This is a genomic window from Paenibacillus sp. S150 (genome assembly GCF_019352175.1).
Taxonomy (GTDB): Bacteria; Bacillota; Bacilli; order Paenibacillales; family Paenibacillaceae; genus Paenibacillus_AQ.
Genome location: NZ_JACBYI010000026.1, coordinates 1 through 57,671, shown reverse-complemented (window position 1 = coordinate 57,671; position 57,671 = coordinate 1). Strand labels below are relative to the sequence as shown.

Here is a 57,671-nt window from a genome sequence, read left to right as displayed (position 1 = left end):
TTTATTTTTTACCATCATGCCGATTATTTTTATGATCATGCTGGCCTTTACGAATTACGCCGCACCGGATCACATCCCGCCGGCTAAACTGGTGGATTGGGTCGGGTTTGAAACCTTCCGCAATCTGCTGGTCCTGAAATCCTGGAGCCATACCTTTTACGGAGTACTTACCTGGACTATCATATGGGCGGTTCTATCGACCATAACTACTTATTTTGGCGGGCTGCTTGTCGCTCTGCTCATCAACCAAAAAGACATCCGCTTCAAGGGCTTATGGAGAATGATTCTGATTGTGCCTTACGCCATCCCGCAGATGATTTCACTGCTGCTGATGCGCAACCTGTTCAACGGACAGTTCGGCCCGATCAACCAGTATCTAGGCTACTTCGGGCTGGGCGGGCTGCCTTGGCTGACCGATCCGTTCTGGGCGAAGGCCACCGTCATTATCGTCAACATGTGGGTGGGGATTCCGGTTTCCATGCTGCTGATTATGGGCGTCCTGACTACGATCCCGCGTGATATGTACGAAGCCGCCGAAGTGGACGGGGCTACCAATTATCAGAAATTCCGGATTATTACGCTGCCGATGGTGCTGTTCTCCACCGCGCCTACGCTGATTATGCAATTTGCCGGGAATATCAACAACTTTAATGCGATCTACCTGCTGACTGCGGGAAATCCGGTCAACGGAAATTACCAGTATGCCGGGTCAACGGACCTGCTGGTAACGTGGCTCTACAAGCTGACGCTGGATCAAAATAAAAATAATATGGCTTCCGCGATAGGGATTATACTCTTCATCATTGTCGCCGGGTTCTCCCTGTACAATTACCGCCGGACCAAGTCATTCCAAGAGGAGGACATGATTCAATGACCATCGGACGCAAGCTTGCGGGCTTTGTTCGCTTAAGCCTTAGTTACATCGTTCTGGTTGCCCTGGCGATTGCTGCAATCTATCCGGCGCTCTGGATTCTTCTGGCATCCTTCCGGCCGGGCAAATCCCTGTACAGCAAGACGCTGATTCCTGAACATTTCACCCTGGACCACTACAAGGAGCTGTTTACTTCACCGGTTTATATGTTCGGAACCTGGTATGCAAATACGCTCAAGATAGCCGTGTTCTCCATGCTGATTGGTGTGGTGCTGACTCTGCTGACCAGCTACGCTTTATCCAGATTCCGTTTCAAAAGCCGCAAGACTACCATGTCGACACTGCTTATTCTCGGGATGTTCCCGGGGTTCATGAGCATGATTGCGATTTATTTGCTGCTCAAGGAGTTCCATTTGCTGGATACGCATCTGGCGCTGATTATCGTCTACGCGGCAGGAGCGCCGCTTGGCGGCACGCTGATCGCCAAAGGCTTTCTGGATACCATCCCGCGTTCACTGGATGAAGCGGCGCGGATTGACGGAGCCAGCAATTTCGGGATTTTTGCCCGGATTATCCTTCCGCTCTCCCGTCCGATGATTACCTATATGGCGCTGACCCAATTTGTCGGCCCATGGGTGGATTTCATTTTTGCCAAGCTGATTCTGCGGACCAAAGAGAACTGGACGGTTGCTGTCGGGATGTGGGATATGGTGAACACGATGCAGAACTCCAATTTCACATTGTTCGCAGCGGGGGCAGTGCTCATTTCCGTGCCGATTATGATTTTGTTCGGCTTCCTGCAGCGGCTGCTCGTTGACGGTTTGACCGCAGGTGCCAGCAAAGGCTAGCAGTCTCATTTGCTTCATGGACCACCGAAACACAGGTACAGCCTTTACGTGTCTATTAAGGGTTGTACCTTTATTTTTTCATGAGGAGCGAGTGTGTAATGAAACGGCCGCGCAACATACGATTTAGATCGGTAGGCATCAAGTTGTTCGTTATTTTGTTCTGTACGATCGTGCTGCTGTCCTCTGTTCTGGGCCTGACCTCCTATTATGCCGCCAAAGGCATCATCACGGATGAGGTTGCCGCGGCATCCTCCCAGTCCATCGTTCAGGCGGCAGACAAGCTGGATTTTCTGTTTGCCGAATATGAAGCGCTTTCCAGACAGTTCGCCGTGGATTCCGCGTTAAAAGCAGACATGGAGACGGTGAGTAATCCGGAAGCGGGAACCGTAGCCAAGGCGGCGGCTGAGGACCGGATCCGCCGCAAGCTGGACTCTGTGAAAGGCTCCGATGAGCGGCTCATGGGCATCCGGCTGGTCTCCAGAAGTCTGGTGGATGCCGAATCCTACAAGTCTACAGGAATCAGTGCTGTCCGCAGCGATGAAGGCATTCTTGCAAGAATGGGGCAGATTGATGGCGCCAAAGGCAATCCGGTCTGGTTCCCGGTAAGGACCAAAGGCTTCTTTGATGTGTACGAGCAGTCCTCTTTGACAATGGGGCGGCTTTTGCGGAATATACAACATCCCGAAGCGGAGTATTACATGCTGATTGAAATCAAAGGCCAGGCGCTCACGGATGTCCTGTCCAACCTGCATATCGGCCTTGCCGGAGAAATCCGTATTCTGGACTCTGAGGGAAGCATTGTGTACGGTGCGGACAATGAGCAATTGGGCGAGTCCTCCTACATACAGCCTGCAGCCGAACCGGGGACGGAACAGGGGAACTCCTTCACAACGGGCAATGAGCAGGGCACACCGCAGCTTGTGGTGCACCAGCCGCTGGATACGGCGAAGTGGACCCTGATGGGGTATGCTCCGGTCAGTGATTTCACCAAATCCGCCGGCCGCCTGCTCTACATTACACTGTCGGTTGTCCTTGCGGCGGCTGTGATTGCACTGCTTATCGGCTACATTCTGGTGCGTCTGATCGGCCGTCCGCTGGGCAAGCTCGCCCGGCTGATGGAGGAAGGCGAGCAGGGCAATCTGCAGGTGCGCACCCATTTCAAGGGCGGGGATGAGATTGGACGGTTGGGCCACAGCTTCAACAAGATGATGGAGCAGATCTCGTTACTGGCGGGCCAGAGCAGCAATTCGGCGGCCCGGGTGCTGGCCACCTCGGAGCAATTGGTTATCGCATCCAGTACAACCTCCACCCATGCGAGAGAGGTGGCTGCCGCAACGGGTGAGATTGCCGCAGGAGCAGCGAGCCTGGCGCTCGAAGCAGAGAGCGGCAACCGGAACGTGGAGATGATGAGTCTCCGGATCAAGGAAGTGACGGAGATCAACAGCGCCATGGATGCCTCGGCGGAGAAGGTGATCAAGGTCAGCGACCAGGGAGCGGAACTGATGAAAACGCTGGTGGCCCAGAGCGAAGCCACGGTGCGGATGATGGATTTAATCCAGGAGAATTCGGTGAGGCTGCGAGAAAGCAACCATTTCATCCGCAGCATTCTTACGCCGATGATTGCCGTCAACAAGCAGACGAACATACTGGCGCTTAATGCTTCCATCGAAGCGGTCAGGGCCGGAGCGGCCGGAAGGGGATTTATTGTAATCGCCGACGAAATCAGAGGCCTGGCCAATCAGTCCAACGAGTCGATTGCTTCGGTGTCCAGGATTACGGAAGAGATCAGCGGCCATATTGAAAATACGGTCCAGGTTGTCGGCGAGACGGCTCCGCTCTTTCGTGAACAGATTTCCTCCGTACGGGAATCTTCTATTATATTTGAAAACGTCCGGGCGGAGATGGAGCAGTTCATCGGCTATTTGAACCAATCGTCGGCTTCCATTGCGGAACTGACGGAGTGCCAGCTGCTGCTGGGAGAATCCATGGCGGGTGTCCGGGCTGTAGTGCAGCAGACCAGCGCTTCTACTGAGGAAGTGGCATCGATGTCCTCACAGCAATTCGTCGTGAGCGAGGAGCTGGTGGCTCTGTCCGGCAAGCTGGAGGCGCTGGCTGAGGAACTGAAGCAGTCGCTGGTTTCTTTTCAAGGCTAAACGGAAATCATGTGCTAAATCTGTGAATTCGGCTTCTGTGCTTCCGGATAAACCGGCAGCGCGGGGGCTTTTTGGAAATATAAGACCCCCATGCCGCTGCGCGGCATCACTTAGGAATGAAATATCGCTGCGGCCGCGTGATTACAGGGCAGAATTTATATGCTTTGCGCACTACATTATCCTCCTATTTCCCGCTGAAACGGTGCCGTCCTTAAAAAGGACGGCGCAGCTGTTTCTGCTTGAAAGATAAGAATTTATCCTGAATTTCGAAAGTAAGTATCCACAAATCACCTAAAAGCTCTACACGAAGGGATTTCTTGCTAAAAACAGCCTGCACCAAATGGGTGAAGGCAAAAAGAGGGTTTATCCCTTGTCCGATCTGGATGGGTTCAATTCGCTTTCGAAATTCAGGTTTATATGCTTCACGTTATAAATCAGCCTTATCTTTCTCGCTGAAGGGGCTGACCCAAAAGCCATGAAATGGCTGCTTGGGTCAGCCCTTTTTTAGTCGCAGGATATACGTAGGTTTTTTGGAGTGGAAGCTCCGCGAACGGACCGTTGTCTGGGTCGCTGTGCTCTCCAGATTAATTTCATTCCCCTTAGCGGTGAAAATCCGGAGACCCAGGCGGCCGCTGCCGCTGTTCCGCGAGTCCGTCCATCCGCTCCGCTGTTTAAGCGGGAAGCGGTTCTGTCATCTTTAAAAAACACAATAAAGAAACTTGATTTATCCTGAATTGAACCGGCGAACCAGAACAAGCGGATGGAACGCAAGGAAGAGATTCATAGGGGACTGAAGCGAAGCGGAAAAAGTAACACTAATGGGCTGGAATTCTGGATTTAACAGGATTTAGTGGGATTTTGTACACTTAATGGAGGCCATCTCCCCCCATATGGCTGATTTCAGCCGAATTAGTTGTACTTTTTCCCACTAGGGATGATCCAGGATCCGAATGCGGTGGATTAGTTATCCTTTTTACCACTAAAATGGCTGCCCTTTGGATAAATGGTTCAAGTTCATCTTAATGTAGGCGTATTCCTCTGTAAGGGGGCGAAACGGATCGATTAGGTATTCTTTTTCCCGCTAACCCTTGCGAAAAAGCGGCTGGGGAATATGAGGTGACCTTTTCCACTTGGCTTCCCGCATGGCTTCAGCAGCCAGCCTTACGTCTGAAAATGCAAACAGCTGCGCTGCCCGGTCAGGGACGGCGCAGCCGTTTCTGCTTGAAAGATAAGATTTTATATGTTTTGGGGAAGCGAAGCTTATCCGCTATTTCACGGCTGCGCTGTATATGAAAGAATGGACCGGGACTTCGGCCAAGCAAACTGCGGTATTGCGTTGGCCGCAGCGGGCAGATAGAGGGAATCAAAGGCAGAAGTACCTTTGAATTCGCCCGAAGGCGGCTGGACGGTGAAATCAGAGGCAGAAGTGCCTTTGATTTCGCTTGAAGTGGGCTGGACGAGGGAATCAGCGCGAAATGTTTCTTCCTCCCCACTGAAATGGCAGTATTCTTATATAGGCCGATAGGGGTCTTTCTCTCCTGGCCTGTTTCTGCTGTGGCATCCTCACCCTTGTCCCGGCAAGGTTCAAGGGATACACTGTGCATATAGAAGGGCTTGGATAAATCGGCAGATTGATAGGAGGGGATTTACTTGCCGGAACTGAACGGAAGCCTGTTTCAGCAGGCTCTGCTGGACGGAGAGTACGGGCCGCATTTTTTTGCCTACTATTATAAACAGTGGAATCCATACACAATGGCGTACCATCAGCATAATTCCACGGAAATTATGTATCTGATCTCGGGGAGCTGTGCAGTCGATGTACGGCAGCACACGAATGTGGAGGAGCGCTTCCGCCTGAAGCGGGGAGAGCTGATCATGCTTGATGCCAATGTGCCGCACCGGCTGATGGTGGAAGAAGGAAGGTCATGCCGGATGCTGAATGTCGAATTCGGCTTCACGGCATCCACGGGGGCGGCTCCTTCCATCGCCAGGCTGGCAGAGGAAGAGGAGGAATTGGCCGGACTGCTGCGCGCCCCATTCAGCAGTCTGGTGCTGCCGGACCCGGAGGAGGTATTTCATGTGCTGAAATCGCTGGTACTGGAGCTGGACCAGCACGGCGGAGAAGGACAGGGCAGCCTGATGATCCGGCTGCTGTTCGCTGAGCTGCTGCTGCGCTTGTCCAGACTGCGCCGGGAGCAGCAGCAGGCCAGCCAGCAGCCTTCACAGCTCTATGTGCGGCGTGCGATTGAATTCCTGCATCAGAACTATGACCGCGGCATTCAGGTCAAAGAGGTTGCCGCCGAGGTCAGCCTTCATCCGGGCTATCTGCACCGGATTTTCCGGGCGCATACGGGCCGGACACTGACGGATTACCTGAATATGCTGCGTATGGAGAAGGCCAGAATGCTGCTCGGCCAGAGCGAAATCCCGGTGGCGGAAATCGCCGACTATGTAGGCATCGGCAGCAGGCAGTATTTCCACCTTCTGTTCAGGAAGTACACCGGCTGTACCCCGGTGGAGTACCGGAATTCGATGGAACGCTTCTCGTGGAGCAATTCTCCGCCGGAGACTACTGGAAAGTGAGGATTATTGACAGGTTATCGGCAAAATGGTCATGATATTGGTAACGCTTTCCGCGGTCTCCTTGCTACAATGGACGGGTAGAATTCATTCATTGGGAGGATGATGGCAATGTCTTTCAAAGTAGCTTTTATCGGGGCGGGGAGTATTGGCTTTACCCGGGGTTTGCTGCGTGATTTGCTGATTGTACCGGAATTCAAGGAGATTGAAGTCTCCTTTATGGATATTAACTCTCATAATCTGCAGATGGTCACCGAGCTGTGCCAGCGGGATATCCGGGAGAATGGACTGGATATCGTTATATCGCCAACCACGGACCGCAGAGAAGCGCTCAGGGATGCCAAGTACGTATTTTGTACTATTCGTATGGGTGGTCTGGAGGCTTTTGCCACCGATGTGGATATTCCGCTGAAGTATGGTGTGGACCAGTGCGTGGGCGACACCTTGTGCGCGGGCGGCATCATGTACGGGCAGCGCGGGATTTCTGAGATGCTGGATATTTGCCGGGACATCCGCGAGCTGGCTGCGCCGGATGTGCTGCTGCTCAATTACTCGAATCCGATGGCAATGCTGACTTGGGCCTGCAATAAATATGGCGGTGTGCAGACAATCGGGCTATGCCATGGGGTGCAGCATGGACATCAGCAGATTGCCGAGGTTTACGGGCTGGAGAAATCCGAGGTGGATATCATTTGCGCCGGAATCAATCACCAGACCTGGTACATTTCCGCGAAGCATCAGGGCAAGGATCTGACGGCAGGCTTGCTCGAAGCCTTCGAGAAGCACCCGGAATTCAGCCGGACGGAAAAGGTGCGGATCGATATGCTGCGCCGCTTCGGCTATTACAGCACGGAGTCCAACGGGCACCTGAGCGAATATGTGCCGTGGTACCGCAAACGCAGCGGTGAAATTATGGACTGGATTGATCTGGGAAGCTGGATCAACGGAGAGACCGGCGGCTATTTGCGGGTATGCACCGAGGGACGCAACTGGTTCGAGACTGATTTTCCGAATTGGATGAAGGACACGGCGCTGGAATACACGCCCGGGAGCCGGGGCGAAGAGCATGGCTCCTATATTATTGAAGGACTGGAGACGGGCAGGGTATATAGAGGCCACTTTAATACCGTCAATAACGGCATTATCGCCAATCTGCCGGATGATGCCATTATTGAAGCGCCCGGGTATGCGGATCATAACGGCATCTCCATGCCGCTGGTCGGAGAACTGCCGCTGGGTCTGGCCGCGGTGTGCAATGCCAGCATCTCCGTACAGCGTCTGGCTGTGGAGGCTGCGGTGCATGGCGACGACAAGCTGCTGCGCCAGGCCTTCATGATGGACCCGCTGGTCGGCGCGGTCTGCAATCCCAAGGAAATCTGGCAGATGGTCGATGAAATGCTCGTTGCCGGGGAACAGTGGCTGCCGCAGTACGGCCCGGCAATTGCCGAAGCGAAGGCGCGTCTTGCGGCCGGCATGCTGGTGCCGACCCTTGCCGGCAATGCCGGAGCTGCGCGTCTGAAGGTGAAGACCGTGGACGAGATGATGCAGGACCGCGAGGCGGCCAACAAAAATGCCGGAGAATCCGACAAGGGCAAGGACCGCGAGAAGGTGCGCTGACGCGCAGATGGGGCCGGAAGCAGAGAAAATGTGCTTCCGGCCCCTTTCCAATTACATGATTTATACACTCTGTTACTTGGCGGCCATGTCATTCAGCCAGTTTTCTCCTTCTCAAAGTCCATGAATATTTTTGGCGTACTGTCCGGGTCCTTCCGGTTCGCCCTTCCATAAGCTTCCTTCCATTGCTTAAAAGCCCGTCAAGCCTGCTCATTTCAGTCCGAACGACAAAAATTCCCCCATCCTTAATCCTGTATTCTTTCTTGCGGGAATCCTCAACGCCCCTGAACGGCTCTATCCAGCCCCGTCCCTGTGCTGCGGGACAGGTTTTGGCCTTTTTTAGAGATGTGCGCACGATTTCAGGGTTACTGCTGTACAGCATCTCTTTTACCGAAAAAAGTCTTCAGCGCCTGATACACCTCCTTCTTATCCTTAATCACATAGTGCATGAACTGCTCCTGCTTCAGATGGCGGTAGGCGGACATCAGGGTGCTGCTGCGGTTGTATTGATTGACCTCGCCGTAGCCGAACATGTTGCTGCGCTTCAGCAGCTCGCCGATCAGCTTGACGCAGCGTTCGTTATCGGAGGTCAGATTGTCGCCGTCGGAGAAGTGGAAGGGGTAGATGTTGTATTTGGAGGGCGGATAACGGCTGTCGATAATTTCCAGCGCTTTCTGGTAGGCCGAGGAGCAGATGGTTCCTCCGCTCTCGCCGCGGGTGAAGAAATCATGCTCGCTGACCTCCTTGGCCTCCGTGTGATGGGCCAGAAACACAATCTCCACCTTCTCGTACTGGCGGCGCAGGAAGCGGGTCATCCAGAAGAAGAAGCTGCGGGCGCAATATTTTTCGAAGGTGCCCATGGAGCCGGAGGTGTCCATCATCGCAATGATCACCGCATTGGAATGAGGCACCGTGATATCGTCCCAGGTTTTGTAGCGCAGGTCGTCGGGACTGATGCTGTGAATGCCGGGATTGCCCCGGCTGGCGTTGCGCCGCAGATTCTCGAGCAGGGTACGCTTCTTGTCGATGTTGGACATCATGCCTTTTTTGCGGATATCGTTGAATACAATGGATTTGACCTCGATCTCTTCCTGTGACTTGGGGGCAAGATGGGGCAGCTCCATATCCTCGAACAGAATGTCCTCCAGATCCTCCAGGTCCACCTCCGCCTCGACGGTATCCTGGCCCGGCTGGTCTCCGGCCTTGTCTCCCCTCCCCGGCTGGGCGGACTGGGAATCGCGGCCGAGCACATCTCCGACCTGGCTTTCGCCGTCTCCCTGGCCGACATGCTTCTGCTTGCGGAAATTGTAGATAATCCGGTACTCATCCAGACTGCGGATCGGCACCTTAACGATTTGCTTGCCGTCGGACATAATAATATTCTCTTCGGTAACGAGGTCGGGCAGATTATCTTTAATGGCTTCCCGGACCTTTTGCTGATGACGCTCCTGATCCTGATGGCCTTTACGGTGAAGGGACCAGTCTTCTTTGGATACAACGAACGTGAAATGACCGGATGATTGCGGCAGGATGACCACCTCCCATGGAATATAAATCTAAGGGCACTAGCAGTAATGCAGGGCAGGGTTGTAACTAAAGTATATTCAGAGGGAGGGGGGATATGTGAACTGCTTATTCGCTGATTTCTTCGATGATCAGTTTATAGCTGTTCGAATGGGCTTCGCCGGAGTAACTGCGCCCGTCCATAGTGTACAGATACAGTGCGGTCATGAACCCCTGAAGGGCAAGGCCAATATAACCCTGATCGATTCGGACAGTATATCCCATCTGAGCGGTTTGCCCCGGATGCATCATTCCCATCTGAGCCATGCCGCTGTACGGGGGTTCAGGTGCGGTGAGCGCACTGATTGTAACATTGCCCGTCTCCATGGTGCTTCCCGCGGGAACCAATTGTATTACCGAAACCTCAGCCGGCCAGTTGCCGCTGTTGGTGACAGCAATATTGAATTCGGCAAGGCCGCCGGGTTCAACAATTGGAGGTTCACCTGTTATTTCGATGGAGATAACAGGTGAGAACACCTGGGTGACTACTGTATTGGAGGGCTCCATTTGTCTTACAATACGCCCATCCGGCAGCGCATAAGTATACTGCACACTGCCTTGATTCTGGATGGCGGGCAGCTGGAGGAAATTGAACTCGGCAGGGATGGAGACAAGGAAGTCGACAACGCTTGCAGATTCTGCTCTTAAGGTGCCAAGGGGAATGCCTTCTCCCGGCCGGACGCCCTTCTGTGCATTTCCATTCACATTCACGCTATCCCAGACAAACAGCGTTCCCGGTGGGAGAGCATCGGCAAGCAATGCATCCACTGCCAGCTCCCCGCTGTTCCGGACGGTGAGCTCATAACGCAGATTTTCGCCGGGTACTGCATTGAATCTATCCACGTTCAGGCTTACTGACAGTCCGGATTGAACAACAGCTATTGTGACTATGTTGCTCTCAGTACGATTCATATCGTCATCAATGCCGTACGAAACAACCGCTTGGGCGGTTAATACTGAGGAGCCGGGCATTGAGGCCACGCGCACCTGATAGGATAGCTCTGAGGAGGTGCCCGGGTCCATCGCCGCAAGATTTATACCTATATCCGGGTCCGCGTTAGGGGAATAGACACCGTTTGCGATGACGCTTCCGGGAATAAATACGGTTCCCTCCGGGACAGGGATAGTTGCCAGCATCCTTGCCAGCAGTCGCGTTCCCTCGTTCCTTAGCCGCAGTGTGTAAGTTACAGCATCTCCGATAAACGAAGTAGGTGTGCTTGCGTCCAGCAGAATGGAGAGCTGGTGGGAGCGCAGGGATACCGTAACCTGATTTGAGAAAATTTCGCCCTCCACCTGCCTCCCGTCCGGAGTGGCAAAGGAATAGGCGGCTCTGGCCCTGTTGCTCAATTCCAGCGAAGGAGGCAGCGTAACAACAATGACTTGAAAGGCAATGCGGACCTCCGTCTGGGGAGAGAGTGTTCCCAGCGGGATGCCGGAAGCGGGGGAGACCCCGGGCAGGGGGACTCCGTCGCGCAGCACACTGTTGGCGATAAAGGCAGCACCGGGAGGCAGGGCATCCACCACTGCAGCCACCGCCGGCACGTTGCCTTCATTGCGGGCGGCAAGTGTATAGACCAGACTGTCTCCGAGGGAGGCAATGGTCTGATCCGCGTTTTTCAGCAAGGAAAGAACAGGTCCCACAATCCGGGTGTTGACCGTATTGGAATAAGCAATCGAATCTGTTCCTGCGGCGGAGCTGAACAACACCATGGATTGATTCGTCACAACAGGCTGAAGGCGGGCAGATGGACTCATGTCTCGATTACCTGCACCTGGAAGGTGATTGTGGAGGAGGCACCTGCTGCAATCGTTCCAATCTCGATGCCGGTAGCAGGGCCCACACCGGGACGGACGGTTCCGTCTACTGTAACACTGCCGGTGACGAACTGGCTGCCTGCCGGGATCGGGTCGACCACGACGACATCATTGACAGGAACCATCCCGTTATTCGTGACCACAATTGTATACGTAATGATGTCCCCGACGACCGCATCGATAACAGGCGTGCTCTTGACTGCAGTTACATCAGGAGAGGACACCGGAATGACCAGCACATTCGACAAGGAGGAGCCCGAGAGCAAGCGTCCATCTGGCGGACTGAACGTAAAGGCGGAGGAAGCCTGGTTCGCAAGCTGCTGCGGTGACGGCAGCGAAGCGACAGTGACCTGCATGGTGACCGTTACGGTGACCGATGCATCCGGAGCGACGGTTCCGATACTCAGTCCACTCGCTGGATCAGCGCCCGGCTGCGGTACACCGTTCAAGAGCACGCTGTTGGGAATAAATACCGCACCCGGTGGAATGGTGTCTGTAATCGTGACAACCGCAGGAAGGTTTCCTGTATTGGTGACATTCAGGAAATAGGTTACGGTATCTCCTACCGTTGCGTTTAGGGTATCCGCACTTTTGACAATATTAATGAACGGCTGGTACACCGGTATCGCAAGAATGTTGGAATAGGAAGCGCCTGAGAAGGCTCCCGAGGTAAAGCTGACGGAAGCCTGATTGTTCAGAATAGCTGGTACAGGCAGTGCATTGACAAGGAGGCCGAAGGTTGTTTGAACCGTTGACCCCGGAGCGATAGTTCCCAGAGAAATGCCGTTGGCAGGATTGGCACCGGGCAGTGGAGTTCCGTCGACGACTACGCTGCCGCTGACAAAGGAAGCGCCCCCGGGAACGGGATCGCTAAGAACTACATTACTGATAGGAGTGATGCCGCTGTTGGTAACTGCGATGCTGTAATTGACGGTATCCCCTATGACAGCATCGGTTGCAGCAGCAGTCTTGACGACTAGTACATTTGGCGAAGAAACCCAGATCTGATTAATATTGGAGACCGATGACCGGTTGAAGACCCGGCCATCCGGAAGCGTATAGGCATTGGAAACTGCAGCCTGGTTAGTCAACTGCTGGCTGGCTGGCAAGGTATTGATTACGACGGAAAATACAGCGGTAAGGCTTGCGCCGGCGGCGAGCGGGCCCAGCGAAACTCCGTTGGCAGGATTGGAGCCCGGAGAAGGGATGCCGTTGATCAGTACGCTGTTGGCGACAAATGTGGAGCCGGCGGGAATAGTATCCGTTAAAGTGGCGGTTGCCGGATAATTGCCCGTATTGCTGACATTGACCGTATAGATGATCGTATCCCCGACCGTTGCGTTTACGAAGCTCGAGCTTTTGGCTGCATTAATAACCGGCTGATAGACCGGTGTCGTCACAATGTTGGAGAAGGCTACGCTGGAGAGTGTGCCGGAGGTGAAGCTGACCGAGGACTGATTGTTCAGCAGTCCGGTTGCCGGCAGCAGGGTGACCGTTACGTTAAAATTCACGGTTACAGAAGCGCCGGGTGCAATGGTGCCTATATTTACACCTGTAGCCGGGGACGCGGCAGGACGCGCAACACCATTCACCAGCACACTGCCCGGGACAAACGCAGTACCGGCAGGAAGCGCATCTGTGAATACAACATTATTGACAGCAGCAATCCCGTTGTTGGTCAATGTCACCGAATAAGCGATGGTATCTCCAATGGTGGTGGAGGTTGTTGTGGTGGTTTTGACTACGCCGAGATTGGGATTGGAGACAGGAATCGTAATCGTATTGGACAGCACTGTGTCCCCAAGCGTCCTTCCGTCGGGCAAGGTGAAGCTGTAAGCTGCGGTTCCCTGATTCACAAGCAGCTGCGGTGAGGGCATTGAGGTAATGATTACAGAAAAGGCGACCGCTGTGGTTGCTCCCGGAGCAATCGTTCCCGCCGCAATTCCTGTGGACGGATCAGCCTGCGGAAGCGGAAGGCCGTTAATCAGCACACTGTTCGTTTCGAACGTTGTTCCGGCCGGAATGCTGTCGGTTACAGTCAGATTCGCTGGGTAATTGCCGGTGTTTCTAATAGTCAGAGTATAGGTTACGATGTCGCCGACTGTGGCATTTGCAGTACTGGCACTTTTGACTGCAGAGATATTAGGCTGGAAAAAAGGGATGCTGACCGGATTAGAGAAAGTGGAACCCGAAAAGGCAACGCCGGAAGTATAAGTGACGGTAGCTTGATTGTTGATTGAAGCGCTGGCCGGAACAGATGTGACCGCTGCGCTGTAGGATACTGTAGCGGATGCGCCGGATGCCAATGTACCGATGGATACACCGCTGGCAGGGTTGGCTATCGGAAAGGAGACACCGTTCACCGAAACACTGCCGGGCATAAAGGTTGTTCCGGGAGGTGGAGGGTCGCTTAGCTGCACACTGTTGACGGGATCTATCCCCGTATTGGTGATATTGATGGAAAAGACAATCGTATCCCCGAGAGCTGCTGCAGTGGAGGTTGTGCTTTTCACTACGGCGATATTAGGCGCGGAGACCGTCACTGCCACCGTATTGGATAATGCCGTACCTGTCAGCAGACGCCCGTCAGGCGGTGTATAGGCGAAGGTTGCGGAAGCCTGATTGACCAGCTGCTGCGGAGAAGGAAGCGAATCGATAATAACGATGAAGCTGACAATCACACTGGTGCCAGGAGCGACAGTACCGACAGCGATGCCGGTATCCGGTGCTGCTCCCGGCTGGGGAAATCCCCCGACAATGACACTGTTGGGATCGAAGACGGTTCCGGCCGGAATAGTATCTGTCAGGGTTACATTTGCGGCGAGATTGCCGGTATTGCTGACAAGGATTGAGTAAATGATTAAATCCCCTACGGTTGCGTTAAGATCATTGGAGCTTTTGACCAAAGAAATCTGCGGCTGAATGACCGGTGTGGATGTGATGTTGGAAGAAGAAGAGCCTGAGAAGACACCGGAAGTAAAACTGACGGTTGACTGGTTGTTAATCTGTGAAGGAATCGGCATTGTTATCCTCACCTCAAATGTTACGGCAACTGAAGCCCCCGGGCTCAGGCTGCCGATTGGAATGCCGGCGGACGGAACTGATAGCGGCTGGGAGACGCCGCCCACAATTACGGTTCCGGGAATAAAGGCCGCATTCTCAGGCAGAGGATCGCTGAGAATGATATTGCTGACGGCAGCAATGCTGTTGTTCGTCAGCACAGACGTGAACGTAAGGATGTCTCCGGTAACGGCATCAATGGCGTTCACGCTTTTCACCACACTGACATTGGGTGCGGAGACAGGAACAGCGAGCGTGCCCGATGCGGCATTTCCTCCCAGCAGCCGCCCATCGGGCAGGGTGAAGCTGAAGGCGGCTGCCGCTGAATTAAGCAACTGCTGGCCTGGAGGCAGCGCGGTAACGGTAACCAGGAAAGCGACAGCAACGCTGTCGCCCGGTGCGAGCGGCCCTACAGGAATGCCTGTCGCCGGGCTGAAGCCCGGCAGCGGCGTGCCGCCAATGCTCACACTGTTGGCTTCGAACACCGCTTGCGGCGGAAGAGCATCCGTCAGATTAAGCGTAGCAGCAATGTTTCCGGTATTGCTGACCAGGATGGAGAAGGACAAGGAGCTGCCGACGGAGGCCTGAGCGGCGTTCGCGCTTTTAACAAGTCCGATAATTGGAATGAAGACAGCTGTACTCGCCGTATTTGACAGCGCGGTGCCGCTGAAGGCACCTGAGGTGAAGGAAGCGCCGGCCCTGTTCGCGAACACTGCCGGATTCGGCAGGAAGATCACATTCACCTGAAAGGTCACGGTTACCGTTGCACCCGTTGCGATGTTTCCCAGCGTAATTCCGGCACCTGGGTTAGCGGAAGGGGCTGGTGTACCGTTCACTGTGACGCTGCCTGCTACAAATGCCCCGCCGGATGGAACCGGATCGGACAGGACCACGTTATTTACAGGAACGCTGCTGGAATTGAAGACCGTTACTGTGTAGGTAATATACTCCCCCACTGCAGCGCTGGTAAGGTTCACACTCTTGAGAAGAGTAATGCCCGGTGCCGATACCGGAATACTCACTGTATTGGACAGGCTTGCTCCTGAGAGAGAGCGTCCGCTCGGCAACTGATAGCTGTAAGTGCCGCTCCCCTGATTATTCAGGACAGCGGGAGAAGGCAGCGACTGCACTAAGGTTAAGAAAGTGACGGTGACTGTTGCTCCGGGGGCCACGGCTCCCAGCGTTATTCCCCCTGCCGGAGAATCCGACGGACGGGCGGCTCCATTTACGGTGACACTGCCGGACACAAAAGCCGATCCTGCCGGAATGTTGTCGCTTAAGGTTACTGCAGCCGCCAGATTTCCCGAATTCTGCACCTGCAAGGTGTAGAGTACATTGCCGCCCACAGTAGCGCTGGCCGTATTCGCGTTTTTATTGATTCTGATGACCGGCTGGTAGACGGGCGAGACTGTTGTATTAGACTGAGTGATCGCAGTGAACGTACCCGAGCTGTAGGAGGCGGATGAGCGGTTGGAGAGCTGTGCGGGTGAAGGAACAGAGGTAACATTCACCTGGAAAGTGACGGTGACGCTGGCGCCGGCGGCTATAGTGCCTATATTTATTCCTGTTCCGGGGTCAGCAGTTGGACGTGATGATCCGGCAACTGTGACAGATCCGGAAACGAAGGCGCTTCCAGCAGGAATTGGATCAGACAATACCACGTTGGTGACCGCCGCAACCCCGTTATTGCTGATGACCGAGGTATACAGCAGAATGTCGCCTACGGCAACATCAGGGAAGCTTGCGCTTTTCACTACGGCAACATTCGGCAATGAAACAGGAATCGTCAGCGTATTCGAGGCGGCTGATCCGGGCACTGTGCGGCCGTCCGGAACCAGGAAGGTATAAGCTGCAGTCGCCTGGTCTACGAGCTGCGGCGGTGAAGGAAGACCGTTCACCGCAACCCGGAACTGGACTGTTGAGCTTCCTCCGGCGGCAATAGTGCCTATGGCTATGCCATTAGCGGGATTGCCGGCTATTGGAGTTCCGTTCACGGTAAAGCTGCCGGGCACATAGGAGCTGCCGGCGGGAATATTATCGGTAATTGTGGTGGCGGCCCCAATGTTGCCCGTATTGGAAATCTGCAGTGTGTAGGTAATTTGATCACCGACGGTTGAATTTGTCGTGTCCGCGCTTTTGACAATTCCAAGGACAGGCGAGTAGACCGGCAGAGAGGCTGTATTCGAAGGAACAACTCCGGATATTGTCGATCCGCCGGCTACGCTCTGGAACGTAAATGCAAGATTGGCCGTATTGGCAACGATCTGCGAAGCGGGCAATGAAGTGACCCTGGCTTGATATGTAACCGTCACAGAGCTGTTGAAATTAAGAGTTCCCAAGGGAATGCCCGCTGTTATATCGTACGAAGGCCTGGATACACCGGCCACCGCAACACTGCCCGCCACAAAAGTTAAGCCTGCCGGCAGGGCATCCGACAATACGGCTCCGGTCGCATTGGCAGTGCCGGTATTGCTGACCGTTACAGTATAAGTCACGGTATCCCCGACAATCGTCCCCGCCACATTTGAGCCTTTGGTTAAGGAAATTTTGGGGGCATTGATATCAATCTGCAGCGCATTTCCGTTGACAACATAGGCATCACCCGAGGTAGTCAGTGTCAATATGGCAGAAGACTGATTGTTGACCAGTCTGGCCGAGACATCGACATTAGTGATATCCCAGCCTTGACGGCCGGCACTGATATTGGTCCCCGGACTGCCGTTCGTTTGATTTCGGGTTCCGAAGGTTCCGTTGGTATTGAGCGCTCCGGCGTCGTTATTGATCTGTGAAGCGAAAAAGTTGGTGGCAAAGTTATTGGGACCCGACAATGCCGCTTGTGCAGATGAGGTGGGACCGAACAGCGCCTGATCTCCTGAACGGTTGGCATCGCCCTCCTGTGCGCTGAACAGGATTCTGCCGCCGAGTACCCCGGACACTGGAGTAGCAAACCCTGTAATGGTTGTGGTCACAGGGGCGGAGCTGGCCTGCACGAGCACGGCGCCTGCCCGCAGCGACATATTACGGAAGGGCAGAGACGGATTCTGGTAAATTACGCCCAATGTCCAGCCCGCATGATTGGCTGTGGCATCTCCGGTAATGACGATTGTGCCGACGACACCGCCAGTGATATAAGTCCCGGCCCCGGCTGCTTGAATAATGCTGGTCACATTGGCGGAACGGACATAGGCGAAGGCGCCCCCGCCCAAATTGACGGAATTGCTGGTTTCTGTGTCAGGTGACACACTGAAGACAGATCCCGCAGGGGTGGTAAAGGAGACCGGATTGTTGATCGCTGTGCTCAGATTGACGGAACCGTTAATATAGGTACCTGCCCAGATTAGCTCAGCGTACAGAACTGTGCTTCCTGACGGTATCGTCAGGATGGCGGCAGAGCTGTTGCTTGTATAAAGGCTTGTAGTTCCGGCGGGATATGTCCCGAAGGTGGATGCAGTATTCACCGTGGTGAACGCCCCGATACTGTCCTGGGTGCCCGGAGCGCCGGTTGTATCCGAGCGGCTTAGCCCCAGTGTGTTGCCCGTGAAAGTAATGGCGCCTGTAGCGTTTATTGTGGCCCGAACGACTAGAGGAATGATTTTCACCTCCTTGTAAACATACTGTGCTAAGAGGACAATAAAAAAAGCAGACCGTCTCCTGTAAGAGAACGGTATGCAATGACTTGTGTGGTAATAGTATATGACATAAATTGGGAATACTTGTTTGTCCATTTGGCATATGACTAAATATAATATTGTCTATTCCATGTTCGGCCGTCTCCTTGCAAGGAGGGCGCGCGGTTCGGGGTATGCCTTGCGGCTCATGGCTTCAAGCTCTGCTGCTGTTGTTGGTTTCTTAATCACTGCAAAATGGTACATAATTTCATGAACGACATTGGACTGGAGCGTCTTCAGGATTTCCAATTCCACGGCTTCATAAAACGTGTCGTTAAAAGGATATTGGTAGAACAGCTCCATTCTCATCAGCCTGTAATCAAAGGGCGGCACAGGCACCGGATAATCCGGGATCTCCGGAGAAACGGCTCCGGCGGAAGGCTGGAAAAAACTCCCTGTTAAATAACGGGGAGTATACTCGTCAAATTTTTGCTTGAACAGAGGATTGGAAATATGGGGAAAACTGTGGGCATAAGGCGCGAGGATGCAGACAACGGCTTTATGAGTGCTGATCCGGTAAATTTCCGCCATCACCGCAAATAAATTGTTCACGTACGGCAGGATGCGGCTGGCCATAACAAATTCGGCAGCATTGTCCGGCAGCGGGATTCCTTCATTAATATCGCATACGATATCCACTCCGGGGCATACTTCGCGGCCGATTCCCAGATAACCGGATTCTTTGCCGGAAACGCAGCCGATATCGATTTTCAAGGAAATCACTCCTTCAGGGGATCACTCTTAAGTAAGGCTCATCACCATTGTATTAATTTCACAGCCCGCTGCTTCCGGCGTATGCCTATCCACAGAATAAACGGTCTTGTGAACTTAAAGCGGCAGGTTTATGCAACCCTGGAGCAGGGTTAAACGTTTATAAGGGTAAGCCCAGACCAGATTATAACATTCCCGCCTAATCAAAGAGGAGGCAGTCAACATGAAATCCCAACGCAAATTACCTGTTCTTGCGGCAATAGCTGTTCTGATGCTGGCTATAACCGCTTGCAGCAGCAATACCCCGGCCGAGGCGCCGGGAGAGCCGTCGCCATCAGCCTCTCCGGCAGAGAATACGGCTCAACCGTCCCCCGGACCTTCCGCTGAGTCCAGTCCTTTCCCCGGACAGGAAACGCAAGCGATTCAGGGTACGGGTATCTATGTCGGGCAGATTGATAATCACTCCGTAGAGATCAAGACAGAAGAAGGGGCCACCGCATTTGAGCTCGGCGCGGGGCTGGAGAAGGCTCCCGATGCCCTGAGTATGGATGATCCGGTAGTCTTCGAATATGTCGAGCGCAGTGTGGAAGGTGACAGCTCCGTTGTCCAGCGGGTGCTGTCCAAGCTGGAGAGGTCCGCAGGCAGCGGCAGCGCAGCGCCTTCTGCTGAGGCTCTTCCCCAAACCAGGCGGATCACTCTGACACTGGAGGGAATGGAGGAAGAGAAGACAGCGGCCCTTGCCGCCGGAAACGGATACTCACTTTATGTTTTTGATATTTTCACCTTTGATGCGAAGACGGATAAATTAGCCATGAAGGTAGATCCCGAATATTACGCAGAGATCACCAAGCTGCCTTCCGGCTTCAATCTGGATGCCCTTAAACTTGAGGGGGAAGAGGAACTCTCCTCTACAGGCCAAGTAACCGAACTTGATCAGAAAGACCGTGACCGGCGGATGACCGGCGTCCGGCTTTACCTTACTGCAATGAAAACGGGCCTGACCCGCCAGTATGTTGTGAAGGAGGTTGACGGGCAGGGCTATTTGATTAAGCTGAACATTCCGCAGCGTGAAGCTTCCGAGGGCTTCGGGCCTCATGTCTACGCTTCGCTGGACAGCATAGTCAGCGATTAGCCGGGTTCCAAGCTGAGGTGCATCCAGAGCTGTCTGCCTGCAAATGTGCACACAAAAGGACCGCTTCCGGGAATGCCGGAGCGGTCCTTTTGTGTGCAGCGCAGAGTAGCCCGGAGCCTTAAGCGGAGCCGGCATTAACGAGTACGGTGGCAATCAGGAGCATAAACAGCAGCAGGATGACTCCATTAATGATTGTGCCGATGATTGCAAAAACCTTGCGGCGCCTGCGGAGGGTGAGTCCGATGATGCCGGTGACCGCACCGATCACATTAACCGCCGCCAGAATGAGTACAGACATTCCAAGGTAGAAAATAGCCTCCGCATAATCCGCAATGAACGAGTCGCTTCCGCTTACGACGGAGGAGGAGCGGACACCTACAAATACAAAGGCGATAATATAGCCTGCTACGGTAATCATCGCGATAACGAACGAGGCAATTCCGGGTCCGGAATGCTTGAGATCCCGTTTGCTGTCCCCATACAGGGTCTGCTGCCCGGGCGGCATTCCCCAATCCGGGGAAGAACCGTGCGAGTGGGAGGAGGAAGGGTCCTTTTGGGGCGGAGAATAATCGTCCATGGGCGGCACTCCTTGTGATTGAAATGAATAAAGATTGATAATATCCACTTTTTCACAAGTCAGCGGCAAAAGCAAGTTTTGCATGTAAAAAGCTTCAAAGCTGCCGCTGCTGGAAATAAACGGTCCGGTTACGGTAAGATAGGAGAAGTCCAATATTAAGGAGCGTGTATCCATGCAACGAAGATTTATGGCCTGGGGAGCCTTGCTGGCCATGCTGTCTGTCGGCGTAGGCGCGTTCGGAGCGCATCTGCTCAAGCCGGTCATCAGCGGGGATTACCTTACAGTCTATGAGACCGGTGTACATTATCACATGATTCATGCACTCGGGCTGATCCTCATCGGCCTGGCTGCGGGGCAGTGGGGGGAGAGCCCGCGCCTGCGCTGGGCAGGACGGCTGCTTCTGCTGGGAATTATTTTCTTCTCCGGCAGCTTGTATGCTTTAAGTGTAACCGGCATTAAGCTGCTCGGAGCGGTTACTCCCATTGGAGGCGTTTGTTTCATTGCCGGGTGGCTCTGCCTGGCCCGGGAAGCTTTTTCCCGTAAGGATTGAATGGCTTACTTCCAATCATAGCCTGAAGATACAATAAGCCCCCGCCCGGAAGCCTGCTTCCGGGCGGGGGCTTATCTGTTACGAAAATTCGTCGATTTCGTTGAGCTTGAAGGTGTACACTTGCTTCTCATCCACATGATACACGCTGAGTGAATTGGCGGCTTCATCGAAATTCAGGATACGGCAGGGCATTGAGACCTGCTTGCCATGCCGGTTGGCGCGGAGCCGCACCAGTTGGTTATTCTGAATGTATAGTCTGATTTTTCCGTATGCATCCGCAGGCGTTTCCGCAGGCGCGTCCGCAGGGAGATTCCTCGGTGCAGGTGCAGGCTCTCCGGCTTGCTTGCCCGTTGTTTGCTTCACTGGCAATTTAAGAGGGACTTGAAAGGCTGCTGCGGGCTCCTGCTTCAGAGCAAGCTTGGCAGACCGCAGAAGATTATCAATCGTTCTTCCGAATTCAAGACCCGAGTTAATGTTGAAATCCGTAATTTTGTCATTGCTGTTCAACATTTCAAGTAAGTATTGCAGTGCAAGCGGGTTAGTACGGGCGTTGATCAGGATATCGACATTGAATAAATAATTGCCGTCCGTGTGTTGAAGTTTCTTGTCCATAAATCCCCCAGCTTTGTCAGTAGACACAATTGAAAACACAATTTTTAAAGTATATAAACTATACCATTAATTAAAAGATAAGCATATACCTCGTAACTATAAAATGAGGACTATTGACCCTGTATTTTATAGGGAGTATAGGTCCATCGTCCACACACTGCCTCTAAACAGAGCATACACATAAATCGTGTGACGGAGGATCAAGAAAAAGGAGGTGCTGCAAATGGTTACAATGGAGCCAATTGCCGTGGGTGAGCATATACTGGTTGGCGTCGAAGTGAAGCTTCCCAAAACAACGCTGCTGTCCATCAGTACGAGCAAAGGCTATATCATGTGCGGAGCGCTTGATGTGGGGCTGCTTAACGAGACGCTTAGCGACCGGGGGATTATAGCGGCCCGGGCAGTCGGGGTGCGGACATTGCCGCAGCTTCTGGCTGCTCCTCTGGAGTCCGTTACTATAGAAGCCGGGAGGCTGGGGGTTGTTCCGGGAATGACCGGCGCGGAAGCCCTGCTTCTCATGCTGTAAAGACCGGGTTTGCCGGTTGCGCATATGGAACATTAGGGGCCTGCGGGCCTCTTTTTGCTGCAGCCGCTGCCGGGGGCAGGAGCCGATTTATCCGGAACAGGCATAAGGCGGGCGGGCTTGGCTCATCCTACAGATGTGGTTTGGTTTCTAAGACGGCAGGCTTTCAGACCGTTGCAGCGGCAGCGATATTTTTTGTTTCGTCTTCAGTACGAAAGGGTAAAATGTGTATAGACAACTGCACAGCCGGACCATGGACAAGCAGCCGGCTAAATTATGGATAAGGAAGGGATCATACGATGGCTAAAGCATCTAACAAAGTTAACACCACTTCACTCGAACAGGTACTCAACCGTGAGGTTGCGAACCTGAATGTGCTGTACGTCAAAATCCACAATTTTCACTGGTATGTAAAAGGGGAGCAGTTCTTCTCCCTCCATGTGAAATTTGAAGAGCTGTACGACGATATTACCCTCAAAATGGACGAGGTGGCTGAACGCCTCCTGAGCATCAAAGGCAGTCCGGCAGCAACCATGAAGGAGTATCTGGAACTTGCCACCATCCAAGAAGCTACAGGCAAGGAAGATACGCGCGGAATGGTGCAGGCACTGATTGAAGACTTTGCCACCGTGGCCGAAGAGCTTACGGAAGGCATTGAGCTGGCCGAGCAGACCAGCGATCAGCCGACAGCCGATCTGTTCATCAAAATCCGCAGCGATTTGGAGAAAAATCAATGGATGCTGCGTTCTTTCCTGGGCTGATTTTTTCTTCATGCGGAGCATGGATGTTAATAAAAGTGGAGCCTCCTCTGACGGGGGCTTTATTTTTTGCATTTTTCAGATAAAATCCGGAAAATGAAAAGAAATAAATGAATAGAAGATAAAAGAAGATATTTGTAAAAAAGCATTGTTTGTAATAAAATTAGTGAGAATCATTGATAATCACTTTGTTTCACTTTATAATAATTACAATGTGATATAAAATCTAATTGTGCTGGCAATCAGGGACATCCTGTTACAATACAACTTTATGATTTTGCAAATTGATTAAGCGGGGGGAATACTAATTATGGCAGCAGAATTTGTCATCGAGGGACTGAAAGCGAATATTGAAGGAAAAGAAATTCTGAAGGGGATCAACCTTCAAATGAAGGGCGGAGAAATTCACGCCATCATGGGACCGAACGGTACCGGTAAAAGTACGCTGGCTTCGGCTCTGATGGGCCATCCCAAGTACGAGGTTACTGAAGGCACAGCCGTTCTTGAAGGTGAAGACCTGCTGGAGATGGCTGTTGATGAACGCGCACGCGCCGGTCTGTTCCTGGCGATGCAGTATCCAAGCGAAATCAGCGGTGTAACGAACTCCGATTTCCTGCGCAGCGCGATTAATTCCCGCCGTGAAGAGGGCAGCGAGATTTCTCTGATCCGTTTTATCCGCCAGATGGAAGCAAAGATGAAGGAACTGGATATGAACCCTGAGTTTCTGCACCGTTATCTGAACGAAGGCTTCTCCGGCGGCGAGAAGAAACGCAACGAAATTCTTCAAATGATGATGCTGGACCCCAAGATCATCATTCTGGACGAGATTGACTCCGGCCTTGATATTGATGCGCTCAAAATTGTCGCAGAAGGCGTCAACTCCATGCGCAGCCCGGAACGCGGTTTTCTGGTCATTACCCACTATCAGCGGCTTCTGAACTACATCAAGCCGGATTATGTTCATGTCATGATGCAGGGGCGGATTGTGAAATCCGGCGGTCCTGAGCTGGCGGAGCGTCTGGAAGCGGAAGGATACGAATGGGTGAAGGATGAGCTCGGGATTGAAGATGAAACTGTAGGACAGGAAGTCTAAGAGACGCCAGGAAGGAGGAACCACTTATGACGACGCAAACCATTCTTCCGGTGGATGCACAGCTGCTCAGTGAATTGTCGCAGAGCAGCGGAGAACCGGCCTGGCTGAAGGACAGCCGTTTGAATGCACTTATGCTGGCCGCCGGGCTGGCACTGCCGAGACTGGAGAAAACCCGGATTGACCGCTGGAATGTGAACACCTATGGAAGCTACAAGCCGGGCCAGACCTTTACAGAGCTTAGCGAAGCCCCTGCTTCCGTTGCAGCTCTGATCAGGGATCAGGAGGACGGCAGCCTGATTATCCAGCGCAATTCAAGCGCCGTGTATGTACGGCTAGCTCCGGAGCTTGCGGTGCAAGGCGTCATTTTTACCGATCTGCAGACTGCGGTCAAAGAACACGGGGATCTTGTACAGCGTTATCTGCACAAGGCTGTGCTGCCTGACGAACATTCCATTGCTGCCCTGCATGCGGCGCTTTGGAACGGCGGGGTATTCCTCTATGTTCCGAAGAACGTGATTATTGAGACTCCGCTGCAGGCGGTGCTGCTCACGGATGATGCCGAAGCGGCCTTTGTTCCGCATATCCTGATTGTTGCCGAGGCGAACAGCTCATTAACCTATGTCGACAATTATGTATCGGACAAAACCGAAGCCGGGCTGCATAACGGCGCGGTGGAAGTATTTGTAGGCGCAGGTGCCAAAGTTCGTTATGCAACGGTGCATCAACTGGGTGAGGACACGACTGACGTGACTTACCGCCGTGCTGTTGTAGAGAATGACGGAGCCATTGAATGGATTGTAGGCGAGATGAACTACGGCGATACGGCCAGCGACACCAAGTCGGTGCTGAAGGGCAATGGAGCAAGCTCCGACGCCAAAGTTATCGCAGTAGGATCAGGAGCGCAGAAGCTGAGCTATACCACACAGGCGCAGCATTTCGGTAAAAACACACCGAGTGACATGATCACCCGTGCGGTGATGCGCGATGCGGCAACCTCCATTATTAACGGGATTACGAAGATCGAGAAGGGTGCAACCCGGGCCGACGGACAGCAGACGGAAAAAGTGCTGATGCTGAGTCCAAAAGCGCGCGGAGACGCCAATCCGATTCTGCTTATTGATGAAGACGATGTAACAGCAGGCCATGCCGCTTCCGTAGGACAGGTCAATTACGAGCAAGTGTATTACCTGATGTCCCGCGGAATTTCACGGCATGATGCGGAAACACTGATCATATACGGCTTCCTAGCACCGGTAGTGTCGCAAATTCCACTGGAGGGACTGCGCAACCAGCTCCAATCTCTTGTGGAAAGGAAGTTAGGCCAATGATTAACAGCGCCATCCGGGAGCAATTTCCCATACTGAACCAGAATATCAATGGACATCCTTTGGTGTACCTGGACAGCGCGGCAACCTCGCAGAAGCCGCGCCGGGTCATCGAGGCCGTCAAGTCCTATTATGAATGGGACAACAGCAACGTGCACCGCGGTGTCCATACATTGGGCAGCCGCGCTACGGACGCTTATGAGGGAGCCCGCGAGAAACTGGCCAAATTCCTTCATGCCCGCAGCACCAAGGAGATTATTTTCACCCGCGGCACAACAACGGCTCTGAATATTGTGGCTTCGTCTTACGGCCCGGCCCATGTGGGGGAGGGCGACGAGATTGTCATCACCCAGATGGAGCATCACAGCAACTTCATTCCCTGGCAGCAGCTGGCGAAGAAGACGGGGGCAACACTGAAATTCATCCCGTTGCAGAAGGATGGAACCATTGCGCTGGAGGACGCCGAGCAGACGATTACGGATCAGACCAGGATTGTCGCCATCGCTTATGTCTCTAATGTAATGGGCGTTATTCACCCGGTAAAAGAGCTGGCCGCAATCGCCCACCGCCACGGCGCTGTAATCGTGGTAGACGGAGCGCAGAGCACGCCGCATATGAAGGTGGATGTGCAGGAGCTCGACTGTGACTTCTACGCGCTCTCCGGACACAAGATGCTCGCCCCTACAGGCATTGGCGCCCTGTACGGCAAGAAGGCCTTGCTGGAAGCCATGGAGCCGGTTGAGTTCGGCGGTGAAATGATCGACGATGTGGGCCTGTATGAATCCACGTGGAAGGAGCTGCCCTGGAAGTTCGAGGGGGGTACACCGATCATAGCCGGTGCCGTTGGACTCGGGGCAGCGATTGATTTCCTGCAGGAAATCGGTCTGGACGAAATTCACCGTCATGAGATTGAGCTTGCCGCTTACGCGGAAGAGCGCCTTTCGGAGGTGGATGGCCTGACGATTTACGGCCCGCGCAGCCGTCAGGCCGGCGTGGTCACCTTCAATCTCGGTGATGTCCATCCGCATGATGTGGCTACTGTGCTGGATGCCGAGGGTATCGCTGTACGCGCCGGACATCACTGCTGCCAGCCGCTGATGCGCTGGCTGCAGGTCAGCTCAACCGCCCGGGCCAGCTTCTACCTCTACAACTCGGAACAGGATGTAGAGGCGCTGGTTCAAGCTTTAATCAAGGCAAAGGAGTACTTCGCCTATGAACTTGGATGACTTGTATAGACGCGTAATTATGGATCATTATAAAAATCCCCGGAACCGTGGTTCTTTTGCAGATGACGCCCTGAAGATCGAGCTGAACAACCCTACCTGCGGCGACCGCATTACGCTTCAGCTTAAGGTGGAGGACGGCGTCGTCAAGGACGCCCGTTACAGCGGCGAAGGCTGTTCGATCAGCATGTCGTCGGCTTCCATGATGACGGAAGCGGTCAAAGGCCAGACTACCGAGCACGCGCTTGAGCTGGCTGACCGCTTCTCCTCCCTGATGAAGGGGGAAGCAGCGGATTTTGGAGACTACGAAGATATCGAAGCCCTTTCCGGTGTTAATAAATTTCCGGCGCGGATCAAATGTGCGACACTCGCATGGAACGCGCTGCGCAAAGGCATAGACGCGGAAGAAGAGCACCGCCAAGAACACTAAAAACAAGGAGGCTGACACCATGGCTAAGAAAGCGCCTGATATGGAAGAGTACCAATACGGATTCCGTGACGAGCATAAGTCGATATTCCAGTCTGGTAAGGGACTTACGGCCGAAATTGTTAAAGAAATCTCCGCCATTAAGAATGAACCTCAGTGGATGCTGGATTTCCGCCTGAAATCGCTGGAGCAATTCTACAAAATGCCGATGCCTAAATGGGGCGGCAATCTCGACGATTTGGATTTTGACGAGATCCAGTATTATGTAAGACCGTCCGAGAAACAAGGAAAAACCTGGGAGGAAGTGCCCTCCGAGATTAAAGAGACCTTTGACAAGCTGGGTATTCCGGAAGCGGAACAGAAGTTCCTGGCCGGTGTCTCGGCACAGTACGAATCCGAGGTTGTCTATCACAGCATGCAGAAGAATCTGGAGGATCAGGGCGTGATCTTCACGGATACCGACACTGCGCTGCGGGAGCACCCTGAACTGTTCAAGAAGTTCTTCGGCACCATTATCCCGCCTGCGGATAACAAATTCGCTGCCCTGAACAGTGCGGTATGGTCGGGTGGAAGCTTCATCTATGTTCCCAAGGGTGTGAAATGTGAAGTGCCTCTCCAGGCATATTTCCGCATTAACTCCGAGAACATGGGCCAATTCGAGCGCACCCTGATTCTTGCCGATGAAGACAGCTTCGTGCATTATGTAGAAGGCTGTACCGCTCCAATCTACAGCACGAACTCATTGCACAGTGCAGTGGTTGAGATTCTGTGCATGAAGAATGCGCGCGTCCGTTACACAACCATTCAGAACTGGGCACCAAACATCTACAATTTGGTTACCAAGCGTGCCGTTGCTGAAGAGAATGCCACGATGGAATGGGTCGATGGCAACATCGGCTCCAAGCTGACCATGAAATATCCTGCAGTAGTACTCAAAGGCCGCGGAGCCAAGGGATCTGTGTTGTCCATCGCGGTTGCGGGCAAAGACCAGCATCAGGATGCAGGCGCCAAAATGATTCATTTGGCTCCGGATACAACTTCGACAATCGTCTCCAAATCGATCAGCAAGCATGGCGGCAAAGTAACTTACCGCGGCCTTGCTTCCTTCGGCCGCAAGGCGGAAGGCGCGAAATCCAACATCAAATGCGATACGCTCATTCTGGATAACCTCTCCACTTCAGACACGATTCCTTACAATGAGATCATGAACGATAACATCGTGCTTGAGCATGAGGCGACTGTCTCCAAGGTCTCTGAAGAACAGCTGTTCTACCTCATGAGCCGTGGCCTTACGGAAGCCGAAGCCACTCAGATGATTATCATGGGCTTCATCGAGCCCTTCACCAAAGAACTGCCGATGGAGTATGCGGTAGAAATGAACCGTCTCATCAAGTTCGAGATGGAAGGCAGCATCGGTTAAACACACTAAAGGCCTTGCAAAAGCAAGGCCTTTAGTGTGTAAAAAGAACAGTCATGCCGATTTCGTGCCGATTTAAATTTATCTTTTTGTGTAGGAGGCGAACTTTTCAAGTTCGTCTTCTTCTATGTTATCTGTAATTGCTGAGTATGTGTCTGCTGTTGTTTTTATGCTTTTATAGCCAAGGCGTCTAGAATGATCTTAAACTTTCTAACTTCCTTCAGAATATCTTTATTTAAATTAATTGTCCGATGTGAGGATGTATTCTTAGGGTCGATTTACGCATAACGGAACGTTTGACTCGGAGAGCGTGCAGGATATTGGGGAGAAGTATCGCGACAAGGATGTAAAACGGAACCAGGCATCCCCGGCCTTAGGGGAGGGACACAACAACAAATATGAAAACTGGGAGCACCACAAGTACTCAAAGCTGTCCTGAAGAGGTTTCCCCAATCTCCCTTATTCTAGGAACTTCAAAGATACCATTTAAGTTCATGAATTCACACAATGAATTACCGGTTCTTCGGTGGTTCTATATTTCGAAGGAGAACTTTATACGACAAAAATAATAACCAAGCGGGTCATGTAATTATCCATCTTTAACTGGAGATCATAAGCCCCATCATGAAGACACCAATTGTAAATGACGCCCCGTGCAGCAATAAATAAATATTCCGTTATCTCCCAGGCGGAAAGGCTCAAGTCTAAACGGCCGCCAGCTTGGCCTTTCTCTATCAGAGCCTGAAGGACATTCTGCATATATCGTCCTTTTGCAATGAACAGCTTATTGTTGCAGGTGTACAACTGTTTTATGGTTTCGATGCCTAACTTGTTATTATATTCTGCATAAATTTTGAAATAGTTAATAATATCGGCAGTTATTGAAGATGACGGAACGAGGTTCTTGAATTTTTGGTCAAAGTAATCGTCTGCCTGTTCATACATCTCCACCAGAATATCACTTTTAGTTGAGAAATGGGTATAAAATGTGCCAACAGATACACCTGCCTCATTACAAATCTCTGCGATGGTTATTTCTTCCAGGGGATGTTGTTTCATCAAATGTATAGCACGCTCATACAATTTATGTTTGGTCTGCAAGCTTTGCAGCTGGCGCGAGGTTAGCTGATTTTTCTTTGGCATTTCAGTACTCTCCATCTCTTTAATATCTTCTAAATTTATGCTTAAGGTTTACTTTTGTCAACACAGGAAGAGAGGGTGAGAACAGTCAATCCACACTTAGTGAAATTAATCACATTATTTTACCCCGGCCAGACATACAATGAATGTATTCAGTGAATGCATTCATTATAATTTGATTGTATTCAATGTCAAAGGAGGATTTATAGTGAAGGAAAGCCATAAAGTTTTATTTGAACCCTTTAAAATTGGCCAGCTCGAACTGAAAAACAGATTTGTTATGGCTCCGATGGGACCCGGAGGATTATGTAATGCAGACGGTACTTTTAACGAACGCGGTGTAGAATACTATGTAGAACGGGCTAAAGGCGGAACAGGGCTGTTAATGACTGGTGTAACGATGGTCGAGAATGAGATTGAGAAATGCGCCTTGCCTTCCATGCCTTGCCCAACGCTCAATCCCTATCATTTCATCAAAACAGGCAAGATGATGACTGAACGCATTCATGCATATGGGGCGAAGATTTTCCTGCAATTGTCTGCAGGCTTTGGACGAGTGAGCATTCCTTCAATTGTCGGCAAGACTGCCGTTGCTCCTTCTCCAATTCCACATCGATGGCTTCCGGATGTAACTTGCCGGGAACTGACTGTTGAGGAGATCCATACCTACGTTCGAAAATTCGCTGAATCAGCGGCTGTTGCCAAGAAAGCGGGATTTGACGGGATTGAAATCCATGCTGTACATGAGGGCTACCTGCTCGATCAATTTGCTATCTCTTTTTTTAATCAACGGACCGATGAGTATGGTGGCAGCCTGAGAAACCGTTTACGCTTTGCGATAGAAGTTCTGCAGGCGATTAAGGCGGAATGTGGTCAAGACTATCCAGTATCCCTGCGTTACAGTATCAAGAGCTTTATCAAGGATTGGCGTCAAGGCGGACTGCCTGGTGAGGATTTTATTGAGCAGGGGCGTGATATCGAAGAGGGAATTGAGGCTGCTCTAATGCTTGAAGAGGCTGGTTATGATGCCTTCAACGGTGATGTAGGTTCTTATGACTCATGGTATTGGGCACATCCTCCAATGTATCAGGCCAAAGGCTTGTACTTGCCTTATAATAAGATTCTCAAGAGTATCCTTAAGGTGCCTGTCATCACAGCCGGAAGATTGGATGATCCGGATCTTGCAGTTGAGGCTATTCTTCAGGGGTCTACTGATATGATTGCACTTGGCCGTCCATTACTGGCAGATGCGGAGATTCCTAATAAGATAAAAGCGGGTCAGGTGGAGAGAATCCGTCCATGCCTGTCCTGCCAGGAAGGCTGCATGGGGCGTCTTCAGACGTTCGCAGCGATCTCCTGTGCGGTGAATCCTGCCTGTGGCCGGGAAAAAGATTATGCAATTACTAAAACAGACCATCCTAAGCGAGTGCTAGTCATAGGTGGGGGACCGGCAGGTTGTGAAGCAGCTCGTGTGGCAGCGCTTCGTGGCCATCAAGTCACGCTGCATGAGAAAAGTGGACGTCTCGGCGGCAATTTAATCCCCGGCGGTGTGCCGGATTTCAAAGATGATGATCATTTGCTGGCGGATTGGTATAATCTTGAACTGAAAGAGCTTAAGGTTGACTTACTATTAAGCAGCGAGGTGACCAAAGAAACCATAATTAATAGCGCTGCAGATGCAGTAATATTTGCGACTGGTTCAGCGCCTAAGCAGTTTCCGATCGGGTCTTCCGGCAAGGTGTACACTGCTGAGGAGGTTCTCTTAGGCAAAAAAGAGGCAGGTGATTCCACGATCATTATCGGCGGAGGTTTGGTGGGATGCGAGACTGCCTTGTGGCTGGTTGATCAAGGCAAGAAAGTAACATTAGTAGAAATGCAGGATGACATCCTGACTATCGGCGGACCGCTTTGTCATGCCAATGAGGATATGCTTCGTGATCTTGTAGCGTTTAAGGACATTGATTTGCTCACGAACACTGTTGTAACTGGTGCGGACAGCCATGGTTTTGTGCTTAAGAATAAAGCCGGCGAAGAAAAATTGGTTAAGGCTGATTCGGCTATTCTCGCAGTAGGCTATTCTCCACAAAAGAAGCTATTTGAAGAGATCAGCAATGAGCTTCCTGAAACGTATCTGCTTGGTGATGCCAAGCAAGTTTCGAATATTATGTATGCTGTGTGGGATGCTTATGAAGTAGCCAAAAATATATAAATGTAAATACGATTACTATAAATAACAGATTGTGACAGAAAAGCCTTTTGCCGTAAGCTATTTTATCCTGAATTTCGAAAGTAAGTATCCACAAATCATCTAAAAAGCTCTACACAAAGGGATTTCTTGCTAAAACAGCTTGCACCCAATGGGTGAAGGAAAAAGAGGAGTTATCCCTGGTCCTATCTGGATTGGTTCAATTCACTTTCGAAATTCAGGTTTATTTTAAATTAGGGGCAGACCCTAAGAGCCTATCCCAGAATAAATAAGTAAGAACTATGGGTAAGAAAAAAGTGAGGGGTGATGAGAGTTGGCAACCCTGCCTCAACAATGGCAACCCTGCCTCAACAATGGCAATTCTGCCGTTATATCGGGTGGCGCAGGCCAGATCCGCCTCAATAACGGCAATTCTGCCGTTGTTTCGGGTCGTGCGGGCCAGCTTCGCCTCAACAACGGCAATTCTGCCGTTATTTCGGGTGGCGCAGGCCAGATCCGCCTCAATAACGGCAATTCTGCCGTTATATCGGGTGGCGCAGGCCAGATCCGCCTCAATAACGGCAATTCTGCCGTTATATCGGGTGGAGCAGGCCAGCCGCGCCCCAATAACGGCAATTCTGCCGTTGTTTCGGGTCGTGCGGGCCAGCTTCGCCTCAATAACGGCAATTCTGCCGTTATTTCGGGTGGAGCAGGCCAGATCCGCCTCAATAACGGCAATTCTGCCGTTATATCGGGTGGCGCAGGCCAGATCCGCCTCAATAACGGCAATTCTACCGTTGTTTCGGGTCGTGCGGGCCAGCTTCGCCTCAATAACGGCAATTCTGCCGTTATATCGGGTGGCGCAGGCCAGCTTCGCCTCAATAACGGCAATTCTGCCGTTATATCGGGTGGCGCAGGCCAGCCGCGCCCCAATAACGGCAATTCTGCCGTTGTTTCGGGTCGTGCGGGCCAGCTTCGCCCCAACAACGGCAATTCTGCCGTTATTTCGGGTGGCGCTGCAGTAAGCTTGCGAATAATCTCACACAGCGAGCGAGAAAGAGTAAGCGAAGGAGTGGAAGTCAGCCTGGGGAAAGGAACTGCCGGACGCTCAGCTTGCCAACTTTGCACCTGCACAAGGGGATAAGCCCAAAAAGCCAAAAAGCCAAAAAGCCAAAAAGCCAAAAAGCCAAAAAGCCAAAAAGCCAAAAAGCCAAAAAGCCAAAAAGCCAAAAAGCCAAAAAGCCCACTATACGCATACCTATAGACTGGACAATTATAAAAAAGGTATGCGGATTGTTGTTCGCTTGAAAGAAGGTAAGGAACTATGAAGCCTTGCTTCTTTCGCCTGCGCTCAGATCGTTTGGAGAAGCGTACGCTCCGTTCATTCCCGGTAACTTATTTTGGGATAGCTTCTAAGTGCGAACTTCATTCACAACGCCACGCTGATTTTGGTTTTGAGCCTTTAATTGTGAGAAATTTTTCCTATTGAAATAAGTACATATTCATTATTCATGCGAAGGCCGGTGTATGCACCGGTCTGTTTATGTTTAATTATTGATGCAAGGCCTGTTGGATAATCTGTTCAACATGTGCCATGCAGCGATTAGAAAAGATTTCACTTTCCGTACTAAAAAACATAGTTTTGATCTTTGACTTACAGTAATAACTAAGACTATAATAAGATTATCACATGAACATATACTCATATGTTTATTTTTATGAAAGGGGATCATTTATTTGGGAGAATTAGGGCAATCTAAAGCTACGGTAAAGCGTGAGTTATTATTAGAAGGATTAGATTGTGCAAACTGCGCAATGAAAATCGAAAATGGTGTGAAAAAAATTCAAGGAGTCTCAGAATGTTCTGTCAATTTTGTGAATAAAACATTGACTTTTGAGGCAGATAAAGATCAGGATGCGAAAATTGTATCTGCAGCTACAAAATTAGTTAATAAACTCGAACCACATATTGAAGTGAGTATGAAGAATAAAGGCGGTGCTGGACGAATGCGTGCCAAAGAGGAACATGAACATAAGCATGCTAGCAGTGGACATGAAGGCCATTCGCATGACAGCGGCGGACATGCGGATGACAGTGACGGACATGAAGGCCATTCACATGATGCTGGCAAGGAAAAAATCAGAATAATGATAATTCGTTTGGCAGTGGGCGCAGTAGTGGCTGGAGCCGGAATGTTAGGTTCATTTACAGGCTGGCTGGAATTATCTATATTCCTGGCAGCATATCTCCTAATCGGCGGCGACATTGTTCTTCAAGCTGTTAAGAACATTCTTCGCGGTCAAGTGTTTGATGAATATTTTTTAATGTCCGTAGCTACCATTGGCGCATTTGCTATCCAGCAATATCCTGAAGGTGTAGCTGTAATGCTCTTTTACCAAGTGGGAGAGCTATTTCAGAGTATTGCCATTAATCGATCCCGTAAATCGATCAGTGCGCTGTTGGATATCAGGCCGGATTATGCAAATCTGAAGGCAGGAAACGAGACCAAACGGGTTTCGCCGGAAGAGGTTAACATAGGAGATCTCATTGTTGTCAAACCAGGTGAAAAGGTTCCATTGGATGGAACAGTTATTGAAGGAAGCTCAGCGGTAGATACATCAGCACTGACCGGTGAATCAATGCCTAGGGAAGTTGAAGTGAAGAGTGAAGTACTGGGCGGTTTCATTAACAAAAATGGAGTTATAACTGTAGAAGTGACCAAGCTGTTTGGGGAATCCACTGTATCCAAAATACTGGAGCTAGTCGAAAATGCAAGCAGTAAGAAAGCGCCGACTGAGAAATTTATTTCTAAATTTGCGCGTTATTATACGCCGGTTGTTGTTATTGTTGCTTTGCTTCTGGCGGTTGTGCCTCCCTTAATTTTAAGTGGAGCTGCCTTTTCAGATTGGATTTACCGAGCGCTTGTGTTTTTGGTCATATCTTGTCCTTGTGCGCTTGTGGTATCGATACCGCTGGGCTTTTTTGGAGGAATTGGAGCAGCATCCAAGACAGGCATACTGGTCAAGGGCAGCAATTACCTGGAAGCCTTAAACAATGTTAAGTATGTTGTATTTGATAAGACAGGAACACTCACTAAGGGAGCCTTTAAAGTTACAGGTATTAACCCTGCCGGAGAATTATCTGATGCCGAACTTCTTGAATATGCCGCATTCGCGGAGCTGCATTCAACCCACCCTATCGCTGAATCCATACGGGTTGCCTATGGTAAGGAGATCAGAGAAGATCAGTTGGAGGGGTATAATGAAATTTCCGGACATGGCATCCAAGTAAAGGTTCAGGGGAAAGAGGTTTTAGCCGGTAACATCAAGCTAATGAACAAGTACAGTATACCTTTTGAAACGCCTGATGAAGCAGGAACGGTTATTCATGTTGCAATTGATAAAAAGTATGCGGGATATATCGTCATCTCAGATGAAATAAAAGATGATTCCGCAAAAGCCGTACGTTCGTTGAAAGAACTGGGCATAAAGAAAATCGTGATGTTGACCGGGGACGCCAAGGCCGTTGGCGATTCAGTTGGACAGCAGCTGGGTATAGATGAAGTCCATGCAGAGCTGCTGCCACAGCATAAAGTTGAAGAGATTGAGAAGCTGATGCAGAGCAAGTCGCCTAAAGAAAAAATAATTTTTGTCGGTGACGGTATTAATGATACTCCAGTGCTGGCGCGTGCAGATGTGGGTATAGCCATGGGCGGATTGGGGTCTGATGCAGCTATTGAAGCGGCTGATATCGTCATTATGACAGATGAACCCTCGAAAATCTCGACAGCAATCCGAATTGCTAAGAGAACCAGACGGATTGTTTGGCAGAATATCATCTTTGCATTAAGCGTAAAGGCGATATTTTTAATTTTAGGCGCATTTGGTTTTGCTACCATGTGGGAAGCAGTCTTTTCAGATGTTGGCGTGACCGTGATTGCAGTCCTGAATGCCATGCGAGTATTAAAAGTAAGCGAATCTTAGTCAATAGTTGAAGACCAGCCGGCCTCTTGCTCCCGAAATAGGGGGCGGGGGTTTTTGGTGTGTTATGGGGTCTTGGATGGTGTTACCAGTCGCTGGGCTTGATGCTGATTCCGAAAATGCAGAAATGGTCCGGCAATCCAAACGGGATATTGAGCTGGGTTTGCGGCTCAGAGCTTTTCCAAAGATCGAAAGCATTCATGTCCCACCGCTTGCCTCCGGTCATTTATCAATCAAATTATAGGAACATTTCCGCTGGTTTCTTCTGTAGAGACTTAGAATTTTAAGCTTACGCATAACAGGAGCTCCTTTTCGCAGTAGCTTAATAACTTATTTACCCTTTGATATATGAGGTATAGCGGTTATATTTAACAAAAAAGAGAGAATTATTGACTGGGTAAGGCAGTTGATTATTCAGGCTGCAAAGATAACAAGCAAAACGGGTCTGCTTAGATAAAATTTTCACAATGTATTTATGCTTCAAAACACGATATACTGAAATCACTAAGAACGTGTGATCGGTGACTGCAGATTTCTGCCTACAAGCACAAAGAATATCACACCATCTTGTATAATTCAGGAGGTGTTGAATGGAGCGCATCGAGGGAACCGAAATAATGCAATTATTTAAAAGTTTGGAGAAACGGATTAACTCTTTTATAGCGGATGATTGTTCTATGGAGTATATAGAAGGGTCAGAAGAAGTTGTGATAGGGGGAGTATTCACCTGGTCCAAATTACAGGCAGCCAAAGAAAGAGAGCGAAAGTACATTTATTTGGAATACAAGGAATTGGCGGCGCAAATCAGGGTTGATTTAGTGAATAAAGATAGTCAACATATCGATGTATTTGAACGAAGCTTCGAGTGTATTATAGATTACATTAAACATGATGCAATCATTTGCCTGCCGGGAATAACGGCCGTAATTGAGGAGATAAAGAAAGAATTGGATCTGCAGCGTTATCTAATCCTTGAATCCAATATCAGCACTTCAACACCCCCCACTTCATAAGAGCTGCACGATTTATAATACAATCTACATTTATAATAGAAGAAACATTTGAAAAAGAAGCGGAATTTAGAAACATGGGCAACTGTGGGGGACCGGGCAAGCCAGTAACACAGAAAGCGGAGTGTATGAAAGAGCGGGTCTGAAAAAGAATAATTTATACATAATATGCAAAAAAAGCATGACCTTTGGAGACATGAAAATGTACTGAATCTTGGATAATCTTAATCCAATAGTATTCACGAGGAAATGGAAGCATTTAAAGATGCAGTCGTCCTTTTACTGCGCATGAAGCCCATTTTTTTCGGAAAAAACCGTGAAAACGGGGATTTCTCCCCTTTGCCGCATTAAAAAAGGGGTGATAAACTGCATAAAGTCACTAAAATGGAAGCGCTAAAAAAAGGTAGCTCAGAATGTAAGCTTTACCGGAAATCCGGGAGGGGCGCTTGTGCCGCACAGTCAAGAGTATGCTTACGAAGCGAGCTTTACTTCGTAAAGCCAAGAGTATGCTTACGAAGCGAGCTTTACTTCGTAAAGCCAAGAGTATGCTTACGAAGCGAGCTTTACTTCGTAAAGCTTTTAGGAGGAGAGATATGGATGTTCTCAGGCAACTGCGGGGCTTTTATCGGGAGAAGCTGCACTATCTGATTCTGTCGATTTTTTGTTTGGCTGCCGCAACTGCAGTGGGGCTTATTACCCCCAATTTGTTAAGACGTTTGATTGATGACGTGATTGTTCCAATGAAGTTCACCGAGGTGCCCGTCTTGGCTCTCAGCGTATTGGCTGTAGTTTTTGTTAAGGCTTGCCTGCAGTTCGCCCATGGTTTTTTTGGAGGACGGCTGGGCAACTTTCTGGCCTACCGGCTGCGCAATGCCTGCTATGAGAAGCTGCAATTCCTGTCTTTCCGCTATTATGATACCGCCAAGACAGGTGATTTGATGTCCCGGCTGACCGGGGACCTTGAGGCAATCCGGCTGTTTATCGGCTTCGGATTTGCCCAACTGCTGAATGTGTTTTTTATGGTATTGTTCGGCTCCATTATGATGTTCACGATCAATTGGCAGCTTACACTGGTCACATTGATTACAATGCCGTTTCTGGCGGCAGTCGCCTTCAGATTCGAATCAAAGATTCATCCGGCCTTTCAGGAGATGCGGCTTGCGCTCAGCTCTCTCACAACGGCTGTCCAGGAGAATGTCACCGGTGTGCGGACCGTCAAATCGTTTGCCAGAGAGGCCTACGAGGTAGAAAAGTTCTCCCACCGTAATGAACGCTATAAGGATAATCAGATTTTTGCCGCCGGGCTGTGGAGCAAGTTTTTTCCGGTGATGGAGCTGCTGGCTTCAGTCAGCGTGGCGATATTGCTCGGGGTTGGCGGAACGCTGGTCATCAAGGGACGTATGTCGCTTGGTGAGCTGGTAGCCTTTTTCAGCTTAATCTGGTATATTATCGGCCCTGTTTGGGGGCTTGGCTTCCATATCAATAACTATACGCAATCCAAAGCTTCCGGGGAACGTGTGCTTGAGGTGCTTAACCAGCATATCGATGTGAAGGATAAGGAGAATGCCCGCGAGCTTGAGGCAGCAGAAGTGAAGGGTGAGGTAGTCTTTGATCACGTGACGTTTGCCTACGGCAACAAGATGCCGGCGGTCAAGGATATTCATTTCAAGGCAAAGCCGGGGGCGGTCATCGGGTTCCTTGGCGGTACCGGCTCCGGGAAGTCGACGATTATCCAACTGATGATGCGCGCCTACGATGTGAATAAAGGCAGCATCACTCTGGATGGTGTGGATATCCGTGAATATAATGTCCGCAGCCTGCGGGCGCAGATTGCCACGGTGTTTCAGGAAACATTCCTGTTCTCCTCCTCCATCCGCAACAATATTTCGTACGGCCTGAAGAATGTCAGCATGGATGAGATTATCCGTGCCGCACAATTGGCGAAGGCTCATGATTTTATCATGGAAATGCCGGAAGGCTACGATACGGTGGTTGGCGAACGGGGAATGGGCCTCTCGGGCGGACAGAAGCAGCGGATCGCCATTGCAAGGGCGCTGCTTAAAAACCCGCGCATCCTGATTCTCGACGATGCCACCAGTGCCGTCGATATGGAGACCGAGCATGAGATTCAGGCCGGGTTCCAGGAGGTTATGCGCGGGCGGACCACCCTGATTATTGCCCACCGGATTTCCTCGCTCCGGCATGCTGATCAGATTATTGTCATGAATGAGGGGAATATGGTTCAGCAGGGCACCCACCACGAGCTGATTGAGGTTCCCGGTCCATACCAGGACGTCTACCGGATTCAATACGCGGATTATCTGGCCAGGGACAACGGAAGAGGGGCAGGTGACCCGGCATGAAGCTGGAAACCAATCAAGGAAAAGCTGCAAAGATAAAGCAAAGCACGGCTGAGGAGCAGATACTTGACGAGCGCTTCGTGTACAAGGACGATGACGTAATCGATAAGGCGTTCGACTGGAAGCAGTTCACCAGACTGTTCGGCTATATGAAGCCTTATGCGAAACAGATGCTGCCGCTGGTATCCATAATGATGATCCTCGGCACCATTACGAAGCTGACGGTTCCTTACCTGACCAGTATGGCGATTGATAAGGCGATTGCCCCCAAGTCGGGAAATCCCAGCTTAACCCTGCTGTACACTTTGACGGCCAGTGTAATTGTTCTCTATCTGATCCAGTGGATTGCAGGGGTCTACCGGATCAAATATACGAATATAATTGGGCAACGAGTCATTTATGATCTCCGTTCAGACCTGTTCCGGCATATTCAGAAGCTTTCCTTCAACTTTTTTGATAAGCGTCCGGCAGGCTCGGTGCTGGTCCGGGTAACCAATGATATCAACTCCCTGCAGGATTTGTTCACGAACGGGGTCGTCAACCTGATGATCGACTGTGTGCAGCTGCTCGGCATCATGGTCATTCTGCTGCTGATTAACTGGAAGCTGGGGCTTGCGGTAATGATTACTGTGCCGATTATGTTCTTTATTTCCACCAAGCTGCGCCAGAAGATCCGGATCGCCTGGCAGGATGTGCGGATGAAGAACTCGCGGATCAATTCCCATCTGAACGAGTCGATTCAGGGGATTCGAGTGACCCAGGCCTATACCCAGGAACAGGAAAATATGAACTATTTCGACGCCATGAACATGGACAGCCGGAAATCCTGGAACAAGGCCTCGGCGATGAACCAGGCGTTTGGGCCGATTATCGAAATAACAGGCGGCTTCGGCACGATGATTCTTTTCTGGTTCGGGGCCTACCTGATCCAGACCGGCGATCTTACGGTGGGGTTCCTGGTAGCGTTCAGCACCTATGTAAGCAATTTCTGGGACCCGATCAACCGTCTGGGCCAGATGTACAATCAGCTGCTGGTGGCGATGGCTTCCTCGGAACGGATTTTTGAGTACCTGGATGAGCAGCCTGCCGTTCAGGACAGACCGGGAGCAATGCCGCTGCCGAAGATTAAGGGCGACATCAAATTCAGCAAAGTAGTCTTCGAATACGAAAAAGGCCGGGCGGCGCTGAAAGGCATCGATCTCGACGTCAAGGCCGGCCAGTCGATCGCCCTTGTCGGGCATACCGGCTCCGGCAAAAGCACCATCATTAACCTGATCGGCCGGTTCTATGATATCAAGAGCGGAAGCATCACTATCGACGGCAAAGATACGCGTGAGGTTACGCTGCAGAGTCTGCGCGAACAGATCGGGATCGTGCTGCAGGATACGTTCATTTTCTCGGGGACGATCCGCGATAATATCCGCTTCGGGCGGCTGGATGCTACGGACCAGGAGGTTGAGGATGCGGCCAAGGCAGTCGATGCGCATGATTTCATCAGCAATCTGCCCGGCGGTTACGAGACTGAGGTCGAGGAACGCGGCAGTGCGCTCTCCATGGGCCAGCGGCAGCTGCTGTCCTTCGCCCGGGCGCTGCTGGCCAATCCGCGGATTCTGATTCTGGATGAGGCCACAGCGAGCATTGATACCGAGACGGAGATCAAGATTCAGGAGGCGCTGAAGATTCTGCTCCAGGGCCGGACCTCCTTCATCGTTGCCCACCGGCTGTCGACCATCCGCCATGCGGATAAAATCGTCGTGCTTGATCACGGCGAGATTAAGGAAGAAGGCACCCACGCCGAGCTTACGGCACACGACGGAATCTACAACGGTTTAATCGAAGCGCAATTCCGCTTCCTGTAGCATGAACAGCAGCAGCCCCTTCCGGCACGTTCCAGTGCGGAAGGGGCTGTTTTTTTAGAAGATAAGAATTTATAGGTTTTGGGGTCCCGCAAAGTAGCTGAGTCATCATCGAAGCCAAGGCCCCACTGTGTGGGGGTATATTGAAATATAAGACACCCATGCCGCTGCGCGGCACCACTGAGGAATGAAATATCGCTGCGGCCGCGTGATTAGAGGGCAGAATTTATATGTTTCACACTATCCATTATCCTTCTATTTTTGGAGAAACAGGTGCCGCCTTTTTCAGAGGACGGCGAAGCCGTTTCTTCTTGCACATGCTGCTATTCCACTTGATGTCCGGCGAATAATGGACCTCTATGATCAACTGACTACGGAGGGTCTGCCTCCTGTATTGCCGCCAGCGGCGGAGCCGCAGGAAGCAACGGCAGTACAGCAGCAGTGGCGGCAGAGGGGGATGCAAGAGTCAGCAGCAGGTTGCATTGAAGAAGCAGGCAGCACGGCGTTGTAAAGCGTGGAGCAACGGGACGCAGGATGCGGCTGGCATGGGACAGTTACTGTTTTATCTCGTTGTTATAAGTATTCAAGTGTATTTAAGTGGAAAAAGTAAACCTAATGATAGGTTAATCATCGATTTCACAGCACCTAAGTGGAAAAAGTAAAACTAAATAGGTGCTCTGAATCAGATGGTAGTGTTTTACTTGATTAAGTGTACAATTTCCCACTAGCTCGCCGCAGCAAGCTGATTTTGATGGGCGGCCGCCAGGCAGGCTTAGCAATGAACGTATTCTACCTGCTGTAGGGCCTTCACCTAATCCGTTCAGCGTGATCCCCCGCATGCCAATGTGACCGCCCGGTCCCCGGCGAACCCGGCAAACTTCGGCGAAACGGCAGCCGCCTCTTTCAGAGGACGGCAAAGCCGTTCCTACTTGTTAATACAGCGATTTGAAGAATATTTCTCCACGGACGAAGCGGCTGCATTTACTGCAGTTAAAAAGGCATGAAATAGCAACAATTCATATAAGGGCAGAATGCCCGGCAGTTTTTCGTAAAATTGGGGTCTGGTGTAACGATCGTTCTCTTATTGCAGCACAGTTGCAGATTCTGCCGTCACTTGGGCCGTTTGCCCGCTTTGCCGGTCACCCGGACCTCGTACATTTGCGCGCTGATCTCCTGCTGCCACCGGGCATCATTTGTATGGGCGGCCAGCACAGCCTCATTGTTGAGCCGCGCCATTTCCCAGCAGTACATGGCGTTAGCCTGCAGGCAATGCCGCTGTTCCGTTTCTTCATCGCCTGTCAGCGGCCGCTGACGGCTTAGCGTGTACAGCTCTGCAAGTCGCTGATGAATGGCAAGCATTTTTACCTCCTTGATCCTTCTGATTTCTGCTGCTGCTATCAGCCTCGCCATGGAAGGAGCAATTCAAACTCTGCGGCTCGCAAGTCATAAAATTTTTATGAAATCAAAAACAAAAATCTTGTAATCGCTTTTTTTTATGCTACAATAACAGTAATACAGGATTGTGACCGGTAACGCGGGCAATGCCTAAGCTGATTCGAATATCATTTTTGTTAATGATATTGGGATCAACTTAGGCTTTTTTTGTACAAACTACGTGATGGGGGGTGATTGTAGATGATTATTGAGAAGGTGCTCAACAACAATGTGCTGCTGACGAAGAATCAGAAGGGCAAGGAAGTTATCGTGATGGGCAGAGGCATATCCTTCAATAAAGCGGCAGGCGATTATGTGGACCCGGCCAAGGTGGATAAGATCTTCCTGCTGAACGAAAACGAATTCACGGCGCGGCTGACCGAGCTGCTGAACGATATTCCAGTGGCCCATCTGGAGCTGGCGAATGAAATCGTATCCTATGCAAACGGAATTCTGGGTACTGAGCTCAGCGATAATTTATATCTGACCCTGACGGACCATATCCATTTTGCCGTCCAGCGTTTTGAGAAAGGGATTACGCTCAAGAATGCGATGCTGTTCGAAATCAGGCGCTTTTACAAGAAGGAATTCGCCATCGGGCTGGATGTGCTGCAATTTATAGAGAGGGCTACCGGATTTGCGTTGGGCGAGGATGAAGCGGGCTTCATCGCCCTGCATCTGGTGAACGCGAGGATGGACGGCAATGAGATGAAGTCCACGATGAAGATGACGGAGATTGTCCAGAATATACTCAACATTGTCACGTACCATTATAAGGTGGTGCTGGATGAGAGCTCGCTGAATTATTCGCGGTTTCTGACTCATTTGCAGTATTTTTCGATGCGGGTGCTGAAGAAGGAGAGCAACAACAGCGGCGAGGATTTCCTGTACAATCAGGTCAGGCAGACATATGTCAAGGCTTTTGAATGCGCAAGCAAAATCAATGATTATTTGGAAAAAACGTATGCCCAGAGCCTCAGCAAGGACGAATACGTCTATCTGACGATCCATATCCAGCGTGTCACGGAGCGTAACAGCCTGGAATAACCAGCGGCAAAGCGGCAATGCAAAGGGTGCAGGAGGCGGACAATTAAATAAACGATCATCTGACAGGGTGTTACTGGTAAGGCAGGCAAAACCTGAACTGATGGCAAAATGGGCGTGTATTGAGGTGTCCTTTTGCCGTGAGTTCAGGTTTTTCTTGTAAAATCACATCCATCCAATTCAAAGGAGCAAACGATATGAGCAATCTTTCCAAGGAAATTATTACACTGGTTGGCGGAGAGTCCAATGTGAATTCGGTATTCCACTGTGCCACACGGTTAAGATTCAAGCTGAAGGACAACGCAAAGGCGGACAAAGCAGCACTTGAAAAAACACCGGGTGTCATTACAGTAGTCGAGAACAGCGGCCAGTTTCAGGTCGTCATCGGCAACAACGTCAGTCAAGTCTTTGAACAGATTATGAAGGAAACCTCTCTGCAGGATGCGGAGAAAAACGGCAAAGATGACGATTCCTCCGCAAGTACAGGTGTTCTGGGCAAGGCAGTGGATGTTATCTCCAGTATTTTTTCGCCTTTACTCGGGGCATTGGCAGGTGCAGGATTACTAAAGGGGCTGTTGGCGTTAATCCTGTCGCTGGAATGGATCAGCGCGGCAAGCGGCACCTACCTGATCCTAAATGCGGCGTCGGACAGCGTGTTCTATTTCCTGCCGGTGTTTCTGGCGGTAACGGCGGCACGGAAGTTCAAAGCCAATCAATTTGTCTCTATAGCAGTGGCCGGAGCACTCATCTATCCGTCGGTCATCGCTGCTGTTGGCTCTACAGAATCACTCAACTTCCTGGGGATACCGATTGTACTGGTCAACTATTCCTCCAGTGTCATTCCGATTATTCTGGCGGTGTGGGTACAGTCTTATGTAGAGAAAGGGTTCCGCTCCATTATCCATGAATCGGTTCGCAATATTCTGGTTCCGATGTTTGCACTGCTGATTGTTATTCCTTTGACGTTCTTGGCGTTTGGACCTGTGGGCTCGCTGATCAGCGAAGGCTTGGCTTCCGGGTACACCTGGCTGTATAATCTCAGCCCGCTTGTCGCCGGGGCTATCGCCGGGGCGTTCTGGCAGGTATTTGTTATTTTCGGCGTTCACTGGGGCTTTGTACCGGTTATGCTCAGCAATATTGCCACACTAGGCTACGACACGATGCTGCCGATTCTGGCCGCCGCTGTTCTCTCACAGGCCGGTGCCGTATTCGGCGTGTTCCTGAAGTCCAAGAATACGCAGTTAAAAGCTTTGGCCGGATCTTCCACGCTGGCTGCTGTATTCGGGATCACCGAACCAACAATTTACGGTGTTACCCTTAAACTTAAAAAGCCGTTCATTTATGCTTGTATCTCAGGGGCAGTCGGGGGGGCGGTTATCGCTGTGGGCGGTGCCAAAGCCATTGCCTTCTCTTTGCCGGGGCTCCTTGCGCTGCCAACCTATTTCGGGACCGGATTTGCCTGGGCGGCTATCGGGATTGCAGTGGCTTTTGTGCTGGCCGTTATTCTGGTGTACGTGCTTGGGTTCGACGATCCTGAAACAGCCGCTGCGGAGAAGGCATCCGAACCGGCTGCGAAGCAGGAGGCTACCCGGATCGGCAATGAGCAGATCGCCAGCCCGTTGACGGGAGCGCTGCAGCCGCTGGAGAGCTTGCCCGATGAAGCCTTTGCGTCCGGAGCCATGGGGCAGGGCATTGTCATTGAGCCTTCTTCCGGTGTGCTGACTTCACCTGTGAAGGGAATTGTGACCACCGTATTCCCAACGGGACATGCGATTGGCATTACCTCTGAAGGCGGTGCGGAGCTGCTGATCCATGTGGGCGTCAACACGGTGAAGCTGAAGGGGAAGCATTTTGAGAAAAAGGTGCAGGAAGGAGACAGGGTCGAACAGGGCCAGCTGCTGCTGGAGTTCGATGTGGATGCGATCCGTGCAGCGGGATTCGTAACGGCAACACCTGTCATTGTGACCAATGCTGCCGGTTATCTGGATGTTCTGAAGAACACGGGCACTGAAGTAACAAGCGGCGAGCTTTTGTTAACACTAATACACTAGAAGCAGGCAAGCCCGATAAATCATGCAAGAGAAGGGAAGGGAATGCAATAATGACTGCAATCAGCAAAGGATTTCCGGCAAACTTTCTATGGGGCGGCGCAACCGCCGCAAATCAGCTCGAAGGCGCTTATGATGCAGACGGCAAAGGCTTGTCCAGTGCCGATATGGTCGCTTATGTGCCCAAGGCCGAGCGCAATAATGATCATGCGATAGAAATCACCTCCGGGCGGATCGGACAGATTCTGTCCGGAGAGTTCAAAGCGCGCTTCCCTAAGCGCGAGGGGGTGGATTTCTATCACCGCTATAAGGAGGACATTGCCTTATTTGCCGAGATGGGCTTCAAGGTCTTCCGCCTGTCGATCAACTGGGCGAGGATTTTCCCGAATGGCGACGATGCCGGACCCAATGAAGCCGGCTTGCAGTTCTATGACAATGTATTTGATGAGCTGCATAAATACGGGATTGAGCCGCTGGTCACTCTGGCCCATTACGAGACACCGCTGGGTCTGACGCAGAAGTACAACGGCTGGGCCGCGCGCGAAGTCATCTCATGCTTTACCCGTTATGCGGAGACAGTGTTCCGCCGCTATAAGGATAAAGTGAAATACTGGATTACCTTCAATGAGATCAACATGATGACATTAAGTCCCTTTACCGGGGGCGGGATTGTGATCGACCGGGCGGAGAATAAGCTGCAGACGATCTATCAGGCGCTTCATCACCAATTCGTGGCGAGCGCGCTGGCAACCAAGCTGGTGCATGAGATTATTCCGGGATCGCAAATGGGCTGCATGCTGGCCCGGATGGAGAGCTATGCCAATACCTGCAATCCTGAGGATGTGCGGCTTAACCAGCAGGAAAACCAGATGAATCTGTATTTCACAGATGTGCACGCACGCGGTGAATATCCGAAGTATATGGACCGATTTTTTGCCGAAAATCATGTGGTTCTCCACAAGGAGCCGGGCGACGATGAAATTCTGAAGCTGCACACTGTGGACTATGTGGCATTCAGCTACTACATGACGCTGACCGTATCGGCCAGTCCCGAAGGGGAGCGGGCGCAGGGCAACCTGTTCGGCGGCGTGAAGAATCCGTATCTGAAGGCCTCGGAATGGGGCTGGCAGATCGACCCGATCGGGCTGCGGATTATGCTGAACACGATGTACGACCGCTACCGGAAGCCTTTGTTTATTGTGGAAAACGGCCTCGGCGCATATGATAAGGTGGAAGCCGACGGCTCGGTCCATGACAGCTACCGCATTGATTACCTTCGCCAGCATATCGCCCAGATGAAGGAAGCCGTTCTCGACGGCGTAGAACTGATCGGCTACACAAGCTGGGGACCGATTGATCTCGTGAGCATGTCCACCTCGGAGATGTCGAAGCGCTACGGGTTTATCTACGTGGATCTGGATGACGAGGGCAGAGGAACGCTGAACCGTTCGAGAAAGGATTCCTTCCACTGGTACAAAAAAGTCATCGCCAGCAACGGCGGGGAGCTGTAAGAACAGCGCGCAAGCTGCTGCGGCTGTAATTGCGCCAGGCATTTGATCCGGCCCGCCAGCGGAAATTATCCGCTAATCGGATTACCCGGAGATCCGGAGCCTTAATGTAAAATGAGTATATTCATTACTGACAGTCCAGATCATTTCCCGAAAAATAACAGGAGAGTCCCTAACCGTTTCCGGCGGGGGGCTCTCCTGTTTGCCTGTATAATTGCGGATTTTCAATGCTGCTGCGGCATTTGTTGAACATTCAGCCGCTATGGATTCTCCATACTCCGGCCCCTTGGAGAATCTCCCGGGAGCTGACAGCGCAGTTGCAAGCATTGGGCCACCGGCCTTCGTGCAGCAAAGCACCGAAGCGCCTGCTCTCCACGCACAGTGAAGCTATGTAGCGCCTGCTCTCCGCCGCAGTTAAGCCTTGAAGCCCCCGCCCTTTGCGCAGCAAAGCAGGGAGCTTCAAGGCGGGCTTAACGCGGCGAAGCGCCTGCTGCTCACCGCCGCAGTTAAGCTTTGAAGCTCCCGCCCTTTGCGCAGCAAAGCAGGGAGCTTCAAGGCGGGCTTAACGCGCCAAAGCGCCTGCTGCTCACCGCCGCAGTTAAGCCTTGAAGCTCCCGCCCTTTGCGCAGCAAAGCAGGGACTTCAAGGCGGGCTTAACGCGGCGAAGCGCCTGCTGCTCTCCGCCGCAGTTAAGCTTTGAAGCTCCCGCCCTTTGCGCAGCAAAGCAGGGAGCTTCAAGGCGGGCTTAACGCGCCGAAGATTCCATCTTGTCCGCCACAGACGCAGGTTTCCGCCAAGCTTCCGGGTGTCCAGAGGGTGGAACCCTTGGGGCCCTCCCTTGGCTAAGGGAGGGTTTGGGAGGGATCGGAAATCATTCCATGTATATCTCCACCACCGCAATCTTGCGCTCGCGGGACAGGTCAAGGAATTGGCCTTCGATCTGCACCAGCGGCCGGAAAACGTCCAGAGGATTGTTCATGATGATTACACCTAAGTCACCGGTGCTGAGCAGGACACGCTTTCCAATGAAATTGGGCATTAGATGCTGGATGAAGGCTTGTACCGGCTTGCCGTTCAGCTTGCCGAAGCTGAGCGTATTGATTTCACGCAGTACGGAAATCAGCTCTTGCTTGGATTGATAGATCCGGTGGGAGGTCATGGCACTGTATATGTCAGCTACAGCGGCAATCTGGGAATAAGGGTGAATATCCTCTTTGGTCAGGTTATGCGGATACCCGGAACCGTCTTCACGTTCATGATGCTGAAGTGCGACCAGGGCAGTGTAGGGGTCATCCATGGAATTGCGGATAATTTCATAGCCATAAATCGTATGTAGTTTGACTTCGTCAAATTCTGCCGCTGTCAGCTTGCCCGGCTTGTTCAGAATGTCAGGTGAAATCCGGCATTTGCCGATGTCGATCAGATAGCCGGCCCGGCCGATTTCGTAGCACTCCTTCTTGGAATATCCAAGCCATGATGCTATATAATAAGACAGCATACCTACCTGCAGGGAATGGTTATAGGTATAATTGTCTTCCCGGTCAAGCAGCAGCAATAAGGTGACTACATCCTTGTGCTTGTCCAAGGATGCGAGCGAGGGCTGCAGAATGTCATCCACGACCGACTGGTTGAAGCTGCCCTTCGTCAAGGCTTCCATATATACAGATTCAAAGCCGTCAATCATGGTATCAAAATTGCCCGCGGCGGCCTGAATGATGGAATATCTGCTTGAAGGGGCAGGCGCCTCCTGGATGGTTTCAATATCAACGTAATCTACTCCATGCTGCATCAGCTTTGCAATCTCTTCGATTTGGAGTTGTGATCCTTTGGGCAATACATGCAGCCCTCTTGAGCTAAAGGTATCCATCCGCAGGTAATCACCCGGTTTCAGGTCCGATACGTGTACTCTCAATGACTATGCCACCTTACTTTAGCGATTTTTTCCAGCATAGCAACAAAGCCGGGATTATTCAATAGTTTGAAATGTTAACCGGCAAAGTTCACGGGCTGCGGTATTCCTTGGCTTTGGGATCAGAGCCAAGCCATTGTTCTCCGGAGCCGCCGATGTCTTTTTTCCATACGGGCACCGAGGCCTTCAGCCTTTCAATGGCATGCCGGCTGGCTTCGTAACAGGTATCGCGGTGAGGCGCGGACACGGCGATCATTACACTGGCTTCCTTGAGGCCTACGTGCCCGATACGGTGTGCAATGGCGCAGCGGGCATTCCACCGCTTCTCGACCTCGCTTCCGATTTCCTGCAGCTTGGAGAGGGCCATGGGGATGTACGCTTCATAATGAAGCGCCGTTGTGCGCTGGCTGCCGGTCATCTCCCGGGTAGTGCCGACAAAAAGCAGGGAAGCGCCGTGGTTTACGTCCAGCACTTTATCCAGCAGGGATTCCCCGTTCAGCGGCTGGCCGGTGATGATGAAGCGCCCGTCGGCGGTTTCCTGCACCTCTGCGGCCGGTTCTCCTCCGGACACGGGAGGGATAAGCGCAATCTCGGAAGCTTCGGAAATGGCAGAGTCATCCGGAGCATACTCGCGGTCAATGGCAACCAGTGATACCTTGATCTGTGGAGCCGCATCCGGATAGGCTGCAGAGAGCAGCTCCTTCAGCCTTCCGGCAGTAAGCGGAGTCTCATGGGAGTGAAAGGGCAGCGAGGAGGAGCCGATGACTTCGGCCAGACCGGCGAACAGACGGATTGTCAAATGCATGCTTGATTCACCTCTGAATGTATTGGATTTGGGGCTTTCAATAATGTTTCCAATATACCATATTGAGTCTGAAAATGTTATGCTAGGCACTATAAGATCATTGGGCCTGCCGCGAATATATATTACGGCTTTACAGGTGGGAGGGAAGCTTAGCGTATGGAGCCAGCAGCACAAAGACTGACACTGATTCACACTAATGACATACATAGCCACTTTGAGATGATGAGTCCCATTGCTGCGGAAATCGCCAAGCTGAAGGCAACCGCCGGGGAAGAGCCTGTGCTCTTGATGGATATAGGCGATCATATGGACCGGGCTGCAGTGGAAACCGAAGGCACTATGGGACAGGCGAATATCGATATGCTTAATCTGACCGGGTATGACGCCGTCACGATCGGCAACAATGAGGGGCTGACCTTTCCGCGGGAGGTCCTTTCTGCCCTGTATGCCGGCATTCAGTGTCCGGTGGTATGCTGCAACATTCTGGAGAGTTCTACCGGAGAACCGCCCGGCTGGATGAAGCGGCATGCGATCCTGGAAAAAGACGGCATCAAAATAGGCGTTACGGGAGCTACGGCAGCCTTCGACTCCTTCTATGCGCTGCTCGGCTGGGAGGCGCTGGACCCGGAGGCTGCGCTGCGCGGGCAATGCGAGCTTCTGGCTCCGCAAGTGGATCTCCTGGTGATCCTTTCCCATCTCGGGCTTCCGGCGGATCAGCGGCTGGCCGGGCAGCTTGAGGGAGTCCATGCCATTCTGGGCGGGCATACGCATCATCTGCTGGAGACGCCGCAGATTATTAACGGCACAGCTGTCTGCGGTGCCGGCAAATTCGGCCGTTATGTGGGACGGCTTATTTTTGAGCGGGCGGACAGCGGTAAAGCGTTCAAGCTGGTGAGCGGACAATGCTTCACCGTTGACCCTTCGCTCAGCGAGGATGTGATATCCCCTGCGGCGGCGCTGCATTTGCAGCGTGGACGTGAGGTGCTTCAAGAGACCGTAGCGATCACCGACCGTGAGCTGGCGCTGGATACGCAGGGGGAATCGCCCTTAGGCAACCTGCTGGCGCAGGCCGTCCGGCGCTTCGCGGGGACACCATTGTCCCTGGTCAACAGCGGACAGCTGCTTGGAGCCTTGCCGCAAGGCAATATTACGGCAGGGATGCTGCATGCGCTGTGCCCGTCTCCGATTAACGCCTGCATTATCCGGCTTAAGGGCAAGGATATCCGCACAGCCCTGGAGCAGAGCCTGAACGAAGAGTTCTTCAATAAGGCAATTTACGGCTACGGTTTCCGGGGGAAGCTGCTGGGCAGCCTTGCTGTGGACGGATTAAAAATCTTGTACGATCCAAGGGTCATGCCTTATGATAACGGTATTGCCGTTTGGGTCGGCGGGGAACCGCTGGACGACAAGGCCGTTTATTCCGTCGGAACACTGGACATGTTCACTTTCCGCATAGGATATGAGAGCATCGCGAATGGAACCGAGCCGTTGTATCTGCTTCCCCATTTCCTGCGGGATTTGCTGCGGATGGAGCTTCAACGGCCGGGAAGCCTTGAGGAATGCGGGGTTTCCCGATGGGAGACAGAGTCCGGCGAACCGCACTGACTTCGCTTGGCGTAAATTTCAGGATCGCCGCACCAGGCTTCATTTTCTCAAAATCAGGAGGATTATATGGACACAATTACAGCAATAATTCTGGCAATTGTAGAAGGCATAACTGAATTTATTCCGGTATCGTCCACGGGGCACATGATTCTGACCGCCAAGCTGCTCGGCTTTGACGAGCAGTCGCCCATTATGAAGACCTACGAGATTGTCATCCAGCTTGGGGCTATTCTGGCTATCGCGCTGGTATACCGCCAGCGGGTTCTGGATTTGCTGGGCATCGGGCGCAGCCGCATAGGCAGAGGCGGAGTGATGCCGGCCTCCAGACTGAATCTGATCCATGTCATTCTGGGGATCGTGCCGGCGCTTGCGGTAGCTTTTTTCGCCCGTGATTTCATTAAAAGCCTCTTTGGAGCCACCACCGTACTATGGGCGCTTGTCGCCGGCGGGATTCTGATGATTGTTGCGGAATGGGTGAACAGGCGGAAGATCCGCATTACCGCGCATGAGCTGGATGACCTGTCCTACGGGCAGGCGCTGGCGATTGGATTCTATCAGATTATTTCCGTGCTGTGGCCCGGATTCTCCCGGTCGGGATCGACGATCTCAGGGGGGATGCTCAGCGGAGTCAGCTACAAGGCTTCAGCGGATTTTTCGTTCCTTATTGCGATACCGATTATGTGTGCGGCGTCCGGCTATGAGCTGCTTGATTCCTATCAATATTTTACAAAGGATACGGTTTGGGATTTTGCAATCGGGTTTGTCATTTCATTTGTCGTCGCTTATGTGGTTGTGGTGGCGTTCATGAAGCTGATCCAGAAGATCAGACCGACCCATTTCGCAATCTACCGGTTTATTCTGGCTGCTGTATTCTGGCTGTTTATTATGCGTTAATCTGCAGAAGCTCTTGACTAGTCGCACAAGGCAACGGTATTTACACAGAGTGTCACCTGGGGGATTTGGAACAGAATAGCAATCTACCGTTAAGGGCAGGAGTGAGCCAAGGTGCGTCTAGTATCCGTGAATCGGCTTCAGGCGGGAATGAAGCTGGGTAAAAAAATATATAATGATGAAGGACTGGTCCTGCTCGCAGATGGCGTGGAGCTTACGGAGTCCCTGATCAAGCGGCTGGCCAGGATCGACATCGGCTATATCTATATAGAGGATGCCGTCACGGAGGATGTTGTGATTACCGGCATGCTGCAGGATGAGACGCGCAATCAGGCGCTCAAGGTCGTCAGAAGCCAGTTCCAGCAGATGTCCGGCGCTTCCGGCATTACCAAGGGCTTTTATCATCTGGACAAGAAATTCTCCAAGGTGATGGATTCCATCCTGGATGATCTGGCCACGCAGGAAGATCCCATGATTATGCTGCTTGATATGCACACGGCCGACAACTACCTGTATGTTCACTCCCTGAATGTCTGCCTGTACACGCTGGTGCTCGGAATTGCTTATGGCTACAGCAGGGAAGAGCTGCGGATTATCGGCCTGGGTGCGCTGCTGCATGATATCGGCAAAACGCAGATTCCCGTCAAAATCGTCCAGAAGCCCGGCATGCTCACGGACGAGGAATTCCGGCATATGCAGGCCCACACCGAAATCGGCTACCGGATTCTCAAGGATGAGCCGAATATCCCGCTGCTTGCGGCGCACTGCGCTCTGCAGCATCATGAGCGCATCGACGGCTCCGGTTATCCGCGCGGGCTGAAGGGGCCGCAAATCCATGAGTATGCCAAGTGGCTGGGCGTTGCGGACTCGTATGATGCCATGACCTCGAACCGGATCTACAAAAAGGCCATGCTGCCGCATCAGGCGGTAGAAGCACTGTATGTAGGCTCGGGAACGCTGTATGAACAGAAGCAGCTGGAGCTGTTCAGGGACCGTGTGGCGATCTATCCGCTGGGTCTGACGGTCAAGCTTAGTACGGGGGAGAGCGGTATTGTGGTCAAGATTGATCCTGCAATACCGCACAGGCCGGTAGTGCGTGTGCTGAGCGGCCCTGAAGGCGAACCCGTTGTTCCCTTTGAGCTTGATCTGGGCAATAAGCTTTCTGTAGTGATTGTGGATGTGAACGGTGAAGACGGGGCTGTGGTAAAAGCCACCTGACTCCCGGTTCGAAGCGAGGGTGGGAAACGGGCCGGCCGCAGACGCGGGGCTTCGTTGCCGCCGCGCTTTTTTTAGTTTGCGCAAGCTGAGCCTGATTTGAATTCCGGGTGCAAATCTGCGGGTGGAATGAGGCTTATAGCACCATCAGTGCAGTTTTTTGCCCAGTCGTGGTATGATATAGGGTAAGTTACCGTTCTTTTTCATTGTTTTTGGGTTAATAATAAGGAATACGCCTCGAAGGAGCACCAGGAAAATGAGTATACTAGAACCATCTTCAATGCCAATAAGGGAGCTGTCGCCAAGCTACGATCCATGGGACCCGATTACTTCACTGCGCAAGCATGGGCGCCATGTGCTGACCAGTGTAGAGATGACGGTTACCAATCTGTGCAATATGCGCTGTGAGCACTGTGCGGTTGGCGACAGCCTGACCATGAAAGAAGGAGAAATGCTGCCGCTTAAAAATATGCTGGACCGCCTGGAAGAGGTGGAGCATCTGCAGACGATCAGCATTACGGGCGGCGAGCCGATGTTCCGCGCCGGTACTGTGGAGAATACGATCGTGCCGCTGCTTAAATATGCCCGTGAGCGGGGCATCCGGTCGCAGATCAATTCCAACCTGACCATGCCTTACTCCCGTTATGAGCAGCTGCTGCCCTATTTGGATGTTATGCATATCTCCTTCAATTATGTGAACGGAGATGACTTTCATGAAGTGGGCTTCGCGAACAGCGGCCACCCCGTTCCGAAGGAAGCGGCATACCGGCTCTATGATACGATGCTGGAGAATTCCCGCCGCCTCAGCAGCGATGGCATGCTGATCTCTGCGGAATCCATGATTAATTACCGGACGCACAGGAAGCTGCCGGAAATCCATAAGCTGATTGGCGATATGGGGGCAAGGCGGCATGAGGTGCATCCGATGTATGCCTCCAGCTTTGCATCGAAGCTCCCTGTGCTGTCCCTGAAGGAAATGGGCGCAGCGATTCATGATCTGCTGGACCATCGTGATCCCGGTATGTGGATGCTGTTCGGCACGCTTCCGTTCTTCGCCTGCAGCCTTCTGGAGGAAGACCGGAAGCTTCTCCGCAGGTTGCGGAAGGAGAAGAACGTTACTCTGCGCAATGATCCGGACGGAAGAAACCGCGTGAATGTCAATTTGTTCACAGGAGATGTATTTGTCACGGATTTTGCCGACATTTCCGCCTTTGGCAACATTGGCAGCGCCAGGCTGGACGAACTCTTCGCCGATTGGCAGATGAAGCATCCGCTCAATCAGAAGGTCAACTGCCACTGTGATGAAGCCGGCTGCTGTGGTCCCAATCTTCTCGTAGCCGATATGTATTATCCGAAGGTTGATTTCAAAACAAGAAAAGCGATCACTCTGTAGAAATGAGGCGTTGTTATTGTGCATACGGAATTTGAAGTAGGGAGATTGATGCTCAATCTTTTGCTGGTTCTGGTGCTCGTATTGTTGAACGGCATCTTTGTCGCAGCGGAGTTCTCGCTCGTGAAGGTGAGGCAGTCGCGCCTGACGCAGCTGGTCAGCGAAGGCAACAAGATGGCCGGATATGCGCTGAAGGTCAACAAGAAGCTGGATGCCTATCTGTCGGCTACCCAGTTCGGGATTACACTCGCCTCGCTGGGGCTGGGCTGGGTGGGGGAACCGGCGATTTCCGAATTGCTGGTGGAGCCCCTGATGATACAGCTCGGCGTTACCGACCATACGTTAATATCCACGGTATCCGTGGTGATAGGCTTCTCGATCATTACCTTTTTACATATTGTGCTGGGCGAGCTGGCACCGAAATCCCTGGCAATCCAAAAAACCGAAGGCTCTGCGCTGCTGCTGTCCGCGCCGCTGATGTTCTTCTATAATTTGTTTCTGCCCTTCATCTGGGTGCTGAATGCTTCAGCCAATGCGCTTCTGAGGCTGGTGGGTGTAGAGCCGGCCAGTGAGGCCGAAGCGGCCCACTCGGAGGAGGAAATCCGCATTCTGATGAACCAGAGCGCCAAGAGCGGGGTCATTGACAAGGATGAGATGAAGCTGATGGACAACATCTTTGAATTCTCCGACCTGCTGGCCCGGGAAGTCATGCTTCCGCGTACAGATATGGATGTGTTATACAGCAATCTTTCTCTGGAAGAAAATATGCGGATTATTACGGAGACGAAGCATTCCCGGTATCCGGTCGCTTTTGAGGATAAGGACCGGATTATCGGCTTCATTCATATCACCGATCTGCTGTTCGCTGAGCCGGAGCAGCAGAACGACCTGGCATCGCTGGTCCGCCCGATCCTCAATGTGCCTGAATCCATGGAGATCAGCCATGCGCTGCGGCTTATGCAGAAGAATAAGGCCCAGCTTACACTGGTCGTCGACGAATACGGCGGGACGGCAGGGCTGCTCACGGCTGAGGAAATCCTGGAAGAAATTGTTGGCGACCTGCATGACGAGTTCGAGGATGAGCGTCCGAGTGTGGAACATAATGGGGAGTACATCTCGGTCGAGGGCCGCATGCTGATTGAGGATGTCAATGATCTCACCGGAGTGGTCATCGAAGATGACGAAGTGGATTCCATCGGCGGCTGGCTGTTCAAGGAGCTGGAAGGCAATCCGTCCAAAGGCAAGCGGGTAGTCGTTGGCGATGTCACCTTTGAGGTGGAGGAAGCCACGCGTCTGCGGATCACCCGAATCAACATCCACCGGGAAACGCCGTCAGTGACGGCTGAGGATGCTGAGGCCGCTGAAGAAGACAAAGAGTAAGCCGCAAAAAGCGCTGCATGGGAAATGAATTTCAGGCGGAGTGTTCCAAGAGCCGGGTAACAGGGCTGCTGGGGTACTCTGTTTTTTTAAAAGATAAGAATGTATAAGTGAAACTCGGGGGATCGCAAGTACATGACTTCAATTCATGCAACAGATGGATACTGCCGGATTAAAAAACATTGGCCCCCAAAATTTTAAACGGCGGCAGCTCTGAGCGGGAACTGCCGCTGTGTTGTTGAATTAACGTGTTCCGTTGTTTAATCGTGTTCTGCGAACCATCAGTGTTTATTCGTGTAATACTTCCACAGCGCAAAAAATACGATCAAAACAAATAGCAGGGTAGCCAGTAAGGTGTAGAATATCAAGGAATTGAAGAAACCTGCTATCACGGCAGCAATGGCCAGACCTACGAGAATTATGACTATGCTGAGCAAGCTGGCACTCTGGATAATCAGTCCGCTCCGCTCGTCGTTCTCCTCGATGTACAGCTTCTTCAGTTCTGCGTCATTTTTGCTGGCTTTAATGTACTTGGCGAGAAAAAAAACGAAGCCCAATTCAGCGCCGATAAAAGCACCTGTGTGAAATCCCTTTATAAAACTGGGCAATTCGGGCAGACCACCGCGGTAAAACACAAGTCCCACATAGATCAATAGCGTGGCAGCAACTATCAGTGACAGTGCGTTCCTGCGATTTTTAACTTGAATCTTGTAATTGTCCATTACAAATCCTCCACTTCGCTGAAATCAAAAACATCTTCAATGGTGAGTCCAAAATGCTTAGCAATCTTGTAGGCAAGAACAAGGGAAGCCGCATATTTTCCCGTTTCAAGGGAGGTGATGGTTTGCCGGGTAACGCCTACGATCAGCCCCAGCTCTTCCTGGGACAGCTTGTTCTGCTTGCGCAGTTCCGCAATTCTTGTCTTCAAGTGACCACTCTCCTGCAACGTTTACTTTGCATTTTTAGTATAGTTTGCTTTGCATTTTGTGTCAAGCATACTTTGCATTGTTTCCATAGGAATGGAACCGGAGAACCTGAACAAGCAGATGGAACGCAAGGAGGTTCATAGGGAACGGAAGCGAAGTGGAAAAAGTAACACTAATGGGCTGGAATTCTGGCGTGAACGGGCTTTAGTGGGATTTTGTACACTTCATGGAGGGCCACTCCCCCCATCCGGCTGATTTCAGCCGGATTAGTTGTACTTTTTCCAGGCCTGTTGATTAGCTAAATTATGGATGAGGAAAAACCAGATCGTTTGCTAAATAGACCCTCCATTCCACGGGTAAGGTTTGTAAACTAAACAAGCGACCAAAATCGGCAAACGTCAATCGGGCACTCCAATGAACCACCGTGTTTCCTTGGTCGAACAGGAACTTCAGCAATACGTAAACCA

40 protein-coding genes (1 of these 40 running past the window's edge) are annotated in these 57,671 nt (G+C 51.6%); 28 read left to right on the top strand and 12 right to left on the bottom strand.

Annotated features, from left to right (window positions below; genetic code table 11):
- The 5 genes from HYD27_RS21030 to melA all read left to right on the top strand — a co-directional run.
- Positions 1–874: the 3' portion of a sugar ABC transporter permease gene (locus HYD27_RS21030; protein ID WP_219218409.1), read on the top strand. The gene continues 440 nt to the left of window position 1, outside the view; only the last 874 of its 1,314 coding nucleotides appear in the window; its start codon lies beyond the left edge, outside the window; it ends in the stop codon at positions 872–874.
- The gene (locus HYD27_RS21025; protein ID WP_219218407.1) at positions 871–1,719 is read left to right on the top strand and encodes a sugar ABC transporter permease; all 849 of its coding nucleotides are present in this window, start codon (positions 871–873) and stop codon (positions 1,717–1,719) included. The genes HYD27_RS21030 and HYD27_RS21025 overlap by 4 nt, the downstream gene beginning before the upstream one ends.
- A gap of 98 nt (positions 1,720–1,817) precedes the next feature.
- Positions 1,818–3,872: a methyl-accepting chemotaxis protein gene (locus HYD27_RS21020; protein ID WP_219218405.1), complete on the top strand. Its 2,055-nt coding sequence runs from the start codon at positions 1,818–1,820 to the stop codon at positions 3,870–3,872.
- A gap of 1,659 nt (positions 3,873–5,531) precedes the next feature.
- Positions 5,532–6,455 carry an AraC family transcriptional regulator gene (locus tag HYD27_RS21015; protein WP_219218467.1) on the top strand — a complete coding sequence of 308 codons (924 nt, stop codon included), beginning with the start codon at positions 5,532–5,534 and terminating at the stop codon, positions 6,453–6,455.
- Positions 6,456–6,563: 108 nt separating this feature from the next.
- Complete coding sequence (melA, locus tag HYD27_RS21010; RefSeq protein WP_219218404.1) at positions 6,564–8,069, top strand: alpha-glucosidase/alpha-galactosidase; 1,506 nt, start codon at positions 6,564–6,566, stop codon at positions 8,067–8,069.
- A 362-nt stretch (positions 8,070–8,431) separates the two neighbouring features.
- Here the strand turns inward: melA and yhbH are convergent, their stop codons facing one another.
- From yhbH to HYD27_RS20990, 4 genes are all read right to left on the bottom strand, one after another.
- A complete protein-coding gene (gene yhbH, locus HYD27_RS21005; RefSeq protein WP_219218466.1) occupies positions 8,432–9,595 on the bottom strand; it encodes a sporulation protein YhbH in 1,164 nt (387 codons plus the stop codon).
- 103 nt (positions 9,596–9,698) lie between these two features.
- Positions 9,699–11,384: a DUF11 domain-containing protein gene (locus HYD27_RS21000; protein WP_219218402.1), complete on the bottom strand. Its 1,686-nt coding sequence runs from the start codon at positions 11,382–11,384 to the stop codon at positions 9,699–9,701.
- The gene (locus HYD27_RS20995) at positions 11,381–18,103 is read right to left on the bottom strand and encodes a DUF7507 domain-containing protein (RefSeq protein ID WP_219218399.1); all 6,723 of its coding nucleotides are present in this window, start codon (positions 18,101–18,103) and stop codon (positions 11,381–11,383) included. Before HYD27_RS20995 ends, HYD27_RS21000 begins: the two co-directional genes overlap by 4 nt.
- Before the next feature lie 153 nt (positions 18,104–18,256).
- Positions 18,257–18,886, bottom strand: a complete 630-nt coding sequence (locus HYD27_RS20990; RefSeq protein WP_219218397.1) for a class I SAM-dependent methyltransferase — start codon at positions 18,884–18,886, stop codon at positions 18,257–18,259.
- Between the two features lie 220 nt (positions 18,887–19,106).
- Here HYD27_RS20990 and HYD27_RS20985 point away from each other — a divergent pair, with 220 nt between their 5' ends.
- Complete coding sequence (locus tag HYD27_RS20985; protein WP_219218395.1) at positions 19,107–20,015, top strand: hypothetical protein; 909 nt, start codon at positions 19,107–19,109, stop codon at positions 20,013–20,015.
- Positions 20,016–20,133: 118 nt separating this feature from the next.
- Here the strand turns inward: HYD27_RS20985 and HYD27_RS20980 are convergent, their stop codons facing one another.
- Positions 20,134–20,592 (bottom strand): hypothetical protein, encoded by a 459-nt coding sequence (locus HYD27_RS20980; protein WP_219218394.1) that lies wholly within the window; start codon positions 20,590–20,592, stop codon positions 20,134–20,136.
- Positions 20,593–20,764: 172 nt separating this feature from the next.
- Here HYD27_RS20980 and HYD27_RS20975 point away from each other — a divergent pair, with 172 nt between their 5' ends.
- Positions 20,765–21,142: a DUF423 domain-containing protein gene (locus HYD27_RS20975; RefSeq protein ID WP_219218392.1), complete on the top strand. Its 378-nt coding sequence runs from the start codon at positions 20,765–20,767 to the stop codon at positions 21,140–21,142.
- A 78-nt stretch (positions 21,143–21,220) separates the two neighbouring features.
- On the opposite strand, the gene HYD27_RS20970 is transcribed toward HYD27_RS20975, so the two are convergent.
- Positions 21,221–21,754, bottom strand: coding sequence for a hypothetical protein (locus HYD27_RS20970; protein WP_219218390.1), 534 nt, complete (start codon positions 21,752–21,754; stop codon positions 21,221–21,223).
- A gap of 223 nt (positions 21,755–21,977) precedes the next feature.
- Between HYD27_RS20970 and HYD27_RS20965 the strand changes: the two genes are divergently transcribed.
- The 7 genes from HYD27_RS20965 to sufB all read left to right on the top strand — a co-directional run bounded on the left by HYD27_RS20965 (position 21,978) and on the right by sufB (position 28,523).
- Positions 21,978–22,280, top strand: coding sequence for a YunC family protein (locus HYD27_RS20965; RefSeq protein ID WP_219218387.1), 303 nt, complete (start codon positions 21,978–21,980; stop codon positions 22,278–22,280).
- 296 nt (positions 22,281–22,576) lie between these two features.
- Complete coding sequence (locus tag HYD27_RS20960) at positions 22,577–23,038, top strand: Dps family protein (RefSeq protein ID WP_219218385.1); 462 nt, start codon at positions 22,577–22,579, stop codon at positions 23,036–23,038.
- Between the two features lie 307 nt (positions 23,039–23,345).
- Complete coding sequence (gene sufC, locus HYD27_RS20955) at positions 23,346–24,128, top strand: Fe-S cluster assembly ATPase SufC (protein WP_219218383.1); 783 nt, start codon at positions 23,346–23,348, stop codon at positions 24,126–24,128.
- 26 nt (positions 24,129–24,154) lie between these two features.
- A complete protein-coding gene (gene sufD / locus HYD27_RS20950; protein ID WP_219218381.1) occupies positions 24,155–25,456 on the top strand; it encodes a Fe-S cluster assembly protein SufD in 1,302 nt (433 codons plus the stop codon).
- The gene (locus HYD27_RS20945) at positions 25,453–26,679 is read left to right on the top strand and encodes a cysteine desulfurase (protein WP_219218379.1); all 1,227 of its coding nucleotides are present in this window, start codon (positions 25,453–25,455) and stop codon (positions 26,677–26,679) included. The genes sufD and HYD27_RS20945 overlap by 4 nt, the downstream gene beginning before the upstream one ends.
- Positions 26,666–27,106: a Fe-S cluster assembly sulfur transfer protein SufU gene (sufU, locus tag HYD27_RS20940; protein ID WP_219218377.1), complete on the top strand. Its 441-nt coding sequence runs from the start codon at positions 26,666–26,668 to the stop codon at positions 27,104–27,106. The genes HYD27_RS20945 and sufU overlap by 14 nt, the downstream gene beginning before the upstream one ends.
- Before the next feature lie 19 nt (positions 27,107–27,125).
- Complete coding sequence (sufB, locus tag HYD27_RS20935; RefSeq protein ID WP_219218376.1) at positions 27,126–28,523, top strand: Fe-S cluster assembly protein SufB; 1,398 nt, start codon at positions 27,126–27,128, stop codon at positions 28,521–28,523.
- A gap of 549 nt (positions 28,524–29,072) precedes the next feature.
- Here the strand turns inward: sufB and HYD27_RS20930 are convergent.
- Positions 29,073–29,678 (bottom strand): TetR/AcrR family transcriptional regulator, encoded by a 606-nt coding sequence (locus HYD27_RS20930; protein ID WP_219218374.1) that lies wholly within the window; start codon positions 29,676–29,678, stop codon positions 29,073–29,075.
- Between the two features lie 190 nt (positions 29,679–29,868).
- On the opposite strand from HYD27_RS20930, the gene HYD27_RS20925 reads away from it, so the two are divergent.
- The 6 genes from HYD27_RS20925 (at position 29,869) to HYD27_RS20900 (ending at position 41,055) form a co-directional block, all read left to right on the top strand.
- Positions 29,869–31,869, top strand: coding sequence for an oxidoreductase (locus HYD27_RS20925; RefSeq protein ID WP_309242107.1), 2,001 nt, complete (start codon positions 29,869–29,871; stop codon positions 31,867–31,869).
- Between the two features lie 310 nt (positions 31,870–32,179).
- The gene (locus HYD27_RS20920; RefSeq protein ID WP_219218369.1) at positions 32,180–32,989 is read left to right on the top strand and encodes a hypothetical protein; all 810 of its coding nucleotides are present in this window, start codon (positions 32,180–32,182) and stop codon (positions 32,987–32,989) included.
- A 671-nt stretch (positions 32,990–33,660) separates the two neighbouring features.
- A complete protein-coding gene (locus HYD27_RS20915; RefSeq protein WP_219218465.1) occupies positions 33,661–35,829 on the top strand; it encodes a heavy metal translocating P-type ATPase in 2,169 nt (722 codons plus the stop codon).
- 587 nt (positions 35,830–36,416) lie between these two features.
- The gene (locus HYD27_RS20910; RefSeq protein WP_219218367.1) at positions 36,417–36,839 is read left to right on the top strand and encodes a hypothetical protein; all 423 of its coding nucleotides are present in this window, start codon (positions 36,417–36,419) and stop codon (positions 36,837–36,839) included.
- Between the two features lie 590 nt (positions 36,840–37,429).
- On the top strand, positions 37,430–39,199 hold the full coding sequence (locus tag HYD27_RS20905) for an ABC transporter ATP-binding protein (RefSeq protein WP_219218365.1): 1,770 nt from the start codon (positions 37,430–37,432) through the stop codon (positions 39,197–39,199).
- Entirely contained in the window at positions 39,196–41,055 is a 1,860-nt protein-coding gene (locus HYD27_RS20900) for an ABC transporter ATP-binding protein (protein ID WP_220101711.1), read from the top strand. The genes HYD27_RS20905 and HYD27_RS20900 overlap by 4 nt, the downstream gene beginning before the upstream one ends.
- A 1,107-nt stretch (positions 41,056–42,162) precedes the next feature.
- On the opposite strand, the gene HYD27_RS20895 is transcribed toward HYD27_RS20900, so the two are convergent.
- Positions 42,163–42,411 carry a DUF7667 family protein gene (locus tag HYD27_RS20895; RefSeq protein ID WP_219218363.1) on the bottom strand — a complete coding sequence of 83 codons (249 nt, stop codon included), beginning with the start codon at positions 42,409–42,411 and terminating at the stop codon, positions 42,163–42,165.
- A 276-nt stretch (positions 42,412–42,687) separates the two neighbouring features.
- Between HYD27_RS20895 and licT the strand changes: the two genes are divergently transcribed.
- The 3 genes from licT to HYD27_RS20880 all read left to right on the top strand — a co-directional run bounded on the left by licT (position 42,688) and on the right by HYD27_RS20880 (position 47,089).
- Positions 42,688–43,533 carry a BglG family transcription antiterminator LicT gene (licT, locus tag HYD27_RS20890; protein WP_219218362.1) on the top strand — a complete coding sequence of 282 codons (846 nt, stop codon included), beginning with the start codon at positions 42,688–42,690 and terminating at the stop codon, positions 43,531–43,533.
- A 194-nt stretch (positions 43,534–43,727) separates the two neighbouring features.
- On the top strand, positions 43,728–45,581 hold the full coding sequence (locus tag HYD27_RS20885; protein WP_219218361.1) for a beta-glucoside-specific PTS transporter subunit IIABC: 1,854 nt from the start codon (positions 43,728–43,730) through the stop codon (positions 45,579–45,581).
- A gap of 50 nt (positions 45,582–45,631) precedes the next feature.
- Entirely contained in the window at positions 45,632–47,089 is a 1,458-nt protein-coding gene (locus HYD27_RS20880; protein ID WP_219218360.1) for a glycoside hydrolase family 1 protein, read from the top strand.
- 868 nt (positions 47,090–47,957) lie between these two features.
- On the opposite strand, the gene HYD27_RS20875 is transcribed toward HYD27_RS20880, so the two are convergent.
- On the bottom strand, positions 47,958–48,998 hold the full coding sequence (locus tag HYD27_RS20875; protein WP_219218359.1) for an HD-GYP domain-containing protein: 1,041 nt from the start codon (positions 48,996–48,998) through the stop codon (positions 47,958–47,960).
- 88 nt (positions 48,999–49,086) lie between these two features.
- On the bottom strand, positions 49,087–49,800 hold the full coding sequence (locus tag HYD27_RS20870; protein WP_219218358.1) for a molybdenum cofactor biosynthesis protein: 714 nt from the start codon (positions 49,798–49,800) through the stop codon (positions 49,087–49,089).
- 156 nt (positions 49,801–49,956) lie between these two features.
- On the opposite strand from HYD27_RS20870, the gene HYD27_RS20865 reads away from it, so the two are divergent.
- The 5 genes from HYD27_RS20865 (at position 49,957) to HYD27_RS20845 (ending at position 56,281) form a co-directional block, all read left to right on the top strand.
- Positions 49,957–51,405, top strand: a complete 1,449-nt coding sequence (locus HYD27_RS20865) for a bifunctional metallophosphatase/5'-nucleotidase (RefSeq protein ID WP_219218357.1) — start codon at positions 49,957–49,959, stop codon at positions 51,403–51,405.
- A 66-nt stretch (positions 51,406–51,471) separates the two neighbouring features.
- A complete protein-coding gene (locus HYD27_RS20860) occupies positions 51,472–52,299 on the top strand; it encodes an undecaprenyl-diphosphate phosphatase (protein ID WP_219218356.1) in 828 nt (275 codons plus the stop codon).
- A 111-nt stretch (positions 52,300–52,410) separates the two neighbouring features.
- Entirely contained in the window at positions 52,411–53,514 is a 1,104-nt protein-coding gene (locus tag HYD27_RS20855; protein WP_219218355.1) for an HD-GYP domain-containing protein, read from the top strand.
- Positions 53,515–53,767: 253 nt separating this feature from the next.
- On the top strand, positions 53,768–54,904 hold the full coding sequence (gene yfkAB, locus HYD27_RS20850) for a radical SAM/CxCxxxxC motif protein YfkAB (protein WP_219218354.1): 1,137 nt from the start codon (positions 53,768–53,770) through the stop codon (positions 54,902–54,904).
- A 48-nt stretch (positions 54,905–54,952) separates the two neighbouring features.
- Complete coding sequence (locus HYD27_RS20845; RefSeq protein WP_219218462.1) at positions 54,953–56,281, top strand: hemolysin family protein; 1,329 nt, start codon at positions 54,953–54,955, stop codon at positions 56,279–56,281.
- 278 nt (positions 56,282–56,559) lie between these two features.
- Here the strand turns inward: HYD27_RS20845 and HYD27_RS20840 are convergent, their stop codons facing one another.
- Positions 56,560–57,000 carry a hypothetical protein gene (locus tag HYD27_RS20840; protein ID WP_219218353.1) on the bottom strand — a complete coding sequence of 147 codons (441 nt, stop codon included), beginning with the start codon at positions 56,998–57,000 and terminating at the stop codon, positions 56,560–56,562.
- Positions 57,000–57,206: a helix-turn-helix transcriptional regulator gene (locus HYD27_RS20835; RefSeq protein ID WP_219218352.1), complete on the bottom strand. Its 207-nt coding sequence runs from the start codon at positions 57,204–57,206 to the stop codon at positions 57,000–57,002. The genes HYD27_RS20840 and HYD27_RS20835 overlap by 1 nt, the downstream gene beginning before the upstream one ends.
- Between the last annotated feature and the right edge of the window lie 465 nt (positions 57,207–57,671).

Coding starts and splice junctions, on each gene's coding strand:
- HYD27_RS20930 (WP_219218374.1), bottom strand. CDS start 29,678: ATGGAGAGTACTGAAATGCCAAAGAAAAATCAGCTAACCTCGCGCCAG.
- HYD27_RS20965 (WP_219218387.1), top strand. CDS start 21,978: ATGGTTACAATGGAGCCAATTGCCGTGGGTGAGCATATACTGGTTGGC.
- HYD27_RS20870 (WP_219218358.1), bottom strand. CDS start 49,800: ATGCATTTGACAATCCGTCTGTTCGCCGGTCTGGCCGAAGTCATCGGC.
- HYD27_RS20985 (WP_219218395.1), top strand. CDS start 19,107: ATGAAATCCCAACGCAAATTACCTGTTCTTGCGGCAATAGCTGTTCTG.
- HYD27_RS21000 (WP_219218402.1), bottom strand. CDS start 11,384: ATGAGTCCATCTGCCCGCCTTCAGCCTGTTGTGACGAATCAATCCATG.
- HYD27_RS20915 (WP_219218465.1), top strand. CDS start 33,661: ATGAAAATCGAAAATGGTGTGAAAAAAATTCAAGGAGTCTCAGAATGT.
- HYD27_RS20880 (WP_219218360.1), top strand. CDS start 45,632: ATGACTGCAATCAGCAAAGGATTTCCGGCAAACTTTCTATGGGGCGGC.
- HYD27_RS20865 (WP_219218357.1), top strand. CDS start 49,957: ATGGAGCCAGCAGCACAAAGACTGACACTGATTCACACTAATGACATA.
- HYD27_RS20905 (WP_219218365.1), top strand. CDS start 37,430: ATGGATGTTCTCAGGCAACTGCGGGGCTTTTATCGGGAGAAGCTGCAC.
- HYD27_RS20960 (WP_219218385.1), top strand. CDS start 22,577: ATGGCTAAAGCATCTAACAAAGTTAACACCACTTCACTCGAACAGGTA.
- HYD27_RS20840 (WP_219218353.1), bottom strand. CDS start 57,000: ATGGACAATTACAAGATTCAAGTTAAAAATCGCAGGAACGCACTGTCA.
- HYD27_RS20945 (WP_219218379.1), top strand. CDS start 25,453: ATGATTAACAGCGCCATCCGGGAGCAATTTCCCATACTGAACCAGAAT.
- HYD27_RS20980 (WP_219218394.1), bottom strand. CDS start 20,592: ATGGACGATTATTCTCCGCCCCAAAAGGACCCTTCCTCCTCCCACTCG.
- HYD27_RS20975 (WP_219218392.1), top strand. CDS start 20,765: ATGCAACGAAGATTTATGGCCTGGGGAGCCTTGCTGGCCATGCTGTCT.
- HYD27_RS20910 (WP_219218367.1), top strand. CDS start 36,417: ATGGAGCGCATCGAGGGAACCGAAATAATGCAATTATTTAAAAGTTTG.
- HYD27_RS21025 (WP_219218407.1), top strand. CDS start 871: ATGACCATCGGACGCAAGCTTGCGGGCTTTGTTCGCTTAAGCCTTAGT.
- HYD27_RS20885 (WP_219218361.1), top strand. CDS start 43,728: ATGAGCAATCTTTCCAAGGAAATTATTACACTGGTTGGCGGAGAGTCC.
- HYD27_RS20900 (WP_220101711.1), top strand. CDS start 39,196: ATGAAGCTGGAAACCAATCAAGGAAAAGCTGCAAAGATAAAGCAAAGC.
- yfkAB (WP_219218354.1), top strand. CDS start 53,768: ATGAGTATACTAGAACCATCTTCAATGCCAATAAGGGAGCTGTCGCCA.
- licT (WP_219218362.1), top strand. CDS start 42,688: ATGATTATTGAGAAGGTGCTCAACAACAATGTGCTGCTGACGAAGAAT.
- melA (WP_219218404.1), top strand. CDS start 6,564: ATGTCTTTCAAAGTAGCTTTTATCGGGGCGGGGAGTATTGGCTTTACC.
- sufB (WP_219218376.1), top strand. CDS start 27,126: ATGGCTAAGAAAGCGCCTGATATGGAAGAGTACCAATACGGATTCCGT.
- HYD27_RS20860 (WP_219218356.1), top strand. CDS start 51,472: ATGGACACAATTACAGCAATAATTCTGGCAATTGTAGAAGGCATAACT.
- sufD (WP_219218381.1), top strand. CDS start 24,155: ATGACGACGCAAACCATTCTTCCGGTGGATGCACAGCTGCTCAGTGAA.
- HYD27_RS21020 (WP_219218405.1), top strand. CDS start 1,818: ATGAAACGGCCGCGCAACATACGATTTAGATCGGTAGGCATCAAGTTG.
- sufU (WP_219218377.1), top strand. CDS start 26,666: ATGAACTTGGATGACTTGTATAGACGCGTAATTATGGATCATTATAAA.
- HYD27_RS20970 (WP_219218390.1), bottom strand. CDS start 21,754: ATGGACAAGAAACTTCAACACACGGACGGCAATTATTTATTCAATGTC.
- HYD27_RS20895 (WP_219218363.1), bottom strand. CDS start 42,411: ATGCTTGCCATTCATCAGCGACTTGCAGAGCTGTACACGCTAAGCCGT.
- HYD27_RS20845 (WP_219218462.1), top strand. CDS start 54,953: ATGCTCAATCTTTTGCTGGTTCTGGTGCTCGTATTGTTGAACGGCATC.
- sufC (WP_219218383.1), top strand. CDS start 23,346: ATGGCAGCAGAATTTGTCATCGAGGGACTGAAAGCGAATATTGAAGGA.